Raw genomic sequence first — 52,546 nt, 5'->3', positions numbered from 1 at the left:
ACGCCGAGGGTGATGAACAGCTCGCCGACGACGACACCGACGCTGTCCTTGGCCGCCTTCGCCTCCCTCGCCGCACGACGCGCCTCCACCCGCGAGAGGGGCCGCTGGGCGGCGTCCCCGCCCGGCCGGCCGCCGGCCCCGGGGGCCGGAGCGGCGCCCCTGCGGCTCTTCCCGCGGCCCTGCTTGGCGGCGGCCCGGCGCCGCTCGGCCCGTCCCGGCCCGGGAAGGGGGTCCACGGGCCGCGGAGCCGCCTCGGCGACCTCCGGCAGCTCCCGCGTCTCCCCGGCCCCGTACGGCTCACGTATGGGCTCGTGCGAGGTCTCCCGCGGCGCTTCGGGGCCCCGCGGGGCCTCGGGCTCCGGCCGGGCCCCGGGGGCCCGCCGCGCCTCGTACGCCGGGGCCTCCGTCCCGTAGGGGTACCCGGGCCGGTCGCCGTACGCGCTCTCGTACGACGGCTCGGCCTGGTACGGATACGGGTACGGGCCCTGCTGCTCGTAGCCGTACGGCTGCCGCTGCTCGTACGGAGCCTCGTGCGGGGTCTCGTACGGAGGCTGCTGCTCGTACGGTCCGGCGCCCTGCTCCTGGGGTATCGGCTCGGCGCCGGGCTGCCCGGAGGAGCGGAACCACGGCGAGCCCGTGGTCACGCGACGGCCTTGCCCACCACCGGCGCGAGCCCCGCCGACCGGCCGACCGCTCCCTCGTCTCCGCACTGCTCCAGCCAGTTGGCGAGCATCAGGTGGCCGTGCTCGGTGAGCACCGACTCGGGGTGGAACTGGACGCCCTCGACGGGAAGTTCGCGGTGACGGAGGCCCATGATGATGCCGTCCTCGGTCCGCGCGGTCACCTCGAGCTCGGCCGGCAGGACGGCCGGCTCGGCGGCGAGCGAGTGGTAACGGGTCGCGGTGAACGGCGACGGGAGGCCGGCGAAGACGCCCTTGCCCTCGTGGACGACGGGCGAGGTCTTGCCGTGCAGCAGCTCGGGGGCGCGGTCGACGACGCCGCCGTAGGCGACGGCCATCGACTGCATGCCGAGGCAGACGCCGAAGACGGGCACCCCGGTGGCGGCGCAGTGCCGCACCATGTCGATGCAGACGCCGGCCTGCTCGGGGGCGCCGGGGCCGGGCGACAGCAGCACGCCGTCGAAGCCGTCCTGGGCGTGGCTCAGCTCCACCTCGTCGTTGCGGAGCACCTCGCACTCGGCGCCGAGCTGGTAGAGGTACTGCACGAGGTTGAAGACGAAGCTGTCGTAGTTGTCGACGACGAGAATTCGCGCGCTCACTGGCCGTCCACCGTCACATCGTTGAACGGCAGCAGAGGCTCCGCCCAGGGGAACACGTACTGGAAGAGGACATAGACGGTCCCGAGGACCAGTGCGACGGAGATCAGCGCCCGCACGAACGCGTTCCCCGGCAGATGCCGCCAGATCCAGCCGTACATGACGTCGCCGCCCCTTCCGTTCGTTACGGGCACCAGAGTACGGGGCGCGGGCTCCGTCGGGGGGAAGCTGTCCGAAGCCTGTGGACAAGCCGTGCCGGACGGCGCTCCGGACAGCCGGTCGGACGACGTTCCGGGCGGCGGACCGGGCGGCGGACCGGGCCGCGTTCCGGACGCGGGCTCAGGCGGCGGGCTTCGCGTGGTGGAGGTCGACCGCGCCGGTGTAGCCGGGCAGGGTCACGCCCTTGTGGTCGTCGACCTTCCAGCCGAGCCCGTACGCCTTCACGTACAGCTGGTAGTTCTGCAGCGCCGGGGAGGCGGCGAGGGCCTTGTCGAGCTTCCCCCGGTCGCCGACCGCGGTGATCTTGTACGGGGGAGAGTAGACGCGGCCCTGGAGGATGAGGGTGTTGCCGACGCAGCGGACCGCGCTGGTGGAGATGAGCCGCTGGTCCATGACCCGGATGCCTTCGGCGCCGCCCTCCCAGAGGGCGTTGACGACGGCCTGGAGGTCCTGCTGGTGGATGACCAGGTCGTTGGCCTGCGGCTCGGGGTAGCCGGGGGCGGCCTGGGCGCCGGGCGGGGCGTCGTCGAGGGTGACGGTGAGGCCGGGGCCGGAGATCTCGGTGGTGCCCGCGGCCGTCTCCAGGGCCTTCAGGCGGCGGTCCTCGGCGGCCGTGGAGCCGTCGTCGCGGGCGGCGAGCGAGTCGACCTCGCCGCGCAGGGCGGCGGTGGACTCGTCGAGGCCGGCGTTCTTGTGGCTGCGCTCCTCGATGAGGTCGGAGAGCCTCAGCAGGGAGGCGTCCGTGCGGATGTTGGTGCCCTTCGCGGTGTTGAAACTGGTGACGAAGAGCAGTCCGGCGAGGGCGAAGACGGCAAGAGTGAGCACCCGGACGGGGCGCCACCTGGTGGTGCGGCCCGGTCCGACGGGGGGTTCGCCCGGAGTGCCGGCGGAATTGCTCAACGTACCCTGATCCCCTTCTGCGCCGCGGAACCACTACGCTAACGGACGCCCGGGGGACGCAGTCGACCTGCTACGTCACATCCCGGCGACAGCCACAGTTCCCTGCGCGGTCACGCAGCGCATCGACAGGAGAGTCCCTCGTGCCGAAGTCACGGATCCGCAAGAAGGCCGACTACACGCCCCCGCCGGCGAAGCAGGCCGCCAACATCAAGCTGACGAACCGCAGCTGGGTCGCCCCGGTGATGCTGGCCCTGTTCGCCATCGGTCTGGTGTGGATCGTGGTCTTCTACGTCACCGACGGTTCACTTCCGATCGAGTCGATCCGGAACTGGAACATCGTGGTCGGCTTCGGTTTCATCGCCGCCGGGTTCGGTGTCTCCACGCAGTGGAAGTGAGCTTTTTAGCGGCGCTTAGCGGGTCCGCCCGGCTGCCGTCAAGCTCACCCCAGAGTTTATCCACAGCGTTGTGCACAGCACTGGATAACTTACGAAGATCTGTGGATAACTCGCACCGGGTTGACGCCGGTATGACCGCGAGGGCCCGCTCCGAGCAGGCCGAAGCCCCCTACCTCCCGGGAGAAATCCCAGGTCAGAGGTAGGGGGCTCCGTCACTTCCCCGGCTGTGGGGAGAACCCGCCACGCACTGTGGATAACTCTGGGGAAAGCTCACATCCCCAGCTCGTCCACAGCTCCTCGCGCTCAGGTGAGCGCCGCTGTCCGGGCCATCACGACGCCCACCTCGATCAGCAGCAGCAGTCCACAGGCCCCGTACTGCACGAGGTTCCGGTGCGCCCGCGGCGCGTGCAGGAACGCGTACGCCACCACCGCTCCGCCCACGAGTCCACCGATGTGGGCCTCCCAGGAGATCCCCGGACGGGTGAACGTCATCAACAGCGACAGGGCGATCCAGAGGAGCACCGGCCGCATGTCGTGGCGCAGCCGCCGGTCCAGCATCGCCCACGCCCCGATCAGGCCGAAGACGATGCCCGAGGCGCCCAGCGAGGGCTGGTTCTCCGGGGCGACGGCGTAGGCGAGGACCGAGCCGGACAGGCCGGAGAGCAGGCACAGCAGCGCGTACCGGGACCGGCCCAGCTCGGGCTCGACGATCCCGCCGATCACCCAGAGGCCGAGCAGGTTGAAGAGGATGTGCCACGGCTCCTGGTGCAGGACCGTGGAGGTGAGGAGCCGGTACCACTCCCCGAACGCGACGCCGACGTTCTCGCCGAGCACCGGTTCGAAGGCGCGGCCGATCAGCTGGACCTCGGACACGAACCGCTCGCCGAGGACCAGCACGAGCACGTAGACGAAGACGTTGATCCCGATGAGGACCTTGGTGACCAGCCGGTCGTCGGTCCTGACCCGGCCGCCGGCGAGCGTCCGCGGCTGGTTCGCGTCGGCCGCGTGACCGGTGCCCGAGCCGTTGCGGACGCAGTCGGGGCACTGGAAGCCGACCGAGGCGGAGATCATGCACGCCGGGCAGATGGGCTTCTCGCAGCGGGTGCAGCTGATGCCCGTCTCGGTGCCGGGATGGCGGTAGCAGGGCCGCAGTCCGGGCTGCGTGTCCATGGGCGGGGTCCCGTCCTTCCCGGTCAGCGCTGCTCGATCACCACGGACTCGACCACGACGTCCGTCAGCGGCCGCTGGGTCTGCGCGTCGGTGGGGACCGTCGCGATGGCGTCCACGACGGCCCGGCTCTTCGGGTCCACGACCTCGCCGAAGATGGTGTGCTTGCGGTTCAGCCAGGTCGCGGGGCCGACCGTGATGAAGAACTGCGAGCCGTTGGTGCCCGGCCCGGCGTTGGCCATGGCCAGCAGGTACGGCCGGTCGAACCACAGCTCCGGGTGGAACTCGTCGGCGAACTCGTACCCGGGGCCGCCGGTGCCCGTGCCCAGCGGGTCGCCGCCCTGGATCATGAAGTCCCCGATGACCCGGTGGAAGACCGTGCCGTCGTAGAGGGGGTCGGTGGAGACCTGTCCGGTGCCCGGGTGGGTCCACTCGCGCCCGCCCGAGGCGAGCTCGACGAAGTTCCGCACCGTCTTCGGCGCGTGGAACGGCAGCAGGCGCACCTCGATGTCGCCCGCGCTGGTCTTGAGGATCGCGTACGGCATGGCCACGGTCCGCCTTCCCTCCCTGGTCGTGCGTCACGCCGCGGAGCGGATCGCCTCACGCTCCCCGCGGCTCTGGCGAGTCGATCCTCGCATGCCCCGGGCGGCCCGCCCGCATGCCCGCGTGCCCCGGATGCCCGCCCCGCATGCCGGACCTCGCTCCGGCAGGCATGATGCCGAAAAGGATGGAAAGGTGAAAAACCGACATCGCTCGCCACCGAGGAGGAGGAACCCGTGACTCGCATGGACAGCGTGCGCGCCGCTACGGATTCGGCGAAGGAAAGCGTCCTGCACGCCGCGGACGTGGTGGCGCCGTACGCCGGCACGGCCAAGGACCAGGCCGCGCACTATGCGCACGAGGCGCGGGTGCGGATCGCACCCAAGGTGTCGAGCGCCGCTCGGCAGGCACGCGCGCAGGCCCGTGTGCAGTACGCCGCGCATGTGGCGCCGCACGTGCCGCCGCGGGTCGACGAGGCCGCGCATCGCGCCGCGGTCCGGACCCGCTCGGTCGCCCATCAGGTGGCCGACTACACCGTGCCGCGCGTCGAGAGCGCGGTCGCCGCGACCACTCCCGTCGTGGAGGAGGCCGGTGCGCGTTCTGTCGCCGCCTGGGCCGCTCTGCGCGGTCAGGTGACGCCGGACGACGTCCGGAAGATCGTGAGGAAGCAGGAGCGCCGGGCCAGGGCCGGGCGTCTCGTCAAGGGGCTCGCCGTGCTCGGCGTGCTGATCGGCGGCGCGTTCGTCGCCTGGAAGTGGTGGGACAGGCAGGCCAACCCCGACTGGCTGGTCGAGCCGCCGGCTCCCACGGAGGTGGACGAGGGCTCGGGCATGCCGTCCGCGTCGGAGGTCTACACGGGCGCGGAGGCCGAGGCCGGTACGAGTGTGATCAAGGAGTCCGGGAGCGAGGCGGAGACGGAGACCGAGTCCACGGAGCCCGACGAGCGCCGCTGACCTGGGGCCGTTCCGTCCGTTCGGGACGGGCCGGGGTGCCGGGAGGGAGATGTCGTGCTCTCCCCGCACCCTAGGCGGCCGTCGCGAGCGCCAGGCCGGTCGGCGCGGCCGGGTCGCTCGCGAACGGCGCGGCGGCCCGCAGCTGGCGGACGGCGGGCGAGGAGCCGTGCGCCTCGGCGCCGATGCGCTGCTTGATGGTGGGCGGCAGCGAGCCCTGCCGGACAGGTGCCCACGGCTCCGCCTGCCTCGGTGCCACGACGGTCGCGGTGCGCTCCGCGGCGGCCGGGGCGACGGGGGCGGCCGGCTCCTCGGGCTGCGTCAGCGGGGCCTGGCCGTGGGCGGCGGCGGGGGCCGCCAGGCCGACGGAGGCGAGCAGGGCGAAGAGGACGGAGATGAAGGCGGTCCAGAACTGCTTGACCTTGGCGGTGGCCATGGCCCCTCACTTTCGCGTGGATGGCGTGCAACGGGTTCTTCGGGGTCGTGCGGGGTTCTGCGGGGGTCGTGCGGGGTTCTACGGGTCCGATCGGGGTCGTACGGGGTTCTCTGGTCGTTCGGGGGCTGCGGGGTCGTGCGGGGAGGGGCGCGCTTCCCGGACGGTGCATTTCAGGTTGCGCGCTTTACATACCTTCCTCATGATCTGTACGGGGCCCCGGATCCGGCGGAGCGACGCCGCGTCCGCGCAGTTCTTCGGATGAACACCACCCGTCCGGCCCCATCGCGCCCCCTCTCCCCACCCCTGGTGATCCCCATCACATCCATGTCACAGGCGGCGACCCCCCGGTGTCTTGAGGTCGAACCCCTGACGACGGAGGAGACACCATGGGCGGGAACACCGAAGTGGTCGTGATCGGCGGCGGATACGCCGGCGTCATGGCGGCCAACCGACTCACCCGGCGCGACGACGTGACCGTGACGGTGATCAACCCCCGTCCGTCGTTCGTCCCCCGGCTCCGCCTCCACCAGCTGGTCGGCGGCAGCCACACCGCCCTCGTCCGGTACGACGAGGTCCTGGCCGGGGACGTGCGCCTCGTGGTCGGCTCCGTGGCCCGGATCGACGCCCCCGCGCGCGTGGTGACCCTGGAGTCGGGCGCCACGGTCGGCTACGACCACCTGGTCTACGCGGTCGGCAGCACGGTCGCCCGGCCCGCGGTCCCCGGAGTCGCCGAACACGCCCACCACGTCGCCGAGCTGGAGGCGGCCGAGCGGCTGCGGGCCGCCCTCGCGGCGCTGCCCGCTGGCGTCCCGGTCACCGTCGTCGGCGCCGGTCCGACCGGCATCGAGACCGCCGCCGAGATCGCCGAGGGCGGCCGGCCCGTGACGCTGGTCTGCGGCGGGGTCCTCGGCGCGTATCTGCACCCCAGGGCGCGGCGTTCGGCCGCCCGCCGGTTCGCCGACCTCGGGGTCACCGTGCTCGACGGCCCCGGTACGAAGGTCACCGAGGTGACGGCGGAGACCGTGAAGCTCGCCGACGGCCGCACGGTGACCGGCGGGCTCGTCGTCTGGACCGCCGGCTTCGGCGTCCCCGACCTGGCCGCGCGCAGCGGGCTGACCACCGACGCCGCCGGGCGCCTGCTCACCGACGAGACCCTCACCAGCGTCGACGACGAGCGGATCGTCGCGGCCGGGGACAGCGCGGCCCCGTCGGACCTGCCGTTCCGGATGAGCGCCTACGTCGCCGGCTGCCTCGGCGCCCACGCCGCCGACACCGTGCTGGCCCGGATCGAGGGCCGCCGCCCCGTACCCGTGGACATGGCGTTCCACGCGATGTGCCTCAGCTTCGGACGGGGGACGGCAATCTTCCAGATCGCACACAAGGACGACCGGGCGATGAGAATCTTCGTCGGCGGGCGCGCGGGGGCGAAGCTCAAGGAACTCGCCTGCACGCTCAGCGTCAAGCACCTGACGGAAGAGGCCCGCAAGCCCGGTGCGCACTCCTGGCCCAAGGACGGCAAGCACCGGCCGCGGCGGCTACGGGAGCGCGAAGTCCGCACCACGGACGTCCCCGAGCACGCGGCCTGACCGGCGGACCGATCACGGGGAGACGGAAACATGACCGGCGAACACGCCACGGACCCGGCGACCGAGACCTTCGTCGCCCACCGCAACCTGCTCTTCACGGTGGCCTACGAGATGCTCGGCTCCGCGGCCGACGCCGAGGACGTGCTCCAGGAGACCTGGCTCCGCTGGACCGGCGTCGACCTGGCGCAGGTCCGCGACCGGCGGTCGTACCTGGTGCGGATCACCACCCGGCAGGCGCTCAACCGGCTCCGTACCGTGCGGCGCCGCCGCGAGGCGTACGTCGGCCCGTGGCTCCCCGAGCCGCTGCTCACCGCGCCGGACGTCGCCGAGGACGTCGAGCTCACCGAGTCGGTGTCGATGGCGATGATGCTGGTCCTGGAGACCCTCACCCCGACCGAGCGGGCCGTCTTCGTCCTCCGCGAGGTCTTCGAGGTGGGGTACGACGAGATCGCGGCGGCCGTCGACAAGACCCCGGCCGCCGTCCGCCAGATCGCGCACCGGGCCCGCGGGCACGTCGACGCCCGCCGCCCCCGCACCACGGTCTCGGCGCGCGAGGCGCGGGCGGCCGTGGACTCCTTCCGGCGGGCGCTGGAGACCCGCGACCCGCAGGACTTCCTGGACCTGCTCGCCCCCGACGTCGTCCTCCTCAGCGACGGCGGCGGGATCAAGCGGGCCGCGCTCCGCCCCGTCGTCGGCGCCGGCAAGGTGACCCGCTACTACCTCGGCGGCTCGCTCAGGGCCGGGGTCACGATCACCACCGAACCCACCGTCGTGAACGGCGCCCCGGCGCTCGCCGTCCGCGTCGACGGCGAACTGGACGGGGTCATGGCGATGCGCGTCGAGGGCGGCCTGATCAGCGGCCTCTACTACGTCCGCAACCCCGAGAAACTCGCCCGCCTCACGGCCGAGACCTCCCTCACCCTCCGCTGACGCCCACCCGCCGGGGGAAAGGCCCCGAGATGCCCCGACGGACCACGCGTCCGGAGGCGACCCGGGCGGTGTGACCCCGGCCCGAACGGCGAGAAGCCCCTCCGACCTGCGTTCCCGCAGGTCGGAGGGGCTTCTTCGTCCGGTGGAGCCTAGGGGAGTCGAACCCCTGACATCTGCCATGCAAAGACAGCGCTCTACCAACTGAGCTAAGGCCCCGGAACGAGGACAGCGTACCGGTTCTCCCCCTGTGCCGGGCAAAAGGTGGGGACTCCCGGTGAACGACCACGCTCCGTAAGATGCTGACCGAGGTTCGCAGTGGCGAACCGCAGGGATGGGGAGAAGTGATGGACGCAGCGCAGCAGGAAGCCACGGCAAGAGCCAGAGAGCTTCAGCGCAGTTGGTACGGGGAGCCGCTGGGGGCGCTCTTCCGCCGGCTGATCGACGATCTCGGGCTCAACCAGGCCAGGCTGGCCGCGGTGCTCGGGCTCTCCGCGCCCATGCTCTCCCAGCTCATGAGCGGCCAGCGCGCCAAGATCGGCAACCCGGCCGTGGTCCAGCGCGTCCAGGCGCTCCAGGAGCTGGCCGTGCAGGTCGCCGACGGCAGCGTCAGCGCCGCCGAGGCCACCGACCGCATGGACGAGATCAAGAAGTCCCAGGGCGGCTCCGTCCTGACCGCCACGAGCGGCCAGGCCACCAACGGATCCGGCGCCCCGACCGTGCGCCGCGTGGTCCGCGAGATCCAGTCGCTGCTGCGCTCCGTGGCCGCCGCGGGGGACATCATCGACGCCGCCGACTCCCTCGCCCCGCACCACCCGGAACTGGCAGAGTTCCTCCGGGTGTACGGCGCCGGGCGCACCGCCGACGCGGTCGCCCACTACGAGTCGCACCAGAACTGACACGGCACGCACGACTGACTGACGACTGACGGGGAGCGGGCGCAGCGCGATGGGTGAGGTCTTCGCCGGCAGGTACGAGCTGATCGATCCGATCGGACGGGGCGGGGCCGGCGCGGTCTGGCGCGCCTGGGACCACAGGCGGCGCCGCTACGTGGCGGCCAAGGTGCTCCAGCAGAGCGACGCGCACACGCTGCTGCGCTTCGTCCGCGAGCAGGCGCTGCGGATCGACCATCCGCACGTCCTCGCCCCGGCCAGCTGGGCCGCCGACGACGACCAGGTCCTCTTCACGATGGACCTGGTCGCCGGCGGCTCGCTCGCCCACGTCATCGGCGACTTCGGCGCGCTGCCGCCCCGCTATGTCTGCACGCTCCTCGACCAGCTGCTGTCGGGCCTGGCGACGGTGCACGCGGAGGGGGTCGTCCACCGGGACATCAAGCCGGCCAACATCCTGATGGAGGCCACCGGTACGGGCCGTCCGCATCTGCGGCTCTCGGACTTCGGCATCTCGATGCGCAAGGGCGAACCCCGGCTCACCGAGACCAACTACGTGGTGGGCACGCCCGGTTACTTCGCGCCCGAGCAACTGCTCGGCGCCGAGCCCGACTTCACCGCCGATCTGTACGCCGTCGGCCTGGTCGCGCTCTATCTGCTGCACGGCACCCGGCCGGACTCGCAGGCCCTCGTGGACCACTTCGTGACGCACGGCACCCCGCCGGCTCCGGCGAGCGTCCCCGAGCCCCTGTGGCAGGTCCTGGCGGGGCTGCTCCAGCCCGACCCGCAGGCCCGCTTCCGGACGGCCACGGGCGCGCGGAAGGCGCTGAACGCCGCCCTGGAGATGCTGCCCGAGCCGGAGGGCGGCGAGGACCCGGTCGAGATCTTCGACCAGCTCGGCCCGCTGCCCGCCGGTTTCGGCCCCGAGGGCCCGGCCGCGCGCCCGGTGCGGGACGCCGTCCCGCCGGTGCGGGACGTCCCGCCGGCCCCGGCCGCCGCGCCCACCGCCGTACCGGCCGCCCCGGCCGCCCCGGCTCCCCATCCGTACCAGGAGACGCAGCCGAACCCGTACCGGCAGCCGCACCAGCAGGTGCCCGGGCCCTCCGAGACGGGCAGCTTCCATCTGCCCCCGCCGGCCGCGCACCCGGTGCCGCCCTTCGACCCCTCCGCGCCGCAGACACCGACGCGTCCGCAGGCGCAGACGCCTCCGCAGGCCGCCGCGTACCCCTACCCCGCCCATGCGGCCCAGGCCCCCGCCCCGCACGACCCCACGGCCCCCGCGAGGCTCCCCGTACGCCGTCCGGGACCGCCCCCGAAGGTGGCGGTCCCGGTGCTGCTGCTCGCGCTGGTGTCGCTCGCGGTCGGCTTCTGGGCGCTGACGCAGGTCTGACGCGCGCCGGTGTTTCACGTGAAACACCGGGCGGCTTCCGGTCCGCGAGCCCGGCAGGATCCGAAGGAGACCGCCTAGGCCGCCCTGCGGCGGGCCAGCAGGGTCCAGGCGCCGAGGCCGACGAGCAGGACGGTGCCGAGGCCGAGACCGCCCGCGGCCAGGACGACCATCGTGCCGCCCTTCGCCGCCTCGGCCCCCGTGGCGCCGTTCGCCGCGGCCTGCCGGTCGTCGTCGGTCACCTGGAAGACACCCGGGTCGCCGGCGTATCCGGGGCCGGGCTTCTTCTCGCCCCTGACGGTGACCCGCAGGGTGAGCGGCAGGGGCTCGTCGCCGTACTCCTGCGCGATCTCCGGGCTGAGCGTGGCGGTGAGGTAGTACCAGCCGGCGAACCGCATGCCGCTGGTGGCGGTCTCGTACGAGGAGCGGTTCTCGTGGGCGACCGGCCGCTGCGGGGCGAGGGCGGTGGTGGCCGGCTTGCCGCTGTAGCTGAGGGTCTGGAGGTCGACGAAGCCGCGTGCCGGGTTGTCGAGCCCGAGCGCGAGCGCGTTGCTGACCAGCTCGTCGCCCGCGGCGCTGCTGCCCAGTTCCGCGGTGGCGAAGAGCTGCTGGCCCCAGTCGACCGGCACCCGCCAGAAGAGCGTCTGGCCGGGCCGGACGTCGGCCCGCCACTCGCCGTCCTGGAGCGAGACGGCGGTGTGGAACCCGGCCCCGCCCTGCCGCTCCCTCGGGCCGCCGGCGGGCGGCGCGGGCGTCCCCGACGGCCAGGACTCGGGCAGCTTGTCCGGCCCGATCTTGCTCAGCAGCGGCTCGTTGACATGCTGGATCTCCAGCTCCCAGTCGTCCGGGGTGGAGGCGGCGTCCGACTCGCGCTCGACGAGCACGTAGTACGTGCCGGCGTCCTGGCAGCCGGAGACGTCCGGGTGGACGATCCGGCGCGCGTAGCCGGTCAGCGGCCGGACGTAGTCGCCGGCCGCGAAGTTGACCTCCTGGTAGCCGCACTCGGAGCCGGAGCCGTCCTGGATCGCGATCCGGAAGCCGTCGCCGTACGCGGCCTTCCCGCCCGGCTTGGGGACGGCGACGGCGGAGACGTACGAGTTCTTCGTGGTGTCCAGGTTGAGCCGGTAGTAGACCTTGCCGTCCTTCTTGAGGGTGTCCCGGTAGGTCCTGCCGGGCTCCAGCGGGGCCGCGTCGGCGCTGGAGGCGGCGCCCTGGACGCGCTGTGCCGCGGGGTCGAAGGCGTACGGGGGGACCGCCGTCCCGTCGGCCGCCCACGCGGGCAGCGCGGTGAGCGTGCCCATCGCGGCCGCGGCCGTGAGGAGCGCCGCGGCCTTCCGTGCCCTGGCCGCTGTCCTCCCCCGCCGCCCGGTCCCGTCCCCCGTGGCCCCCGCCTGCGTGCTCACGCGCTTCTCCTCGTCGTGTCCGTCACCGCGCCCTGCCCCGGGCCCGCCGGACGCCGAGGAGGACCCCCCGTGAGCCGGAGGAGCGCCCCGCCGCCGACCGCCGGGGCCGTCGTGCCGGACCATCCTGCCCCGCTCACGCCTCCGGTGTCCGCACCGGGGGCGGATTCACCCCCGCCACGGGCCTCCACGGGGCCACCACGCGCGCGCGGCGCCCGGGTCCGACCACAGGCCCTTCGCCGCGGCCCTTCACCGGCGCGCGGTCGCGGGTTCCCCCGGTACGGCCGTGTCCGCGAGCACGCGGCTTTGCCAGTGCAAGCAAAATATTCGCTTCGGCGAACTCATGGGCCTTCCGTCACGCTCGGGGAAACGGCCCGTGCCGCACGGGGGCGGAAACGACGAGATCCCGGCCGCGCGATGCGCGACCGGGATCTCGGTTTCAGATGGGTGGGTCTCAGACACCGGAACCGGACGGCACGGAGTCGGTCGCCTCCGTCCACAGGTCCTGCTCGGCGCGATCCGCCTGGATCTGGCGGTACACGAGGAGCCCGCCGATGGCGGCCAGTGCGACCAGGAGCAGCTTCTTCACCGCGCGACCTCGTCTTTCGTTGACGTAGGAGACTTCTGACGCCCACTCTACACATCGACCGATACCGATCGGTGACCTGTGCGAGCGCCAAACCTCACACAACGAAATCGACCCGGACGGTGGAACCGTCCGGGTCGATCACTTCTGTGGGGCTAACAGGATTTGAACCTGTGGCCTCATCCTTATCAGGGATGCGCTCTAACCAACTGAGCTATAGCCCCGCCGCGCTTTGCGGTGTGTGTCCCGCGCGCTGACTCCTGAACATTAGCGCACGTGGGGGCCAGTCCCAAAATCGCCCGGGCCGGAGGCCCTGAGCGATACGCGGGGTGGCCCCCCACGCGGACTACTCGTCCTCGGCCAGCGTCAGCTCGACGCCGCCGACGAAGCCGGCGGACAGGTTGTAGATGAACGCCCCGAGCGTCGCCAGGGCCGTCATCAGGACCACGTCGATCACCGCGATGACCGAGGTGAACATGAGGACCCGCGGCAGCGACAGGAAGGACTGCAGGTCGAAGCCGTTGGACTCGTTCGAGCCCGTCGCCTCGCTGATCGTCCCGCCGACCGTCGAGAAGACACCCATGGCGTCCATGACCATCCACAGCACGGCCGCCGCGACGACCGTGCAGATGCCCAGCGCGATGGAGAGCAGGAAGCTCACCTTCATGACCGACCACGGGTCGGCCTTCGCCACCCGCAGCCGCGCCTTGCGCGTGCGCGGGGTCGTCCGCGCACCCGTCCTGGGCCGCCGCACCGCACCCGCGGACTGACCGCCCTGGGTGTGGCCGCCGCCCTGCGGGCCGTCATAGGCCCGCGGCGGGTGGTAGGCGCCCGTGGGCTGCGCCGCGGGGCGCTCGCCGGGCAGGGCGCCGTTGTAGCCCTGATAGGGGGGCTGCTGCCCCCGAGTGTCCGTCACCGCAACCCCCTGGGAGTCCGTGGCCGAGCCACGGGCGCCGTGTGCTCCAGCACCTGCAGAAGCTCCGGCAGCCGCCGATCCGGCGCCCGTGGCTCCACTCACGCTCTACTCCTCGTGATCCCCGGTCGCAGGCTCCGTGCCCTCGACCGATGCCTCGGCCTCGGATGCCTCGATGGCACCCTCGGCGTCGTCGACCTCTTCGTCCTCGCTGCCGGCCTCGGCGTTCCGAGCGATGCCGACGACGGCATCGCGCTTGCCCAGGTTGATCAGCTGGACGCCCATGGTGTCACGGCCGGTCTCCCTGACTTCGTTGACTCGCGTACGAATCACACCGCCGGAGAGCGTGATGGCGAGGATCTCGTCGGTCTCCTCGACCACCAGCGCGCCCACGAGCGAGCCGCGGTCCTCCACGATCTTGGCGGCCTTGATGCCGAGGCCGCCGCGGCCCTGGACGCGGTACTCGTCGACGGGGGTGCGCTTGGCGTACCCGCCGTCCGTCGCGGTGAAGACGAACGTACCGGGCCGGACGACATTCATCGAGAGCAGTTCGTCGTCCTCGCGGAAACTCATGCCCTTCACACCCGATGTGGCGCGTCCCATCGGACGCAGCGCGTCGTCCGTGGCCGTGAAGCGGATCGACTGCGCCTTCTTCGAGATCAGCAGCAGGTCGTCCTCGGAGGAGGCCAGCTCGGCGCCGATCAGCTCGTCGGCGACGCCTTCGGCGCCGTTGTCCCGCTCGCGCAGGTTGATGGCGATGACGCCGCCGGAGCGCGGGGAGTCGTAGTCCTTCAGCGCGGTCTTCTTCACCAGGCCGGAGCGGGTGGCGAGGACCAGGTACGGCGCGGCCTCGTAGTCGCGGATCGCCAGGATCTGGGCGATCTGCTCGTCCGGCTGGAAGGCCAGCAGGTTGGCCACGTGCTGGCCGCGCGCGTCCCGGCCGGCGTCCGGCAGCTCGTACGCCTTGGCCCGGTAGACCCGGCCCTTGTTGGTGAAGAAGAGCAGCCAGTGGTGGGTGGTGGAGACGAAGAAGTGGTCGACGATGTCGTCCTGCTTCAGCTTCGTCCCGCGCACGCCCTTGCCGCCGCGCTTCTGCGAGCGGTAGTCCTCGGTCTTCGTCCGCTTCACATAGCCGCCACGCGAGATGGTGACGACGATGTCCTCCTCGGCGATGAGGTCCTCGATGGACATGTCACCGTCGAAGGGCACCAGCTTGGAGCGGCGGTCGTCGCCGAACTTGTCGACGATCGCGGCCAGTTCCTCGCTGACGATGGTCCGCTGCTTCTCCGGCGAGGCGAGGATCGAGTTGTACTCGTTGATCTTCGCCTGGAGCTCGTCGTGCTCGGCGATGATCTTCTGGCGCTCCAGGGCCGCGAGCCGGCGGAGCTGCATCTCCAGGATCGCGTTGGCCTGGATCTCGTCGATCTGGAGGAGACCCATCAGGCCCTCGCGGGCCACCTCGACCGTGTCGCTGCGGCGGATGAGGGCGATGACCTCGTCGATCGCGTCGAGCGCCTTGAGGAGGCCGCGCAGGATGTGGGCGCGCTCCTCGGCCTTGCGCAGCCGGAACTTCGTCCGGCGGACGATGACCTCGATCTGGTGCGTCACCCAGTGGCGGATGAACGCGTCCAGGGAGAGGGTGCGCGGCACGCCGTCGACGAGCGCCAGCATGTTGGCGCCGAAGTTCGTCTGGAGGTCGGTGTGCTTGTACAGGTTGTTCAGGACGACCTTGGCGACGGCGTCCCGCTTGAGCACGATGACCAGGCGCTGGCCGGTCCGCGACGAGGTCTCGTCACGGACGTCGGCGATGCCGCCGATCTTGCCGTCCTTCACCAGGTCGGCGATCTTCTGCGCGAGGTTGTCCGGGTTGGTCTGGTACGGCAGCTCCGTGACCACCAGACACTGGCGGTTCTGGATCTCCTCGACCTCGACGACCGCGCGCATCGTGATGGAGCCGCGGCCGGTGCGGTACGCCTCCTCGATGCCCTTGCGGCCGACGACGAGCGCGCCGGTCGGGAAGTCGGGGCCCTTGATCCGCTCGATGAGCGCGTCGAGGAGCTCCTCGTGGCCGGCCTCGGGGTGGGCCAGGTACCACTGGGCGCCCTCGGCGACCTCGCGGAGGTTGTGCGGCGGGATGTTGGTCGCCATGCCGACGGCGATGCCGGCGGAGCCGTTGACCAGGAGGTTCGGGAAACGGGCCGGGAGGACCGTCGGCTCCTGGTTGCGGCCGTCGTAGTTGTCCGTGAAGTCGACGGTCTCCTCGTCGATGTCGCGGACCATCTCCATCGACAGCGGCGCCATCTTGCACTCGGTGTAGCGCATGGCGGCGGCCGGGTCGTTGCCCGGGGAGCCGAAGTTGCCGTTGGAGTCGACGAGCGGCATCCGCATCGACCACGGCTGGGCCAGGCGGACCAGCGCGTCGTAGATGGAGGAGTCGCCGTGCGGGTGGTACGTACCCATGACGTCGCCGACGACGCGGGCGCACTTGTAGAAGCCCTTCTCGGGCCGGTAGCCGCCGTCGTACATCGCGTACAGCACGCGCCGGTGGACGGGCTTGAGGCCGTCACGGACGTCGGGCAGCGCGCGGGACACGATGACGGACATCGCGTAGTCGAGGTACGAGCGCTGCATCTCGGTCTCGAGCCCGACGGGCTCGATGCGCAGCACCGGCTCTTCTTCTTCGGTGGTCACAGGGGGGTTCTCGTCGGCCATTGCTGGTCGTCAGTCCTTTCGTACGGTCAGCTGAGACCGACTCAGATGTCGAGGAAGCGAACGTCCTTGGCGTTGCGCTGGATGAAGGAGCGCCGTGCCTCGACGTCCTCGCCCATCAGCACCGAGAACAGGTCGTCGGCCTGGGCGGCGTCGTCCAGGGTGACCTGGCCGAGCACGCGGTGCTCGACGTCCATGGTGGTGACGCGCAGCTCCTCGGCGTTCATCTCGCCGAGACCCTTGAAGCGCTGGATCGAGTCCTCGCGGATCCGCTTGCCGTTCTGCTTGCCCAGCTCGACCAGCGCGTCGCGCTCGCGGTCCGAGTAGGCGTACTCGAAGTCGTCCCGGCCCCACTTGATCTTGTAGAGCGGCGGGCGGGAGAGGTACACGTGCCCGTGCTCGATCAGCGGCCGCATGAAGCGGAAGAGGAAGGTGAGCAGCAGGGTGTTGATGTGCTGGCCGTCGACGTCGGCGTCCGCCATCAGGATGATCTTGTGATAGCGGAGCTTCTCGATGTCGAAGTCCTCGTGGACCCCGGTGCCGAAGGCCGAGATCAGCGCCTGGACCTCGGTGTTCTGGAGGATCTTGTCGACGCGGGCCTTCTCGACGTTCAGGATCTTGCCGCGGATCGGCAGGATGGCCTGGTACATCGGGTTCCGGCCGGACTTGGCGGAGCCGCCGGCGGAGTCACCCTCGACGATGAAGATCTCGCACTTGGTGGGGTCGTTCGACTGGCAGTCGGAGAGCTTGCCCGGGAGGGAGGCCGACTCCAGGAGGCCCTTGCGGCGGGTGAGGTCGCGCGCCTTGCGGGCGGCCACGCGCGCGGTGGCGGCGGTGATGCCCTTGCGGACGATGTCCGCGGCCTCGTTCGGGTTCCGGTCGAACCAGTCCGTCAGGTGCTCGTGGACGACCTTCTGGACGAAGGTCTTCGCCTCGGTGTTGCCGAGCTTCGTCTTGGTCTGGCCCTCGAACTGCGGCTCGCCGATCTTGATCGAGATGATCGCGGTCAGACCCTCGCGGATGTCGTCACCGGTGAGGTTGTCGTCCTTCTCGCGGAGCAGCTTCTTCTCGCGCGCGTACTTGTTGACGAGCGTCGTCAGCGCCGCGCGGAAGCCCTCCTCGTGGGTACCGCCCTCGTGGGTGTGGATCGTGTTGGCGAAGGAGTACACGCCCTCGCTGTACGACGAGTTCCACTGCATCGCGATCTCGGCGGAGAGCAGGCGCTCCTTGTCCTCGGCCTCGATGTCGATGACGGTCGGGTTGATCAGCTCGCCCTTGCGCGAGTTGAGGTACTTCACGAAGTCGACGATGCCGCCCTCGTAGTGGTACGTCACCGTGCGCGCGGCCGGCTCGGCGGCGGCCTCCGCGTCCGGGTCGTCGGCGCCGACCGTGGCCTTGGCGGACTCGCGCTCGTCGGTGAGCGTGATCGTCAGGCCCTTGTTGAGGAAGGCCATCTCCTGGAAGCGGCGCGAGAGCGTCTCGAAGGAGTACTCGACCGTCTCGAAGATGTCCGGGTCGGACCAGAACGTGACCGAGGTGCCGGTCTCGTCGGTCTCCTCGTGCTGCGCGAGGGGCGCGGTGGGGGCGCCCATCTTGTAGTCCTGCGTCCAGCGGTGGCCGTCGGTCTTGATCTCGACCGAGACCTTGGTGGAGAGGGCGTTGACGACGGAGACGCCGACGCCGTGCAGACCGCCGGAGACCGCGTAGCCGCCGCCGCCGAACTTGCCGCCCGCGTGGAGGACCGTCAGCACGACCTCGACGGCCGGCTTGCCCTCGGACTCGACGATGCCGACGGGGATGCCACGGCCGTTGTCGACGACGCGCACGCCGCCGTCGGGCAGGATCGTCACGTCGATGGTGTCCGCGTGGCCGGCCAGGGCCTCGTCGACCGAGTTGTCGACCACCTCCTGCACCATGTGGTGCAGGCCGCGCTCACCGGTCGAGCCGATGTACATACCGGGGCGCTTGCGCACCGCATCCAGGCCCTCCAGGACCTGGATGTTGCTGGCGGTGTACTGAGTGTTCTCGTTGGGGTTGCCGGAATCGGCCACGAAGCGCCCTTTCTGGCACAGCACAGGCCGTGCTCCGGGCATAGGGGAGCCGGCTGCGTCGTTCGACAGTTCCGCAGTGTGGCGGGATTGTCTTCCAGTCTACCGGTACCGCCGACAGTCATGGGGGTTTGCGGGTACCTGAATGCGCATGTGCCGCCCTCGGCGACCCCGAGACGACTCCCCATATCCGGACAGGGGCTCCAGGGGCCCCTGACGGCCACCTAGCGCTTCGGGCGGTGACGGGTTGTGGCACCTGACCGCGGGCGGGCGTCGACGCCCGCCCGAACCGGGGCACAGCCCACCGCGCGGGCGGCGCCCGACGGCTCGCGCCCTCGCCACCGGCACCCGGACCGCACCGGCTCAGCCGTACGTATCCCCAGGTCCGACGGATCCCGGCGCCCGCAGGGGCCCGTACCGCCGCGCCCCCGCCCCGGGCCCGAGCACCTTGATCAGCCGCACCGTCCCGTGCCCGAGGTCCTCGTTCAGCCGCGCGACCAGCGTCGGCGCCAGCAGCCGCAGCTGCGTGGCCCACGCGGTCGAGTCGCACTGGACGGTCAGCACGCGCGCGTCCGGCTCCTCCTCGTACTTCACCGGGACGCAGTGCTTGGCCAGGTCCTCGCCGACGATCTGCGGCCAGCGGCCCATGACCCCGCCGACGGCGGCCGGCGTCTCCCAGCCGCGCTCGGCGAGGAGCCGGTTGATCGCGGCGCCGAGCGCCATCGGGTCGCGCCCGTCGGCGCGCGCGCCGGAGCGCAGCCCGCCTCCGCGCTTGGCCTGCTTCTTCTGCTGCGCGGCCGCTCCACGCGCGCGTGCCTGCTCCTTGGCGGCGCGCAGCGCGACCCGGGCGAGGTCCACGCCCGAGGGTTCGGGGGCCGCGGGCTTGTCCACAGGCTGTGGGGAAGTTTCTCCGGCGTCGCTCATACGCGTTCCACCGTCCCTCCGGACACCGCGTACCGCGTCCCGGCCAGGACGTCCGGCACGTCGTCGTCGACCGCGGCGGTCACCAGGACCTGCTCGCCGTGGGCCACCAGCTCCGCCAGCCGCTCGCGCCGGCGCGCGTCCAGCTCGGCGAAGACGTCGTCGAGGACGAGGACCGGCTCGTTGCCCTCCGAGCGCAGCAGGTCGTACGAGGCGAGGCGGAGCGCCAGCGCGTACGACCAGGACTCGCCGTGGCTCGCGTACCCCTTGGCCGGCAGGTCGCCGAGGCGGAGCAGCAGCTCGTCGCGGTGCGGGCCGACGAGGGTGACCCCGCGCTCGATCTCCTGCTTGCGGACCTCGGCGAGGGCGGCGATCAGCTGCTCGTACAGCTCCTCGCGGGTCTGCCCGGCGCCGGGGGCGGAGGGCCGGTACTCCAGCAGAACCGGTCCTCCTCCGGGCGCGAGCTGTTCGTACGCCTTGTCCGCGAGGGGCTGGAGGGTGTGGACGAGGTCGAGCCGCTGGGCCAGCAGCTCGGCACCGGCCCGGGCCAGGTGCTGGTCCCAGACGTCGAGCGTGGACAGGTCCATGCCGCGGCCGCCGTGGCGGCGGGCCATGGCGGCGGACTTCAGCAGGGTGTTCCGCTGCTTCAGCACGCGCTCGTAGTCGGAGCGCACGCCCGCCATGCGCGGCGCGCGCGCCGTGATCAGGTCGTCGAGGAAGCGCCGGCGCTCACCGGGGTCGCCCTTGATCAGCGACAGGTCCTCGGGGGCGAAGAGCACGGTCCGCACGATGCCGAGCACGTCACGGGGCCTGACCTGCGAGGACCTGTTGATACGGGCACGGTTGGCGCGGCCCGGGTTGAGCTCCAGCTCGACCAGCTGGGAGCGCTCGCCCTGGGTGACGGCGGCCCGGATGACGGCCCGCTCGGCGCCCATCCGCACCAGCGGGGCGTCCGAGGCGACGCGGTGGCTGCCGAGGGTCGCGAGATAGCCGACGGCCTCGACGAGATTGGTCTTGCCCTGGCCGTTGGCCCCCACGAACGCGGTGACGCCCGGGTCGAGGGGTACCTCGGCCCGGGCGTACGAGCGGAAGTCGGCCAGCGAGAGATGCGTGACGTGCATGGTGGGCGCCGGCCTTCCCGCGGTCGCTGTGCACCGGGCGGTGCACAGCCTGTGGATTGCTACTTCTTCTCGACCGCGTGGCCGCCGAACTGGTTGCGCAGCGCGGCGATCATCTTCATCTGCGGCGAGTCGTCCTGCCGGGACGCGAACCGCGCGAACAGCGACGCGGTGATCGCGGGCAGCGGGACGGCGTTGTCGATGGCGGCCTCGACGGTCCACCGGCCCTCGCCGGAGTCCGACGCGTAGCCGCGCAGCTGGTCGAGGTGCTCGTCCTCGTCGAGGGCGTTGACCGCGAGGTCGAGCAGCCAGGAACGGATGACCGTGCCCTCCTGCCAGGAGCGGAAGATCTCGCGGACGTTCTCCACGGAGTCGACCTTCTCCAGCAGCTCCCAGCCCTCGGCGTACGCCTGCATCATCGCGTACTCGATGCCGTTGTGGACCATCTTCGCGAAGTGGCCGGCGCCGACCTTGCCGGCGTGGACGGCACCGTACGGGCCCTCGGGCTTGAGCGCGTCGAGGACCGGCTGGACCTTGGCCACGTTCTCGGCGTCGCCGCCGTACATCAGCGCGTAGCCGTTCTCCAGGCCCCAGACGCCGCCGGAGACGCCGCAGTCGACGAAGCCGATGCCCTTGGCCGCGAGCTCCTCGGCGTGCTTCTCGTCGTCGGTCCAGCGCGAGTTCCCGCCGTCCACGACGACGTCACCGGGGGAGAGCAGCTCCGCCAGCTCGTCGATGGTGGACTGGGTCGCCGCACCGGCGGGGACCATGACCCACACGACGCGCGGACCCTTGAGCTTGCCCACAAGCTCTTCGAGGCTGTGGACATCGGCGAGGTCCGGGTTGCGGTCGTATCCGATGACGGTGTGGCCTGCGCGGCGGATGCGCTCGCGCATGTTGCCGCCCATCTTGCCGAGACCGACGAGACCGAGCTCCATCAGAGTGTTCCTTAAGCGTCGTGTGCGGTTCCTACCCGGGTCCGAGCCTACGCCCGGACCCGCCCGCACACCTGTGGGGTCAGCCGCTCAGTCGACGCCCCACGCCCGCAGGTCAGCCGCTCGGCAGAGCGGGCCGTCAGCCGCTCAGCCGCACCGGCATGATCAGGTACTTGTAGGCGTCGTCCGCCTCCGCGTCCACGGCCGGGCGGCCGCTCAGCAGGGCCGGCTTGGTGGAGGTCGTGAAGGAGAGCTGGGCGACCGGGGAGTCGATCGCGCTCAGGCCGTCCAGCAGGAAGGTCGGGTTGAAGGCGATCGAGATGTCGTCGCCGTCCAGCTGCGCGTCGACGCGCTCCACAGCCTGTGCGTCGTCGCTGGAACCGGCCTCCAGGATGAGGACGCCCTGCTCGAAGCTGAGGCGGACCGGGGTGTTGCGCTCGGCGACGAGGGCCACGCGCTTGACGGCCTCCACGAAGGGGGCGGTCTCGATCACCGCGACCGAGTTGAACTCGGTGGGGAAGAGCGTGCGGTACTTCGGCAGGTCGCCCTCGAGCAGCCGGGTGGTGGTGCGGCGGCCGGCGCCCTCGAAGCCGATGAGGCCCTCGCCCTTGCCGGAGCCGGAGAGCGCCAGGGTGACGGTGTCGCCGCTGGTGAGCGCCTTCGCGGTGTCCAGGAGGGTCTTCGCGGGCACGAGGGCGACCGCGGAGGCGTCCGGGGACTCCGGCTTCCACAGGAACTCGCGGACCGCGAAGCGGTAGCGGTCGGTGGAGGCCAGGGTGACCGTGTCGCCCTCGATCTCGATGCGCACACCGGTGAGGACGGGCAGCGTGTCGTCACGGCCGGCGGCGATGGCCACCTGGGCCGCGGCGGCGGCGAAGACCTCGCCGGGGACGGTGCCGGTCGCGGTGGGCATCTCCGGCAGCGCCGGGTACTCCTCCACAGGGAGGGTGTGGAGGGTGAAGCGGGAGGAGCCGCAGACCACGGTCGCCCGGACGCCGTCCGTGGAGATCTCCACCGGACGGTTGGGGAGGGCGCGGCAGATGTCGGCGAGGAGGCGGCCGGAGACGAGGACGGTGCCGTCCTCCTCCACCTCCGCCTCGACGGAGACGCGGGCGGAGACCTCGTAGTCGAAGCTCGAGAAGCTCAGCGCGCCGTCCTCGGCCTTCAGCAGAAGGCCCGCGAGAACGGGCGCCGGCGGACGGGCCGGAAGGCTGCGAGCCACCCACGCCACCGCCTCCGCGAGTACATCGCGCTCCACCCGGATCTTCACCGGAAACCGCCTCCTGCTTGTTGCTGGCTCTCGTCTACTGCGGGATCCAGTCTGACGTACGCCGCCGACACTCGGTGCGGCTCGGGGTCAAGTCGCGACAAGAGGGCGTCGGGGCTCCGGCGCCGAGTTGTGCACAGGCCCCGCTTCAAAGCGATTCCCGGGCTAACTATGAGTGGCAGTAGTAGTAGGGCCTGTGGAAACCGTGGATAACGTCGTCCACGCAGGTCAGAGCCGGTTTTTTGTCCACTGCCCCTGTGGGTGGAACCCGTGGAAAACCACGGTTCTCTGTGGACGCCGGAAAGTTCTGCACACCCGATACACAGGCAAGGGGGAGTTCTCCCCAGTGCTGTCCCCAGCTTTCCCCAGGTTCCCCACAGCCCAAACGTCTCCCTTGGTGTGACGCCTTTCACTCCGGCCGGTGAGAGGGGGTGTTGTGTTGCCGAACAGTGGACAGCGGTGTGGAGAAGCTGTGGGCAACCGGCCCGTCTCTGTGGGCAGCCGGTGGACAACTCTCCGGGCCCCCTGTGGACGAAAGATTCATCCACAGCCTGTGGAGATCGTTTGCCAACAAATCCACACCCCTCTGAGCTGGAGTGATGGTCTGTCACCAGCCCCGCCTGTGGACACAGTCCGGATAACTCCGTAGTCCCCACCCTGTGGACGGGAGATCATCCCCCAATCTGTGGAGAACCCGCCACCGGAACGGAGTAATCGAACACGGCCGTCCGGGTCATGGCGTCCGTCCGCCACGGCCCGCCGCCGCAAGAGCCGCCCGGGAACGCCGAAGGACGCCCCGGAACAGCCGTCCGGGGACGCCGAAGGGCGCCCCGGGAGGTGTCCCGGAGCGCCCTCGAAGGCCGTACACAGGCTGTGCGCGGGGGCCGGTCGCGAGCCGTGCGCGGTCCGCGCGGATGCCGGCGGAGCCGCCGCACGCGGCCCGCGAAGCACGGCGGGCATGGCGGGCATGGCCGGCACGGGCGGCACGGCGGCGGAGCGCCGTACGCGCTCCCGTCCGGCCGCTGTCCGGCCGCCGTCCCGCGCCGTCAGCCGTTCTTGATGCGGTTGGTCAGCTCGGTGACCTGGTTGTAGATGGAGCGCCGCTCCGCCATCAGGGCCCGGATCTTCCGGTCCGCGTGCATCACCGTGGTGTGGTCGCGGCCGCCGAACTGCGCGCCGATCTTCGGCAGCGACAGGTCGGTGAGCTCCCGGCAGAGGTACATGGCGATCTGGCGGGCCGTCACCAGCACCCGGCTGCGCGAGGAACCGCAGAGGTCCTCCACCGTGAGCCCGAAGTAGTCGGCCGTGGCCGCCATGATGGCCGGCGCCGTGATCTCCGGCGACGAGTCCTCGCCGCCCGGGATCAGGTCCTTGAGGACGACCTCCGTCAGTCCCAGGTCCACCGGCTGCCGGTTGAGGCTCGCGAAGGCCGTCACCCGGATCAGCGCGCCCTCCAGCTCACGGATGTTCCGCGAGATCCGGGAGGCGATGAACTCCAGCACCTCCGGCGGAGCGTTCAGCTGCTCCTGTACCGCCTTCTTGCGGAGGATCGCGATGCGCGTCTCCAGCTCCGGCGGCTGCACGTCGGTGGTGAGTCCCCACTCGAAGCGGTTCCGCAGCCGGTCCTCCAGAGTCACCAGCTGCCGGGGCGGCCGGTCGGAGGAGAGCACGATCTGCTTGTTCGCGTTGTGGAGCGTGTTGAAGGTGTGGAAGAACTCCTCCTGCGTCGACTCCTTGCTCGCGAGGAACTGGATGTCGTCGACGAGCAGGATGTCCACGTCGCGGTAGCGCTTGCGGAAGGCGTCGCCCTTGCCGTCGCGGATCGAGTTGATGAACTCGTTGGTGAACTCCTCCGAGCTCACGTACCGCACGCGCGTGCCGGGGTAGAGGCTCCGCGCGTAGTGCCCGATCGCGTGCAGCAGGTGGGTCTTGCCGAGCCCCGACTCCCCGTAGATGAAGAGGGGGTTGTACGCCTTCGCCGGCGCCTCGGCCACCGCGACCGCGGCCGCGTGCGCGAAGCGGTTCGAGGAACCGATGACGAAGGTGTCGAAGAGGTAGCGCGGGTTCAGCCGCGCGTGCTGCTCGCCGGGACCTCCGGAACCGGCACCGGCGCCGGAGCCCGTACCGGGACCGCCGAGGGAGCCCTGGCCGATGCCGGGACCCACGCCCTGACCGCCCGGGCCGGGCCGCGGACCGGGCCCCGGAGGCTCGGGCAGCTCGGCGCGCTCGGGCCGCTGCGGCTGCTCGTAGCCGCGGGAGGGCTCGTCGTAGCGCGGGTGCCCGGACGGCTCGGGGGCGGCCGGACCGGTGTACGGGGCGCGCTCGGGGAAGCCGCCGAGGCGCGGCTGCTGCCAGGAGAGGTCCTCCTGCGACCGCGGCCAGGCGCCCGGCTCGGGGCGCGGCGGCTGCTGGTAGTCCGGGTAGGCCGGGCGCGCGGTGGGCAGCCCGTCGTCGGACAGCGGGCGGTGGCCGTAGCCGTCGTACTTCTCGTACGGCTCCGGCTGCGGGCGCTCGTCGTAGCGGGGCTGCGGCGGCCGGCCGGGGGAGGGCGCGGGGGGCTGCTCGCCGACGGAGTCGTCGACGGTGATCGCGATCCGGATCGGGCGGCCGCACTCGCGGCTGAGGGTCTCGCTGATCAGCGGGGCCAGCCGGCCCTCCAGGACCCGCTTGCCCCATTCGTTGGGGACGGCGAGCAGGGCCGTGTCCGCGACCAGGGCGAGCGGCTGGCAGCGCTCGATCCACTGTTTGTCCTTGGGCTCGATGCCCTGCTGTCCTTCTCCGAGCAGCTGGTCGAGCACGCGTGGCCACACTGCGGCAAGATCGGCAGGTACGTCAGCCACGGGGCACGCTTTCTCGCAGGTCCCACGAAGGTGTGGTTCTCGGGACGATAAGAACAGAACGGAAGAGATAGTCGAGTCCAGCCACGGTAGTCGCGGCGGCTGACGTGGTTCAAGTTGTTGTCCACAGCCTGTGCACAAAGGGGCCCGCCGACGGGTCGGTTTGACCGGATGGCGTAACCGCGCGTACCGTAACCAGGTCGAGTTGTCGATGGCTGCTGCCGCCTGCCTCCGATGGGCAAAGATCTCTGTTCATTCAGTGATCGCGTAGCGGTGCACTCGAGCGTATGCGAGCTACTCGTGGGCGCACGGTGACAGCCAGGCGATGTCCCGCCACCACCCGAATCATTTCTGGAGCCCCCGAGTGAGCAAGCGCACCTTCCAGCCGAACAACCGTCGTCGCGCGAAGACCCACGGCTTCCGCCTGCGCATGCGTACCCGTGCCGGCCGCGCCATCCTGGCGAACCGCCGCGCCAAGGGTCGCGCGAGCCTGTCCGCCTGATCCACCTAAACAGGTCATGACGTGCTGCCTACCGAGAATCGGCTGAGGCGGCGCGAGGACTTCGCAACCGCGGTACGTCGAGGACGCCGGGCCGGTCGCCCGCTCCTCGTCGTCCACCTACGAAGCGGTGCAACGGACCCGCACGCGCCTGGGGAGAGCGCTCCCCCGACGCGTGCGGGTTTCGTCGTGAGCAAGGCCGTGGGCGGTGCGGTCGTCCGCAACCAGGTGAAGCGTCGTCTGCGCCACCTCGTCCGCGACCGGCTGTCCACGCTGCCCCCCGGTAGCCTGGTGGTCGTACGGGCGTTGCCCGGAGCCGGTGACGCCGACCACGCCCACCTGGCCCGAGACCTGGACGCCGCCCTCCAGCGGCTGCTGGGAGGGGGTACGCGATGAAGTACCCGTTCCTCGCCCTCATCAAGCTGTACCAGTGGACGATCAGCCCGCTTCTGGGCGACGTCTGCCGGTACTACCCGTCGTGTTCCCACTACGGATTCACGGCCATAGACCGGCATGGCGCGATCAAGGGCATCGCCCTGACCGCCTGGCGCATCCTGCGGTGCAATCCGTGGTCGCCCGGCGGAGTGGACCATGTCCCCCCGCGGAAGCGTCCGCGCTGGCACGAGATGCTCAGGAACGCGCTGCGCGGCGACAAGGGCGGGATCTCCGCCGAGACGAGCCCGGCCGCAGAGACCTCGCCCAATGCTCAAGGAGCCTGATTAGTGGACACGATTGCCAGTCTGTTCAGCTTCATCACCTGGCCCGTTTCCTGGGTCATCGTCCAGTTCCACAAGCTGTACGGGGCCGTCTTCGGCCCCGACACGGGCTGGGCCTGGGGCCTGTCGATCGTGTCCCTCGTGGTGCTGATCCGTATCGCGCTGATCCCGCTCTTCGTGAAGCAGATCAAGGCGACGCGGAACATGCAGGCGCTCCAGCCGAAGATGAAGGCGATCCAGGAGCGCTACAAGAGCGACAAGCAGCGTCAGTCCGAAGAGATGATGAAGCTGTACAAGGAGACGGGCACCAACCCGCTCTCCTCGTGCCTTCCCATCCTCGCCCAGTCGCCGTTCTTCTTCGCGCTGTACCACGTGCTGTCCAACATCGCGTCGGGCAAGGAGATCGGTGTCCTCAACCAGGACCTGGTCAACAGCGCCCGTGAGGCGCACATCTTCGGCGCCCCGATCGCCTCGAAGTTCATGGACTCCCCCGAGGCCGTCGCGGCCCTCGGCGCCTCGCTGACCGACGTCCGCATCGTCACCGCGATCATGATCGTCCTGATGTCGGCCTCGCAGTTCTTCACCCAGCGCCAGCTGATGATGAAGAACGTCGACCTCTCCGTGAAGACCCCGTACATGCAGCAGCAGAAGATGCTCATGTACATCTTCCCGGTGATCTTCGCCGTCATGGGCATCAACTTCCCCGTCGGTGTCCTCGTCTACTGGCTGACCACCAACGTGTGGACCATGGGCCAGCAGATGTACGTGATCAACCAGAACCCGACCCCGGGCAGCAAGGCGCAGGACTCCTACCTCCAGCGCCTGCTGAAGAGCGTCACGCACCACGGTGAGATCCGTAGCCGCCGCCACAAGGCCGTCGTCAAGGCGATCGTCGCCAAGGGCTCCGACCGCAACGAGAACGAGCGCCGCTTCATCGGCGGTCTGGCCAAGGCCGGCTTCGCCGCCCAGGCCGACGGCACCGTGGTGAAGAGCGACGCCGCCGTCGCCGAGGCCGAGGGCACCGCCGCCCCCAAGCGGCAGCAGCCCAAGCGCCAGAGCAAGGCCCAGCGCCAGGCCGGCGGGCAGCACTCCAAGCACGACGAGGCCGACGAGACTGTCGAGGAGACGGCCGAGGAGTCCGCGGGCGAGGCCGCCCAGGACACCCAGCCGAAGACCTCGCTGGAAAAGAAGCCCGAGACGCCCGCCAAGGGTGGCACCCAGCCCGGCGGCCGCAGCCGCGCGAGCTCCGGCAACCGCCAGCGCAAGGGCCAGCAGCGGCCCAAGCACCCGTCCTCCAAGAAGTAGAAGCGTCCACGTATCTAGAAGGAGTCCATCCGTGACGGAAGGCACCACCTCCGCCGCCGAGGGTGGCGACACCCTGACCCGCCTGGAGCAGGAGGGTGAGATCGCGGCCGACTACCTTGAGGGCCTGCTCGACATCGCCGACCTCGACGGCGACATCGACATGGACGTCGAGGCGGACCGGGCCGCGGTCTCGATCATCAGCGACTCCGGCGGTCGTGATCTGCAGAAGCTCGTGGGCCGGGACGGCGAGGTCCTGGAGGCGCTCCAGGAGCTGACCCGCCTGGCCGTGCACCGGGAGACCGGTGACCGCAGCCGTCTGATGCTCGACATCGCCGGGTTCCGCGCGCAGAAGCGCACGGAGCTGGCCCAGATCGGCGCCAAGGCCGCGGACGAGGTGAAGTCCACCGGTCAGCCGGTCAAGCTGGACCCGATGACCCCGTTCGAGCGCAAGGTCGTGCACGACGCGGTCGCCGCCGCCGGTCTGCGCAGCGAGTCCGAGGGCGAGGAGCCGCAGCGCTTCGTCGTCGTCCTCCCTGCCTGACCCCTCTCATCGCGTCGGCCCCGTCTGTTCGCAGACGGGGCCTTCCTTTGTCAGCCTGATACTTCGGCCACCTGATCGTCAGAACCCTGGCGGTCCGGAGCCCCCCGATAGTTCAGCCACTCAGCCACCACAGTGCGCTCGCACGCTCTGCGTGCGGTACGGAAGGACGGTCCCCGTGACGGAGGCAGCGGAGCTCCCCGAGGCGCCGGAGCAGGCACGGAAGGTCTTCGGCGAGTACTTCCCCGAGGCCGTGCGGTACGCCGAGCTGCTCGCGGACGCCGGTGTGAAGCGTGGGCTCATCGGCCCGCGCGAGGTCCCGCGACTGTGGGAGCGCCACCTGCTGAACTGCGCCGTCCTCTCCGAGGTCGTCCCCGAGGGCGTGACGGTCTGCGACGTCGGCTCGGGCGCCGGCCTGCCCGGCATCCCGCTGGCCCTGGTGCGGCCCGATCTGAAGATCACGCTCCTGGAGCCGCTGCTGCGCCGGATCAACTTCCTCCAGGAGGTCGTGGAGCTGCTCGGCCTCGACCACGTGACCGTCGTACGGGGGCGCGCCGAGGAGATGCTCGGCAAGTTCCCGCCGGTCCACGTCGTGACCGCCCGCGCCGTGGCACCCCTCGACCGCCTGGCCGGCTGGGGCGTGCCCCTGCTCCGTCCTTACGGCGAGATGCTGCTGCTGAAGGGGGACACCGCGCAGGAGGAGCTCGACGGGGCTCGTGCCGCGCTCTCGAAGCTGGGCGTGGTGGAGACCTCGGTGCATCACGTCGGTGAGGGCATCGTCGATCCGATGTCCACGGTGGTGCGGGTCGAGGTGGGCGAGAGCCCCGGCGGTGTGCGCTTCGCGGCCAAGCGGGCCAAGGCGGCACGGACGAGCAAGACCCGCCGGCGCCGCTGAGCGTCGCATTCGTCCGCTTTCACGGAGTGTCGGACGGTCCCGGCAAGGCCGCAGGGGCATCGTGTTTCACGTGAAACGTCGCTCACTGCTCCAGGGGATCATCAGCCGCGGGCGCGCGGCTGCCACCCCCCGGGACCGCAGACCCCGTGTGAAGCCACTCGCGAGGGTTACGGAGTTTTCCACAGAGGTGGATTCACCCACAGATCCCCCGACCTCGCTGGTTCAGGACCCCGCAGGCATGGCAGGCTCTTCCCATCGCGAGCTTGATGCCGAGGAGAGTGAATCCATGCGGTCCGACGCCAACATCGCGGGACCGATGACCGATCCGGTCCCCGGTCCCCGAACCGAATCGGCAGGGGAGGATGTTTCACGTGAAACATTGCCCCCGATGGACGACACCCCCATTGGTCGTGCTGCCCAGCTGGCCGTAGAGGCCCTGGGCCGTGCCGGGGAGGGACTGCCCCGTCCCGAACAGACCCGCATCATGGTGGTGGCCAACCAGAAGGGCGGCGTGGGCAAGACGACCTCGACGGTCAATCTGGCCGCCTCCCTGGCGCTGCACGGCGCCCGGGTCCTGGTCATCGACCTGGACCCGCAGGGCAACGCCTCCACGGCGCTGGGTATCGACCACCACGCCGACGTCCCCTCTATCTACGACGTCCTCGTCGACAGCCGGCCGCTCTCCGAGGTGGTCCAGCCCGTCCTGGACGTCGAAGGTCTCTTCTGCGCCCCGGCCACGATCGATCTCGCCGGAGCGGAGATCGAGCTGGTGTCGATGGTGGCGCGGGAGAGCCGGCTCCAGCGGGCGATCCAGGCGTACGAGCAGCCGCTGGACTATGTCCTGATCGACTGCCCGCCCTCCCTCGGCCTGCTCTCGGTGAACGCCCTGGTGGCCGGCGCCGAGGTGCTCATCCCGATCCAGTGCGAGTACTACGCGCTGGAGGGCCTGGGGCAGCTCCTGAAGAACGTCGACCTGGTCCGCGGACACCTCAACCCGACGCTTCACGTCTCGACGATCCTGCTGACCATGTACGACGGCCGGACCCGGCTCGCCTCGCAGGTCGCCGAGGAGGTCCGCACCCACTTCGGTAAGGAGGTGCTCCGGACCAGCATCCCGCGGTCCGTCCGCATCTCCGAGGCGCCCAGCTACGGCCAGACCGTGATCACCTACGACCCCGGCTCCAGCGGAGCCCTGTCGTACATCGAAGCGGCGCGCGAGATCGCCTTCCGGGGCGTCGCCGTCCACTACGAGCCCCACCAGCACGGCCACGTGGGGCACCAGAACAACCAGCACAGCATGGCGGAGGAACTTCAGTGAGCGACCGACGTAGGGGACTGGGGCCGCGGGGGCTCGGCGCGCTGTTCGCCGGTGCCCCCCAGGACCAGCAGGCGCCGGAGACCGGCGCCGTCTCCACGCTCCCCGGGAGCGGCGCGGCACGCCTGTTCCCCCAGGGAGCCCCGCAGTCCGAGAGCCCGGCCCCGGCCGCGCCGGCGGCGTCCGCGCCGACCCTGGTCGCCGGGGCGTACTTCACCGAGATCCCGATCGGTGACATCACCCCCAACCAGCAGCAGCCCCGGAAGGTCTTCGACGAGGACGCCCTCGCCGAACTCGTCACCTCCATCCAGGAGGTCGGTCTCCTCCAGCCCGTGGTCGTCCGTGAGATCGGGGACGGGCGCTACGAGCTGATCATGGGAGAGCGGCGCTGGCGGGCCTCCGACGAGGCCGGCCTGCAGACCATCCCCGCGATCGTCAGGGCCACCGACGACGAGAAGATGCTCCTGGACGCGCTCCTGGAGAACCTTCACCGGGCCCAGCTCAACCCGCTGGAGGAGGCCGCGGCCTACGAGCAGCTGCTCTCCGACTTCAGCTGCACCCACGACCAGCTCGCGGACCGGATCGGGCGTTCGCGCTCGCAGGTCTCCAACACGCTCCGTCTGCTCCGGCTCTCCCCGGCGGTCCAGCGTCGGGTCGCCGCCGGGGTGCTCTCCGCCGGCCACGCCCGTGCCCTGCTCGGCGTGGAGGACCCGGAGGCCCAGGACCAGCTGGCGCAGCGGATCGTCTCCGAGGGCCTCTCGGTCCGCACGGTCGAGGAGATCGTGCGGCTCATGGGCTTCGACGAGCCCGCCGCGGTGAAGACGAAGAAGCCCCGGGCCGGCGGCCGCGTCTCGCCGGTCTTCTCCGACCTCGCCAGTCGTCTCTCGGACCGTTTCGAGACTCGGGTGAAGGTCGACCTGGGGCAGCAGAAGGGCAAGATCGTCGTCGAGTTCGCCTCGGTGGAGGACCTCGACCGGATCCTCACCACGCTGGCTCCCGGCGAGGACAAGGTTCTCCAGCAGATGCTGAAGGCCGAGAAGGAGTGGGAGGAGGACGGGGAGTAGCCCCCCCTCCCGCAGACGACACAGGGCGGGGAGCGTTCCGGACATCATCGGAACGCTCCCCGCCCTTCGTCTGTGCGCGGTGTCGCCCCCACACCTCCATGGATACGATTCCGAGAGCCGTATCCGTGCTCGGTGGCCGTTCGAGGGCCAGGGAAGCGAGGGGCAGCCGTGGGGCGTCGGCTCGTACCGCTCACACTGGACAATCTTCCGCACCTCCCGAAGCGCTGCCGTTCCTGTGTCTTCTGGGAGCTCGATCCGGTGAGCGGGGAGGCCGCCGTGAAGGCGGGCCGCGCGGAGGCGGAGAAGGAGGCGTGGATCTCCGCCGTCCTGCTGGAGTGGGGGTCCTGCGGCCGGGTCGTCTACGTGGACGAGGTACCGGTCGGCTATGTGCTCTACGCTCCCCCGGCCTACGTGCCGCGGGCGACGGCGTTCCCCACGAGTCCGGTGGCGGCCGATGCCGTCCAGCTGATGACGGCCTGGATCATGCCGGAGTACCAGGGGCAGGGGCTGGGCCGGGTGATGGTGCAGACGGTGGCCAAGGACGTGCTGCGGCGGGGCTTCAAGGCGATCGAGGCATTCGGAGACGCCCGATGGAAGGAACCGGCCTGTGTGCTCCCGGCCGATCACCTGCTCGCGGTCGGCTTCAAGACCGTACGGCCCCACCACGCTTTCCCCCGGCTCCGGCTGGAGCTGCGGACGACGCTCTCCTGGAAGGAGGACGTCGAGATGGCGCTGGACCGGCTGCTCGGCGCGGTGCAGAAGGAACCGGCTCTGCGGCCCCTGTGACACCGACGGAAACGGCCCGTCCCCGCAGCGCGGGGACGGGCCGTTTCACGTGAAACAGAGGAGGGTCACTTCGCCTCGACGAAGGGCTCCAGGTCGCGGAGGATGGCGGCCTTCGGCTTGGCACCCACGATGGTCTTCACGACCTCGCCGCCCTGGTACACGTTCAGCGTCGGGATGGACATGACGCCGTACTTGGCGGCCGTGGCCGGGTTCTCGTCGATGTTGAGCTTCACGATCTCGATCTCGCCGTGCTCGGCGGCGATGGCCTCCAGCGACGGGGCGATCTGACGGCACGGGCCGCACCAGGCAGCCCAGAAGTCCACCAGGACGGGCTTGTCGCTCTTGAGGACGTCCTCTTCGAAGGAAGCGTCGGTCACGTTCTTCAGGGCGCCGGCCACGGCGGCCTCCTTAACTTCGTGGGGTGTGGGGTGAGGAGAGTTCGGGTCAGACCGCGGGGGTCTCGGCCAGCTTCTCGCTGTCGGCGAGGGCGGCCAGGAAGCGCTCGGCGTCGAGCGCGGCGGAGCAGCCGGTACCGGCTGCCGTGATGGCCTGGCGGTAGGTGTGGTCGACGACGTCGCCGGCGCCGAAGACACCCGTGACGTTGGTGCGGGTCGACGGGGCGGCGACCTTGAGGTAGCCCTCCGCGTCGAGCTCCAGCTGGCCCTTGAACAGCTCGGTCCGGGGGTCGTGGCCCACGGCGATGAAGAGACCGGTGACCGGCAGCTCGCTGGTCTCGCCCGTCTTGGTGTTGCGCAGGGTCAGACCGGAGAGCTTCTGGTCGCCGTGGATCTCGGCCACCTCGTTGTCCCAGGCGAACTTGATCTTCGGGTCGGCGAAGGCGCGCTCCTGCATCGCCTTGGAGGCGCGCAGGGTGTCACGGCGGTGGACGATCGTCACCGACTTGGCGAAGCGGGAGAGGAAGGTCGCCTCCTCGATCGCGGTGTCGCCGCCGCCGACGACGGCGATGTCCTGGTCCTTGAAGAAGAAGCCGTCGCAGGTGGCGCACCAGGAGACGCCGCGGCCGGAGAGAGTGTCCTCGTTCGGCAGACCCAGCTTGCGGTGCTGCGAGCCGGTGGTGACGATGACGGCCTTGGCGCGGTGCACGGTGCCGGCGGTGTCGGTGACGGTCTTGATCTCACCGGTGAGGTCGACGGCGACGATGTCGTCCGGGACGAGCTCGGCGCCGAAGCGCTCGGCCTGCGCCCGCATGTTGTCCATGAGGTCCGGGCCCATGATGCCGTCACGGAAACCGGGGAAGTTCTCGACCTCGGTGGTGTTCATCAGGGCGCCACCCGCGGTCACGGCGCCCTCGAAGACCAGCGGGTTCAGCGACGCTCGGGCCGTGTAGAGCGCAGCGGTGTAACCCGCGGGCCCGGAGCCGATGATGATCACGTTACGGACGTCGCTCACGGGTTTCTTCCTCGTCTCTGCAGACTGCCTACTGCCTACGGGGCGGTGTCTCGGTCACTCTCACCCCACCCAACGGATCCTAAGGGGCGAGCATTCCCGAGAGCGCCGCGCGGCGCGTGCGTGAGACGCACAGTGAGACGGACCCGTGAGACGGCGGGGCGACGACCGGGCGACGACCGGGCGACGGGGGAGGGCTCAGGGCCTCGGATAGGAGGCGCTCTGGAGCAGTTGGGCCGGGGTGTCTCCGGTGCAGGAGGCGGAGACGACGTACGCCTGGACGCGGGTGCTGTCGGCCCGGTCGGGGAGGACGAGGAGATACGCGGAGACGCCCTCGTACTCACCGCGTTCGGAGGCGAGGACGGCGTCCTGGCGGCCGGTGCCCGCGAGGACGCAGCCGGGGAGCGCGGTGTCGCTGTTCCGCTGGGCGGTGCCGAGGTTCGGCGTCTGCTCGGCCGAGAGCGACTCGGGCTGCTGGCCCTTCGGGGTCCGGGCGGTGAGGTCCTCCGTGAGCAGACTCTGGACCCGGTCCTCGACCGGTTCCCCGGAGAAGGCGCTCAGCGGCGCGCTCGCGGGGGCGTCGGCCTTGACCGCGTGCGGCTCGGGGGAACCGTTCTGGGTGAGCGCGTAGAGGCCGAGCGCGCAGAACGCGGCGACGAGGGTCCCGCCGAGGCCCGCGAGAGCGGCGAACCGGCCGCGGGGGCGGGTGCGGCCCCGTCCCGGTCCGGTGGCCGCCCGGGGACGTCCCTGAGGGCGGTCGGAGGCGGTCGCACGCCCCTCGGTGGAACGGGCCGCAGGGGACGGGCGCGTTGTTTCACGTGAAACAGAGCTGTCCGAGGCCACGGTTTCACGTGAAACAGTGCGGGCCGTGTCCGGGGCCGTGGCGTCGAGCAGCGCCTCCGCGGCGAGGGCCGCGTCGATCCGCCCGGCGATCTCGGCGGGCATGCGCGGGGGGCCGGGCAGGGTGCCCAGGAGTCCGCGGATCTCCTCCAGGGAGCTCCGGACGTCGGCACAGAGCGAGCAGCCGTCGACGTGCCGGCGGATCGTCGAGGCACGGCTCGGCGAGAGCAGCCCCTCCGTCAGGTCGGAGATCTCCGAGACGTCCGGGTGCTGTGCTGTGTCGGCCTTGTCGGTCGTGGTCACGCGCGCCCACCTCCGCCCTTCACAGCAGCTGGATCAGTCGGTCCGGTTTCCGTCGGCTCCGACACCGGTGGGACGGATGCCCCCGGCGTCCGGTTCCTTCCCCCTTCGGGAGCCTCGTTACCCACGGTGTCGGCGCGCAGATGAGTGAGCATCGGCAGCAGCCGGGCCCGGCCGCGTGCGCAGCGGCTCTTCACGGTGCCGGTGGGAACGTCGAGGATACGGGCCGCCTCGGCGACCGGGTATCCCTGCATGTCGACGAGGACGAGGGCGGCGCGCTGGTCGGGGGCGAGGGTGGCCAGCGCGGCGAGCAGCTGCCGGTGGAGGTCCTCGCGTTCGGCGGGCGCCTCCGCGGACTCGTGCGGTTCGAGGAGCTGCTCGAAGCGGGCGGTGTCGTCGACGGGAGACGTCCTGCGGCTGGCGGTCTTCCGCAGGCGGTCCAGGCAGGCGTTGACAGTGATGCGGTGGAGCCAGGTCGTGACGGCCGACTGGCCCCGGAAGGTGTGGGCGGCCCGGAAGGCCGACAGGAGGGCGTCCTGGACGGCGTCCGCGGCCTCCTCACGGTCCCCCAGGGTGCGGAGCGCCACCGCCCACAGTCGGTCGCGGTGTCGCCGTACGAGCTCACCGAAGGCGTCCGGGTTGCCTTCGATATGGCAGCTGATTAGCGCTTTGTCGGTGAGGGTGGCGAGGTGGTCTTCTGACGGCAACGGCACACTCCCCTCCATAGTGACATCTCATATATGTAACTCATCTGAGCTCAGAAAGTAAACCCGAAGGAGAGAAGGAACGCGTCAGGGATCCCCCTTCCTGGAATTCCTGATCAAGTTGATCTTGACGATCGAACGCGTGTATGAAACTGTAGATCCGGTTATACCCTAGGGAGGGGATTATGAGGAAAAGAACGTCTTTTGCTGCCGTCCTGATGGTGGCGGCTTCGGCATGTTTCGGAATTGTTGCTTCCGCATCGACTGCTGCCGCTGCTAACCCTGAGTGCACCTACGAGGATGCTTACGACAAGGTGTGCCTTTTTGAGAACGGAGGGCAGTATCTTGGCGGTAGGCAGCGGTTCGACTACTATTCTCGGGCTTCCTGGGCGAATATCACTTACGACGGGACCAGTCTCGCGTTGTACCGCGGGGACGGTGTAACGACTAACGTCAGTGGTGCCACGAACTGGGATCCGGACAGCAGGATCGCCTTCTTCTACAACTCGAACCATGCTGGCCCGTGCTTTACTCTCCGGCCGAATGGGATAATTTTCTTCCGTACCATCACCTTGTCCAACGGGAAAAGTGCGAATGACAACATGAATTCCCACAAGTTCAATGAGGCGTGCGGCACTCTCTACGGTTAGGAGAGACTGAATCGGTGCTCCGCATCCGGAGCACCGATTTGCTTTTCCAGGTCATGAACAAGAAACTTATCGCTTCGATCGGGTTGCTCGTCGCGTCCCTATCCGGCTGTTCTAGCTCGAATGGCGACAGAGATGCTCCCGAACCTGCCTCTCATCCAATAATTCAGCCTTCCAATGCTGGCCGTGTCGTAAAGGAAGTGCGATCCGCCGGCGACATAGTGCTCCCGCTCGACTCCTACGTGGAGAGTCCTCAGCAGGCTGCAATAAACGATCGAGCCGTGGAACTAGTAGCCTACTCCTGTATGCGTGAGCAGGGATTTGCTTGGCCATCTCCTGGAAAACTCAGGAGTTTGAAGTTCAGTCCGATGAACGGACGTCGCTATGGCGTTATTGAACTGACTGTGGCTGCAAAATGGGGGTACCATGCGCCCGGCTACTCGGATGGGGAGGACCATCAAGAATCTGGGCCCAAGTCCACCAAGCCGACCGCAGAAGCAGTTGAGGCGTATACGGGAAGAGCCTCTGGTGAGGTGGTGAAGCCGGGGACGCAAGTGAAAACAGACGCTTGTCGGCCGCGCGGCGAGAGAGAGATCTACGGGGTGGCGGAATTCAAGCCGCAGTGGGCCTCATTGATGCAGTACCACCACCGCTCGTTTGTAGATGCAAGCAAAGATCCTCGGGTCACCCGAGTCATGGCTGACTGGAGATCTTGCATGGCCAGATTCGGCTACAAGTATAGGGATGTCTGGGAAGCTAATAATGATCCACGTTGGCAGACCCAAGATATTAGTTCCACTGAACGATCAACGGCTGAGCGAGATGTTCGCTGCAAGAAGGAGTCTCGCTATCCGTCCGTGATTCTTTCTGTTGAATCCGAACTGCAGGAAAGTCACGTGAAGCGCCATGCGGGTGACTTTACCGAGATAGAGAAGTACTTCAAGCGGACTGCGGAAAAGGCTTCACTTGTGGTTGAAGCAGATTCAACCAGTTGATCTCTTTGAGTCGGGGATGCCTACTGGACTTCTCCATGGCATCCCCGACAGGGGTTATCGGTTGATCGGTTTCGAACCCATAAAAGTCACGTTTGTGACGGCTTGCTTGTAACCCGGGGTGTACCCGTCTCCCGAATATGGGAGCTCTGTGAGCCATACGAGAACATAGCGCGCTTTTATCGGGTTCTGCAGATCCATCTGCAGCGCGTTTTTGGTGGTTTTGGCTGTCGCGATTTCTTTCATCGAGGCGATCGATGCCGTCGGATTTACAGAATCAGCCACATAAAGTGACGCTGTCGTGTGATCGCCGCCGTAGTACAGGTCGATGGTTGCGGAAGTGATTTCTTCTTCCTTGCCGAGGTCGTAGACGATACCGACGCCCTTCTTGAATGGCGCCAGCGTCGGTCCGTCATAGAAACTCTTGGTGCGCCAGTAAGTGGATGTGTCATCGTCGTAAGTGCTGGCCACGCCATTGAGATTTTGAGGCGAGCCGTCCGGGGCGTACTCCTGAGCTGTCCGAATACTGAGCGGCTTCGGCGGCTCGGGCTTCTCGTCGACCGGCGGCTGCACGATCGGCGCCTCGTCCTTCGGCTCCGGGACGAGGAGCCGGTCCGCGATCTGCCAGCTGCCCAGTCCCAGGGCGGCGATGAGCAGGGCGCCCACGGCCCACTTCAGCGCCCTGCCCGTACGGCTCTCCAGGGGTGCCGGCGGCACCGGGATCACCTGCGTGGGCATGGGGCGCGGCTGGGGACGCCCGTACGTGCCCTGCTGGTACGTGGTGCGCTGGTACTCGGCGGGGGCCTGGAACTCCGGCTCCGGCGGTTTGACGCGGGGCATCGCCGCGACGGCCTTGGCGAGTTCGTCCGGCGTGGTGCAGGGCGGCTCCTGGCGGGAGGCCGTGGCCCCGTCGTTGGCGAGCGCGCGCACGGCGAGTTCGGAGAGGCCCCGGTGGACGCCGGCGCGGACCTGGTCCGGCGGGATCAGGCCGACGCCCTTGGGCAGGCCGGAGAGGCCGTAGGCGTCGCTCTCGTACGGCCAGCGCTGGGTGAGCGCCGCGTAGAGGAGGGCGCCGATGGCCTCGGTGTCGGTGCGCTGCGGCCGGTCGGCGGTGATGCCGCGCAGGGCGGCGTTCACGGCGAGGCCGCGGATGCGGTACTGCCCGGTGGAGCTGCGCAGGATGGCGCTCGGGGTGAGGCGCAGGTGCGCCAGTCCCTCGCGGTGTGCGGCGGCCATGGCCTGGGACACCTGGGTGACGAGCTGGTAGGCGTCGTGGGCCTGGAGGGGCCCGTCCGCCAGCAGCGCGGTCAGCTCGGTGGTGTCCGGGAGCCATTCGTGGACGACGTAGACGAGGTCGTTCTCCTCGACCGCGTCGAGGACCTGGACGAACCGGGGGTCGCCGAGAAGGGCCGCCGAACGGGCGGCGGCCAGGACGGAGCGCGCGCGGGGATGGTCGGCCGGCAGCAGGTGCACGCCGACGGCCCGCCGCAGCTTCTCGTCGACGGCACGCCAGCTGCTGAAGCCGTCCAGACGGGTGACGCACTCCTCCAGCCGGTAGCGCCGGGCCAGTTTGTGGCCGCTGTGCAACTCGGGTGCAGTGATGGAGGGCTGTTCGCCGTTCTTCCGTTCGACCGCCTTCTGCTCGGGGGCCCCCGCGGGCTCCTCCGCCGTCTTCCGCTCTTCCGCCACCCCGTCGGTCGCGGCCGTGTCCGCCTGCGCGGTCAGCGGGTCGTCACCGCTGTTGTCGGCCACGTCGACGGCAGCCGTGCTACGTTCCGCCACCGTCGTTCCTGCCTCCCCATCCGTTGCGCCACATCCAACAGCCAAGCCAATTGTGCCCACAGTCGGACGCTATGCACGACACACGGTTCCCCCCGATGGTTGTCCTGGAGGACGGGATCAGCGTCCCAGACGGCCCCGCACCATACCGACGAGGGTGTTCAGCTCGGTGATCCGCATGCGTCGCGCGGCGACGAAGAAGACTCCGAGGAGCACCGCGCCGCCGACGACGAGCGCGACCAGCGAGCCGAGGGCGCCCTCGCCGAGCAGCTTCAGCAGGCCGAAGCCGACGGCGCCGGCGACGACCGCGGCGGGCAGCGAGGCCATGCAGAGACGGGCGTAGGTGCGCAGCACGTGGGAGCCGTCGAGGTCGCCGCCGAGGCGCTTGCTGAGCCGGCGCCAGGCGATGCCGACGCCGACCGCGTAGGCGAGGCCGTAGGAGGCGGCCATGCCGACGACGGCCCACTGCGCGGGCAGCAGGACGTAGCAGAGCGCGGAGGCCGCCGCGTTGACGGCGGCGACGATGACGGTGTTGTAGAAGGGCGTGCGGGTGTCCTCGTAGGCGTAGAAGCCGCGCAGGACGACGTACTGCACCGAGTACGGGATCAGGCCGAGGCCGAACGCCATCAGGATGAAGCCCATGCCCTGGGCGGCCTCGACGCCGCTGGAGGCGTACAGCAGGGTGCACATCGGGACGCCGAGGGCCAGGAAGGCGAAGGCGACCGGGACGATGGCGACGGCGGAGTTGCGCAGGCCCTGGGAGATGTCGTCGCGGACGGCGCCCGGGTCGTCGTCGCTGGCGGCGCGGGAGATCCGGGGCAGCAGGGCGGCCATGACGGAGACCGTGATGATGGCCTGCGGCATGCCCCAGATCAGCTGCGCGTTGGAGTACGCGAGGAAGCCGGCGCCGTTCCTGCCGGACTCCTCGCCGGCCGCGGTCGCGAGCTGGGTGACGACCAGGACGCCCGCCTGGTTGGCGAGGACGAAGAGGACGGTCCACTTCGCGAGCTTGACCGTCTTGCCGAGGCCGTGGCCCTTCCAGTCGAAGCGGGGCCGGAAGCGGAAGCCCGTCTCGCGCAGGTACGGGATCATCGCCAGCGCCTGGACGACGAGGCCGAGCAGGGTGCCGATGCCGAGGAGGCGGATGCCGTCGTCGGGGATGGTCTGCACACCCATGTGGGACTCGGCGGAGGTGCCGTAGACCCAGATGAACAGGCCGAAGGTGATGATCATGACGATGTTGTTGAGGACCGGGGTCCACATCATCGCGCCGAACTTGCCGCGGGCGTTGAGGATCTGGCCCATCACCACGTGCACGCCCATGAAGAAGATCGTGGGCAGGCAGTAGCGGGCGAAGGTCACCGCGACGCTGTTGGCGGCGGCGTCGTCGGCGATGGTGTTCGACATCAGCCGGATCAGCACGGGCGCCGCGAAGACGGCGGCGACGACGATCAGGCCGAGCGCGACCATGACGAGGGTGAGCAGGCGGTTGGCGTACGCCTCGCCGCCGTCCTCGTCGTTCTTCATGGAACGGACCAGCTGCGGCACGAAGACCGAGTTGAGGCCGCCGCCGACGGTGAGGATGTAGATCATCGTCGGCAGGGTGTACGCGATGGTGAAGGTGTCGCCGAGCAGCGCGGCGCCGAGGGCGCCGGTGATGACCAGCGAACGCACGAAGCCGGTGAGCCGGGAGACCAGGGTGCCGGCGGCCATCACGGCGCTCGACTTCAGCAGCCCGGAGGCGCGGCCGGTCTTCTTCGGCGCGGGGGCGGGCAGCGGGTCGGGCTCCGAGGCCGGGGCGGGCACCTGGCCCTGGCCCTGCTGGTCCCGGTAGAGGTGCGCGAAGGCGTCCTGCTCGGGCGGCTCCTCCTCGCTCGCCCGGGTCACCAGGTCGTCGACACCGGTGAACTGGACCGTGCGGGCGTCGTCGCCGTACGGGAGGTGGCGGGAGGGGCCGTCGGGCTCGGGCGCCGGGGTGTGGGCCCAGACGCGGGGGTCGGGGGCGTGGTGGGGCGTGGCCGGCTGCTGGTAGAGCGGCTGCGGCTCCTGGTACGTGCCCGGCGGGGGCGGCGGGTGGGCGGCGCGGTCGTAGAGCGCCTCGCCCACCGGGTCCTGCGCGGACAGGTCCTGCGCCCGGTAGGGGTCGTGGGCGTAGGCGTCCTGGACGTAGGGGTCCTGCGCGTACGGGTTCTCGGCGTGGGCGGACGGGTCCTGCGGCGCGGCACCGTAGGGGTGCTGTCCGTAGGGCTGCTGGGCGTACGGGGTCTGCGGCGGGTACCCCGGCTGCTGCCCGTGCGGCGGGGGCGGCGGGACCGGCTGCCCGTCGTGCCCGGCGGGCGTCTGGGGCGTGCCGCCGGACGGTGCGGCGCCGCCCGCACCCTGGCCGCGGTCAGCGTCGTACGGCGCGTTCATGGTTACCCCACCTCATCGTCCCCGGCCGACCGGCCACGACATCGCTCAACGGTCCACTTTCTCACCCGGGCCCGACGGGTCGCCGCTTTCGGGGCCGGTGTCCGCGTCCGGGTCACTCGGGTGCTCGGCTCCGTCCGCCGCGGCGCCGTCGGCCGCGCCGTCCGCGGGAGCGGGCACGGTGGCCCCGGTCTCCGGACGGGGGTTCGCCCCGGCGACGGTCCCGTCTCCGGGCTGCGCGGTGGGCCCGGTCGGGGGCGCGGTCGTCGTGTTCTCGGTCTCGTCCGCCGCGCGTGCGGTGGGCTCGGCCTCGTCCCTGGTCCCGGTCGCGGGCTGCGGCTCGTCCTCCGGCTGCGGCTGGTCCTTCGGCTGCGCCTCGGCTTCGGCTTCGGCCTCCGCTTCGGCCTCGGCCTCGGCGGCGCGGGCGGCCAGGCGCTTGCGCTGGCTGTACATGCGGACGCCGGCGAGGACGAGGAGCAGCACACCGCCGGCGATGACCAGCATCACCGTCGGGGTCATCTCGGAGACCTTCACGGAGAAGGTCATCGGCGAGCCGTAGGGCGTGCCGTCCACGGTGTAGAGCTGGGCGGTCATCGAGACCTGGCCGTTGGCGTTGGCCGAGGCGGGGAACTTCACCGACTGGCTGTGCCCCGCGCGGACCGTGATGGGCAGCTCGGCGGAGGTCTCGCCGTCGACCTTCAGCCGGGTGCCGTTGCTGGAGGTCAGCCGCAGGACGAGCCCCTCCACGTCCTGGAGGAGCTTGTTCTGCACCGTGACGGGGATGGTGGCGCTGCGGCCGGAGAGGGTCAGGTCGGACTTGTCGACGAGCACGACGCTCTTCGTGAGCCGCTGGAGGACGTCCTCGACCTCGACGCGGTAGATCGCCGCCTCGCCCGCCCGGCCGCGCCAGGAGGTGGACATCTCGCGGTTGATCGCGTTGCCGATCGGGGGGACGACCCGGTCCGCCTGGCTGAGGATGACCTTGAAGTCGTCGAGCTCGTCACGGGTGGTCTTCATGTCCCGGAAGGCGTCCACGGGGAGCTCGGTGTTCCGGAGCTTCTTCGGGTACTGCGAGGCGCGCGGCACCGTCGTGGAGGCGTCCGGGTCCGGCTTGGCGGCCGCCGCGGCGACGAGGTCGAGCGGCTGGGTCCAGCGCTTGGCGCCGAGCCCGCGGACCGCGGCCGCCATCGTCTGGGCCTGGGCCACGCTCGGCTGCCGCTGCGGGGCGACCACGACGCTGCGCTGGTCCTGCGGCTGCTCCAGAGTGATGGCGAGGGTCTGCGCCAGGAACTCCTGGACGGCGAGGGTCGACGCCTCGGCCCGGACCATGTCGCCCTGGAAGGCGGTCGACAGCTCCGCGTCGCTCACCACCGCCGTGGTGCCGCCGCCGAGCGGACGGGCCGCGGTCGGCGTGTAGGAGAGGTCGTCGTCCTGGATGCTGTCGCTGCGGGCGATCACCTTGCGGGCGCCCGCTGAGGTCGAGACCGCCATGATCGAGGGGTCGACGGCACCGTCGACCGGCCAGGCGAAGTCGGTGGCCGGCTGGACGTGGAGGATCGTCTCGACGGTCGACCCGGCCAGCTCCGTCGCCGACTGGAGGTGCTCCAGCGAGCCGGGGACGGCCTTGCCCTTGTGGGCGAGGGAGGCGAGGTCGGGGTCGGCGAAGGGCAGCGCGACGACCTTGCGGCCCTGCACCGCCTTCTCCAGCATGCCGAGCCAGCGCTCCGCCAGCTTTCTGTTGGCGTCCGTGCCGGCGGTGTGCCCGGTGCCGTCCTTGACGCGGTAGCCGTTCGCCATCGCGTCGACGGAGGCCAGCAGGTCCGGGTCGATCACCCAGGTGACCGGGAGCCCCTGGCCCAGGGTGACCAGCTCGTCGAGCCGGCCGCCGGGGCGGAGCTCCTCGGCCAGCTCGTCGTCCTGGAAGACGGGGGTCTGCTGGTCGTCCGAGGCGGTGTCGGCCGAGATGTGGGCCGAGGACATCAGCGGCCAGAGGTACGTGAGCTGGGTCCGCTTGTCGGTCGGCTCGGGCTGGTACGGCAGGAAGGTCCGCTCGATGCCGAGCACGCGGTCGTACTGCTGGTCGGAGGTCTGCCCGGTGAGGGAGACGCCCAGCTGGTAGACGCCGCCCTCGTCGTCGAGCTCCAGCTTGGAGACCGGCACGGAGATCCGGAAGTCGTGGGGGACGCCGACGTCGAGCCGGTCGATGTCGATCTCGGGAACGGCGTCCAGCGGCCGCGGGTCGCTGTCGGAGCGGAAGCCCTTGCGACGGGCGACCTGGTCGATCTCGCTGCGGCTGTTCATCCGCGGGCCGACCCGCAGGTTCACCGAGGCGTCGGTGATGGCCCGCTTGCCGCGGTTGGTCAGCGTCCCGGTGACGGTGACGGTGTCCCCTTCGACCGGGGCGCTCGGCGTGAGCGTGTCGATCGACACATCGACGGTCCGGGAGACCGGGGCCTCCTCGGCGGCCTGGGCCGACGCCGGGGGGCTCTGGAGGAGCCCGGCGAGGAGGGGCGCTCCGACGGCGATCGTGAGGGTGCGCCGCAGCCATCGGCGGGCAGGTGAGGGACCGGTTCCCTGGAAAGCTGCCGCCTCAGCCACGCGTTCGCCCGTCCTCGTCCTTGTCGGTGGTGCCCGTGATGCCAGTGGTGCCCGGTTGCTGTGTCCAGGCATGGTAACGAGGCATGACGGGGCCGAGTGCCGGGGACTCCTCCAGCCGATGACACCGGAGAGGGCCTCTTTCACAGGAACCCCACAGGTGTCCCGGGCCGGGGACGGCGGGCCGCCGGGAAAACGGGGGCGTCGGGGCGGAGCGGTACACGTACCCTTTTCTGTTGTGCCGAACGCCAACGAAGACACCTCGACCGAACTGAGCCAGGTGCAGCGCCGCGCCGTCAGCGAACTGCTGCGCGTGTCCCCTGTCGCCGACGACCTCGCGCGCCGCTTCCAGGAGGCCGGATTCCGCCTCGCCCTGGTCGGCGGCTCGGTACGGGACGCCCTCCTCGGCCGGCTCGGCAACGACCTGGACTTCACCACCGACGCCCGCCCCGAGGACGTCCTGAAGATCGTCCGCCCCTGGGCCGACGCCGTCTGGGAGGTCGGGATCGCCTTCGGGACGGTCGGCTCGCAGAAGGACGGCTACCAGATCGAGGTCACGACGTACCGCTCCGAGGCGTACGACCGCACCTCCCGCAAGCCCGAGGTCTCCTACGGCGACTCCATCGACCAGGACCTCGTCCGGCGTGACTTCACCGTCAACGCGATGGCCGTGGCGCTCCCCGAGAAGGAGTTCATCGACCCGTACGGCGGTCTGGAGGACCTCTCGGCCCGGGTGCTGCGTACCCCGGGCACGCCCGAGGAGTCCTTCTCCGACGACCCCCTGCGCATGATGCGGGCGGCCCGCTTCGCCGCCCAGCTCGACTTCGAGGTCGCCCCCGAGGTCGTCACGGCGATGACGGAGATGGCGGACCGGATCGAGATCGTCTCGGCCGAGCGCGTGCGGGACGAACTGAACAAGCTGCTGGTCTCCGCCCACCCGCGGAAGGGCCTCGGTCTGCTCGTCGACACCGGCCTGGCCGCGCACGTCCTGCCCGAGCTGCCCGCGCTGCGCCTGGAGAGCGACGAGCACCACCGGCACAAGGACGTGTACGAGCACTCCCTGACCGTCCTGGACCAGGCGATCGACCTGGAGGAGGACGGCCCGGACCTGGTGCTGCGGCTCGCCGCGCTCCTCCACGACATCGGCAAGCCGCGGACCCGCCGCTTCGAGAAGGACGGGCGGGTCTCCTTCCACCACCACGAGGTGGTGGGCGCCAAGATGACCAAGAAGCGCATGACGGCGCTGAAGTACTCCAACGACATGGTCAAGGACGTCTCGCGCCTCGTGGAGCTGCACCTGCGCTTCCACGGGTACGGGACGGGCGAGTGGACCGACTCGGCCGTGCGCCGCTACGTCCGCGACGCCGGCCCGCTCCTCTCCCGCCTGCACAAGCTGACCCGCTCGGACTGCACCACGCGCAACAAGCGCAAGGCGTCGGCGCTCTCCCGTGCCTACGACGGCCTGGAGGACCGCATCTCCCAGCTCCAGGAGCAGGAGGAGCTGGACTCGATCCGCCCCGACCTCGACGGCAACCAGATCCAGGAGATCCTGGAGATCAAGCCGGGTCCCGCCGTCGGTCAGGCGTACAAGTTCCTGCTGGAGCTGCGCCTGGAGAACGGGCCGATGGAGTACGAGCAGGCCGTGGCCGCGCTCAAGGAGTGGTGGGCCGCGCGCGACTGACGTGCGCCCCTGTTTCACGTGAAACACCGCGGTCGGTGTTTCACGTGAAACATCACCGTTCGCGGAGCCCCCCGCGCAGCAGCAGGGCGATGGCCGCGTAGCCGGCCGCCACCAGCGCGACCAGCAGCGGGGAGCGGCCGTCGGGCGGCAGCATCAGGGCGGCGACCCCGGCCGCCGCGACGAAGGCGACGTTGAACAGCACGTCGTAGAGGGAGAAGACCCGCCCGCGGAAGGCGTCGTCCACGTTCGTCTGCACCACGGTGTCCGTCGCGATCTTCGCTCCCTGGGTGATGAGCCCCAGGACGAAGGCGGCGACGAGGAAGGGCGTGGGTGCGAAGGGCAGCGTGAGCGCCGGGACGAGCACGGCGGCCGCGGCCGAGCACAGGATCATCCAGCCGAAGGGCCCGAACCTGCCGACCGCCCAGGGGGAGAGGACGGCGGCGGCGAAGAACCCGGCGCCGGAGGCGGCGACGGCGATCCCCAGCAGTCCCAGCCCCTCGGACTCGGTGGTGCTCCAGGTGTACCGGCAGAGCATGAGTACGGTCACGAGCAGGGCGCCGTAGCAGAAGCGCATCGATCCGACGGCGGCGAGCGCCCGGGCCGCCGGGCGCCGTTCGGAGAGGTGGCGCAGTCCGGCGGCGAGGCCCTGGGCGGTGGAGACGAGGGCCGTGGAGAGCCGGGGCGGCACCTGGTCAGGGTCGGGGCCGAGCAGCGTACGGGCGATCCGCAGCGAGGCGAGTGCGGCGCAGAGGTAGAGGACGGCTCCGAAGGCGACCACGGCCGCGTCGGAGTCGTCGGCGAGCAGCCGGACGCCGAAGGCGAGTCCGCCGCCGACCGTGGCCGCGAGGGTGCCGGCGGTGGGCGACAGAGAGTTGGCCACGACGAGCCGTTCCTCGTCGACGACCCGGGGCAGGGCGGCGGAGAGCCCCGCGAGGACGAAGCGGTTGACGGCCGTGACGGAGAGGGCGGAGGCGTAGAAGAGCCAGTCCGGGACGGAGGCGAGGACGAGCACGGCGGTCCCGCCGGCGAGCAGGGCGCGGAGCAGGTTCCCGTAGAGGAAGACCTGGCGGCGCTGCCAGCGGTCGAGGAGGACTCCCGCGAACGGGCCGACGAGGGAGTACGGGAGCAGGAGCACGGCCATGGCGGAGGCGATGGCGGTGGGGGAGGTCTGCTTCTCGGGGGAGAAGACGACGTACGTGGCCAGGGCCACCTGGTAGACGCCGTCGGCGCACTGGGAGAGCAGCCGGACGGTGAGCAGGCGCCGGAAGTCGCGCAGGCGCAGCAGTACGCGCAGGTCACGTACGACGGACATGGCAGCAAGACTCACATACGGCGAGGGTCCCCGGGCGGTTTGCCGCGGGGACCCTCGTCAGGTGAGACGCATCGGACCTCGGAAGGTCAGCGCTCGACCTCGCCCTTGATGAACTTCTCGACGTTGGCCAGGGCCTCGTCGTCGAAGTACTGCACCGGCGGGGACTTCATGAAGTACGAGGACGCGGAGAGGATCGGGCCGCCGATGCCGCGGTCCTTGGCGATCTTCGCGGCGCGCAGGGCGTCGATGATGACACCGGCCGAGTTCGGGGAGTCCCAGACCTCGAGCTTGTACTCCAGGTTCAGCGGGACGTCGCCGAAGGCGCGGCCCTCGAGGCGCACGTACGCCCACTTGCGGTCGTCCAGCCAGGCCACGTAGTCCGAGGGGCCGATGTGGACGTTCTTCTCGCCCAGCTCGCGGTCCGGGATCTGCGAGGTGACGGCCTGCGTCTTGGAGATCTTCTTGGACTCCAGGCGGTCGCGCTCCAGCATGTTCTTGAAGTCCATGTTGCCGCCGACGTTGAGCTGCATCGTGCGCTCAAGGCGGACACCGCGGTCCTCGAACAGCTTGGCCATCACGCGGTGCGTGATGGTGGCGCCGACCTGCGACTTGATGTCGTCGCCGACGATCGGGACACCGGCCTCGGTGAACTTGTCGGCCCACTCCTTGGTGCCGGCGATGAAGACCGGGAGGGCGTTGACGAAGGCGACCTTGGCGTCGATGGCGCACTGGGCGTAGAACTTCGCCGCGTCCTCGGAACCGACGGGCAGGTAGCAGACGAGGACGTCGACCTGGCGGTCCTTCAGGATCTGGACGACGTCGACCGGCTCCTCGGCGGACTCCTCGATGGTCAGGCGGTAGTACTTGCCGAGACCGTCGAGCGTGTGACCGCGCTGGACCGTGACGCCCGCGTTCGGGACGTCGCAGATCTTGATGGTGTTGTTCTCGCTGGCGCCGATGGCGTCGGAGAGGTCGAGGCCGACCTTCTTCGCGTCGACGTCGAAGGCGGCGACGAACTCGACGTCACCGACGTGGTAGTCGCCGAACTGGACGTGCATCAGGCCGGGCACCTTGGACGCCGGGTCGGCGTCCTTGTAGTACTCGACGCCCTGCACCAGCGAGGCGGCGCAGTTGCCCACGCCGACGATGGCTACGCGAACCGAACCCATTCCGGTTGCTCCCTGTGTGATCGTGGAAGCCCTGCTGTGCGCAGGGTTTCACTTGGCGGTGTCGTCGGACGGATCCGGCCGGGTACTGCCCCCGTGCCGGGGCAGGCCGCCCGTTTCTCCAGAATCGTTGTCGTGCGGAGCGTCGGTGTCGGGCCGCTGGTCGCGGCCCGCCCGCTCGCTCTCGATGAGCTCGTTCAGCCAGCGCACTTCGCGCTCCACGGACTCCATTCCGTGGCGCTGGAGCTCAAGCGTGTAGTCGTCGAGTCGCTCGCGCGTCCGGGCCAGCGAGGCGCGCATCTTCTCCAGGCGCTCCTCCAGCCGGCTGCGGCGGCCTTCGAGGACCCGCATCCGCACCTCGCGCTCGGTCTGGCCGAAGAACGCGAAGCGGGCGGCGAAGTGCTCGTCCTCCCAGGCGTCGGGGCCTGTGTGGGAGAGGAGCTCCTCGAAGTGCTCCTTACCTTCCGGTGTCAACCGGTAGACGATCTTGGCCCGGCGTCCCGCGAGTGACGAGGCGAGGGCCTCCTCGGGGGCGCTGCCCGGTTCCTCGATCAACCAGCCGTTGGCGACCAGCGTCTTGAGGCAGGGGTAGAGCGTCCCGTAGCTGAACGCCCGGAAGATGCCGAGCGAGGTGTTGAGGCGCTTGCGCAGCTCGTAGCCGTGCATCGGGGCTTCGCGCAGCAGGCCGAGAACGGCGAACTCGAGGATGCCTGAGCGTCTGCTCATCCGTCGCCTCCTCCGTCCTGCGGTCCGCCCTCGGAACACTTTATGCCGTGCTGATGTATCGACTCGATACATCACGACGATAGAACGGCCCGAGAGGTCCGACAAGTGGGGGTGCCGTGACCGGCGTCACATCGTCAATTCACAGCGTGCGACTTGCCTGATTTGGGGTGAACTCCGGCGCAAGAGGGGTTTTGGCCGTGCGTAGTCTGTGCGGCATGCACACCACCGGGAACCAGGAGCCGCGCTGGGGCGTCAGTGCAGCGGGTGACCGGCTGCGATACGAAAGGGGCCTCCGATGGGCTCCGGTCGTGCGCATTTCGGGGGGACCGGAACTCAACTGCCGCTTCCAGGCGTACACGCCTGCCCGAGGAGTAGTCGTTCGATGAGCGAGCACCGTCGCAGGATGCCGTCGCAGGAGCCGCCGACGGGCGGCCGCGCGGCGGCACGACGCGCCGCCCAGCAGCCGGCGGGCCGCAGGTCGGCCCCGGCCCATGACACCGGTACGGGGACACCCCCGTACGGATCGCCGGCCCCCTACGGGTCGTCCGGCGCGTACGGGGGGGCCGCGTCGTCCTCCCACGAGGAGGAGGCGCGTCCGTACGGCGGCCGCGCGGAGGCCCGGCGCGCCGCCCAGCGGGGCGGTCGCCGACGCGCGCCCGCGGCCGGTCCCGGTGGACCGAACGGCCCCGGTGGCGGCGGTAGCCGCCGCGGCGGTGGCGGTGGCGGTGATGGACGCGGCGGAGGCCCGGGGGGTCGCCCGCCGGGCAAGAAGCGTTTCATCGACTACCCGCGCCACGACAAGGACGGCTGGCGTCGCTGGATGCCGTCCTGGAAGCTCGTGACGGGTACGTTCCTGCTGTTCTGCGGCCTCCTCATGGGCGGCGCGGTCATCGCGTACTCGCAGGTCGTCGTTCCGAAGGTGGACGCGACCGCGACCTCGCAGAACAACATCTACTACTGGTCCGACGGCACCCGCATGGTCGCCACCGGCGCGGGCCAGAACCGCCAGATCATCGGCATCGACCAGATTCCGATGGTCATGCAGGAAGCCGTGATCTCGGCCGAGAACAAGACGTTCCGCAAGGACTGGGGCGTCGACCCGATGGGCATCGGCCGCGCCGTGTGGAACATGGCGAAGGGCGGCGAGACCCAGGGCGGATCGACCATCACCCAGCAGTACGTGAAGAACGGCCTGCTCAACGACCAGTCGCAGACGCTGTCCCGGAAGGTGAAGGAACTCTTCATCTCCATCAAGGTCGGCAACGAGGTCGAGAAGCCCCAGATCCTGGCCGGCTACCTCAACACCGCGTACTACGGCCGCGGTGCCTACGGCATCCAGGCCGCCGCCCGCGCGTACTTCAACAAGGACGCCAAGCACCTCAACGCCTCCGAGTCGGCGGTGCTCGCCTCCGTGCTGAAGGGCGCCACGTACTTCGACCCGGCCGGCTACCCCGAGGTCGACCCCAACGCCACTCCCGCGAACAACCTGGCGCGCCTCACCGAGCGCTGGAGCTGGATCCTCGACGAGATGGTCAAGGACGGGAAGATCTCGGCCGAGGAGCGGGCGAAGTACACGACCCTGCCGAAGATCCAGAAGCCGAAGCAGGACGCCCAGTTGAGCGGCCAGATCGGTTACCTGGTCGCCACCGCGAAGGCCAACTTCCGCAGCAAGTACGACATCAGCGCCGAGGCCCTGGATCTGGGCGGATACGAGATCCACACCACCTTCGACAAGAAGAAGGTGATGGCGATGCAGGACTCGGTCAAGAAGATCTACGACGAGTACATCGACGAGAAGGAGCGGCCGGAGGACGACACCAACGTCGAGTTCGGCGGCGCCTCCGTGGACGTCAAGACCGGTGCCATCGTCGCGATCTACGGCGGCCAGGACGCGACCAAGCACTACACCAACAACGCCGACACCACCGGTGCCCAGGTCGGTTCGACGTTCAAGCCCTTCGTCCTCGCCGCAGCGATGAAGGACGGCGTGCGCGACCCTGACGGTCCCAAGGAACAGGGGCCCTCCTCGCGGACCCTGGTCGACCCCGACAAGAGCCGCTACAGCGGCAAGGACGACCTCAAGGTCCGCGACTACAAGGGCGAGATCTGGCACAACGAGAACGGCGACGAGTGGGAGCAGAACAACGAGGGCGACCAGAGCTACGGCAACATCAGTCTGCGCCGGGCGATGATCGTCTCCGCCAACTCCCCCTTCGTCCAGCTGGGCATGGACGTCGGCATCGACAAGGTGCGTGAGGCGGCCGTCGCCGCCGGTCTGCGCCCCGACTCCCTGGTGAAGGGCGAGGTCCCGTCGTTCTCACTCGGCATCTCCAGCCCCAGCGCCATCCGCATGGCCGGCTCCTACGCCACCTTCGCCAACGAGGGCACCCGCAACGAGCCGTACTCGGTGACCAAGGTCCTCAAGGAGGGCCAGGTCATCTACAAGCACGAGGCCAAGGGCGAGCAGGCGTTCTCCTCGGCCATCTCCTCCAACGTCACCGACGTGCTCCGCAGCGTCGTCGAGGACCCGGACGGCACCGGTAACAACGCGGCCATCCCGGGCCGCCACGTGGCCGGCAAGACCGGTACCACCGACGACAACATGTCGGCCTGGTTCGTCGGCTACACCCCGCAGCTCTCGACGGCGATCGACATGTACCGCTTCGACGACGACGAGACGAAGAAGAACCGCGAGTTCCAGGAGATGTACGGCACGGGTGGCCAGGACTCGATCCACGGTTCGTCCTTCCCGTCCCAGATCTGGAACGACTACATGACGGACGCCGTCGCCGACCTGCCCGCGGAGGAGTTCCCGGAGCCGGAGAAGCTGGCGGACGCCGAGGCGGTCTACGGCGGCGGCGCCACGCCCAAGCCGACGGCCACCCCGACCCCCACCGAGACGGCGACGCCGACCGAGACGGCCACCACCGCTCCGACGACGACTCCCCCGGCGACGCCCACCGACGCGGGCCGTCCGACCACCAAGGAGCCGAAGCCCGGCAAGACCACCTGCAACATCTGGGACAGCTGGAACTGCGAGGACACCGGAAGCGGCGGCAACGACGGCGGCAACACCGGCGGGACGACCGAACCGACCCCGACGGGCACCACGGCCCCGACACCGACGGATCCGACGACGGACCCGGGCGGCCCCGGCAACGGGGGCAACGGGAACGGCGGCACCGGCGGTGAGCCGACCGAGGAGACCGCCGGAAGCGGGAACCTCTTCGACTGAGGTGGCCGGGGCCCGACCCGAAGGACGGGACCCCGGCACAGCGAGGGCCGCGGCGGTCCGCTCCGTACAGCGCGTACGGAGCGGACCGCGGCGGCCCTTCGCGTGTCACCGGCGGCCCGTCGTGGGTTTCCGTAAACACGAAGGGGCGGCCCCGGTGTGGGTCGCGGCCCCGGGCCGGTGGCCACGGGGGGGCGGGCGGAGGTGACCCCAGCCCAAGCGGGAGGAGTA

44 protein-coding genes, 2 tRNA genes and 1 pseudogene are annotated in these 52,546 nt (G+C 70.2%); 18 read left to right on the top strand and 29 right to left on the bottom strand.

From position 1 onward, the window contains the following. The 4 genes and pseudogenes from ACFVU3_RS36845 to ACFVU3_RS36830 form a co-directional block, all read right to left on the bottom strand. Window positions 1-644: pseudogene (locus ACFVU3_RS36845) on the bottom strand (class E sortase); the annotation flags it as partial. Beyond that, a complete protein-coding gene (locus ACFVU3_RS36840) occupies window positions 641-1,279 on the bottom strand; it encodes an aminodeoxychorismate/anthranilate synthase component II (RefSeq protein WP_390073143.1) in 639 nt (212 codons plus the stop codon). The pseudogene ACFVU3_RS36845 and the gene ACFVU3_RS36840, both read right to left, overlap by 4 nt. Next, window positions 1,276-1,470, bottom strand: coding sequence for a hypothetical protein (locus ACFVU3_RS36835; RefSeq protein WP_390073145.1), 195 nt, complete (start codon window positions 1,468-1,470; stop codon window positions 1,276-1,278). Before ACFVU3_RS36835 ends, ACFVU3_RS36840 begins: the two co-directional genes overlap by 4 nt. A 145-nt stretch (window positions 1,471-1,615) precedes the next feature. Further along, window positions 1,616-2,395, bottom strand: a complete 780-nt coding sequence (locus ACFVU3_RS36830) for a DUF881 domain-containing protein (RefSeq protein WP_390073142.1) — start codon at window positions 2,393-2,395, stop codon at window positions 1,616-1,618. Window positions 2,396-2,535: 140 nt separating this feature from the next. Here ACFVU3_RS36830 and crgA point away from each other — a divergent pair, with 140 nt between their 5' ends. Continuing rightward, window positions 2,536-2,790 (top strand): cell division protein CrgA, encoded by a 255-nt coding sequence (crgA, locus tag ACFVU3_RS36825; protein ID WP_030493743.1) that lies wholly within the window; start codon window positions 2,536-2,538, stop codon window positions 2,788-2,790. A gap of 303 nt (window positions 2,791-3,093) precedes the next feature. Here the strand turns inward: crgA and ACFVU3_RS36820 are convergent, their stop codons facing one another. Both ACFVU3_RS36820 and ACFVU3_RS36815 read right to left on the bottom strand, forming a co-directional pair. Then, complete coding sequence (locus ACFVU3_RS36820) at window positions 3,094-3,960, bottom strand: rhomboid family intramembrane serine protease (RefSeq protein WP_390073141.1); 867 nt, start codon at window positions 3,958-3,960, stop codon at window positions 3,094-3,096. Window positions 3,961-3,983: 23 nt separating this feature from the next. Beyond that, window positions 3,984-4,502: a peptidylprolyl isomerase gene (locus ACFVU3_RS36815; RefSeq protein ID WP_390073144.1), complete on the bottom strand. Its 519-nt coding sequence runs from the start codon at window positions 4,500-4,502 to the stop codon at window positions 3,984-3,986. 231 nt (window positions 4,503-4,733) lie between these two features. Between ACFVU3_RS36815 and ACFVU3_RS36810 the strand changes: the two genes are divergently transcribed. Further along, on the top strand, window positions 4,734-5,450 hold the full coding sequence (locus ACFVU3_RS36810; RefSeq protein WP_390073140.1) for a DUF5324 family protein: 717 nt from the start codon (window positions 4,734-4,736) through the stop codon (window positions 5,448-5,450). A 70-nt stretch (window positions 5,451-5,520) separates the two neighbouring features. On the opposite strand, the gene ACFVU3_RS36805 is transcribed toward ACFVU3_RS36810, so the two are convergent. Beyond that, window positions 5,521-5,883, bottom strand: coding sequence for a DUF6344 domain-containing protein (locus ACFVU3_RS36805; RefSeq protein ID WP_390073139.1), 363 nt, complete (start codon window positions 5,881-5,883; stop codon window positions 5,521-5,523). Window positions 5,884-6,269: 386 nt separating this feature from the next. On the opposite strand from ACFVU3_RS36805, the gene ACFVU3_RS36800 reads away from it, so the two are divergent. Further along, window positions 6,270-7,469 carry an NAD(P)/FAD-dependent oxidoreductase gene (locus ACFVU3_RS36800; protein WP_390073138.1) on the top strand — a complete coding sequence of 400 codons (1,200 nt, stop codon included), beginning with the start codon at window positions 6,270-6,272 and terminating at the stop codon, window positions 7,467-7,469. 30 nt (window positions 7,470-7,499) lie between these two features. Continuing rightward, a complete protein-coding gene (locus ACFVU3_RS36795) occupies window positions 7,500-8,399 on the top strand; it encodes an RNA polymerase sigma-70 factor (protein WP_390073137.1) in 900 nt (299 codons plus the stop codon). 143 nt (window positions 8,400-8,542) lie between these two features. On the opposite strand, the gene ACFVU3_RS36790 is transcribed toward ACFVU3_RS36795, so the two are convergent. After that, window positions 8,543-8,615: transfer RNA gene (locus ACFVU3_RS36790), tRNA-Ala, on the bottom strand. Window positions 8,616-8,743: 128 nt separating this feature from the next. Here ACFVU3_RS36790 and ACFVU3_RS36785 point away from each other — a divergent pair. Further along, window positions 8,744-9,295, top strand: a complete 552-nt coding sequence (locus tag ACFVU3_RS36785; protein ID WP_390073136.1) for a helix-turn-helix domain-containing protein — start codon at window positions 8,744-8,746, stop codon at window positions 9,293-9,295. A gap of 49 nt (window positions 9,296-9,344) precedes the next feature. Continuing rightward, window positions 9,345-10,676 (top strand): serine/threonine-protein kinase, encoded by a 1,332-nt coding sequence (locus tag ACFVU3_RS36780; RefSeq protein WP_390073135.1) that lies wholly within the window; start codon window positions 9,345-9,347, stop codon window positions 10,674-10,676. Window positions 10,677-10,750: 74 nt separating this feature from the next. Here ACFVU3_RS36780 and ACFVU3_RS36775 read toward each other — a convergent pair whose 3' ends face one another. The 11 genes from ACFVU3_RS36775 to dnaA all read right to left on the bottom strand — a co-directional run bounded on the left by ACFVU3_RS36775 (window position 10,751) and on the right by dnaA (window position 25,410). Beyond that, a complete protein-coding gene (locus tag ACFVU3_RS36775) occupies window positions 10,751-12,076 on the bottom strand; it encodes a hypothetical protein (RefSeq protein WP_390073134.1) in 1,326 nt (441 codons plus the stop codon). Window positions 12,077-12,527: 451 nt separating this feature from the next. Beyond that, complete coding sequence (locus tag ACFVU3_RS36770; RefSeq protein WP_208809277.1) at window positions 12,528-12,662, bottom strand: DLW-39 family protein; 135 nt, start codon at window positions 12,660-12,662, stop codon at window positions 12,528-12,530. A 147-nt stretch (window positions 12,663-12,809) separates the two neighbouring features. Continuing rightward, a tRNA-Ile gene (locus ACFVU3_RS36765) sits at window positions 12,810-12,883 on the bottom strand. 122 nt (window positions 12,884-13,005) lie between these two features. Then, the gene (locus ACFVU3_RS36760; protein WP_390073133.1) at window positions 13,006-13,575 is read right to left on the bottom strand and encodes a DUF3566 domain-containing protein; all 570 of its coding nucleotides are present in this window, start codon (window positions 13,573-13,575) and stop codon (window positions 13,006-13,008) included. Between the two features lie 105 nt (window positions 13,576-13,680). Then, on the bottom strand, window positions 13,681-16,284 hold the full coding sequence (gyrA, locus tag ACFVU3_RS36755) for a DNA gyrase subunit A (RefSeq protein WP_390073132.1): 2,604 nt from the start codon (window positions 16,282-16,284) through the stop codon (window positions 13,681-13,683). Window positions 16,285-16,325: 41 nt separating this feature from the next. Beyond that, the gene (gene gyrB / locus ACFVU3_RS36750) at window positions 16,326-18,356 is read right to left on the bottom strand and encodes a DNA topoisomerase (ATP-hydrolyzing) subunit B (protein WP_390073131.1); all 2,031 of its coding nucleotides are present in this window, start codon (window positions 18,354-18,356) and stop codon (window positions 16,326-16,328) included. A 336-nt stretch (window positions 18,357-18,692) separates the two neighbouring features. Further along, on the bottom strand, window positions 18,693-19,253 hold the full coding sequence (locus ACFVU3_RS36745; RefSeq protein WP_390073130.1) for a DUF721 domain-containing protein: 561 nt from the start codon (window positions 19,251-19,253) through the stop codon (window positions 18,693-18,695). Continuing rightward, window positions 19,250-20,371 carry a DNA replication/repair protein RecF gene (gene recF / locus ACFVU3_RS36740; RefSeq protein ID WP_390073129.1) on the bottom strand — a complete coding sequence of 374 codons (1,122 nt, stop codon included), beginning with the start codon at window positions 20,369-20,371 and terminating at the stop codon, window positions 19,250-19,252. The genes ACFVU3_RS36745 and recF overlap by 4 nt, the downstream gene beginning before the upstream one ends. Before the next feature lie 59 nt (window positions 20,372-20,430). Next, complete coding sequence (gene gnd, locus ACFVU3_RS36735) at window positions 20,431-21,306, bottom strand: phosphogluconate dehydrogenase (NAD(+)-dependent, decarboxylating) (RefSeq protein ID WP_390073128.1); 876 nt, start codon at window positions 21,304-21,306, stop codon at window positions 20,431-20,433. 136 nt (window positions 21,307-21,442) lie between these two features. After that, window positions 21,443-22,573, bottom strand: a complete 1,131-nt coding sequence (dnaN, locus tag ACFVU3_RS36730; protein WP_031003097.1) for a DNA polymerase III subunit beta — start codon at window positions 22,571-22,573, stop codon at window positions 21,443-21,445. A 1,043-nt stretch (window positions 22,574-23,616) separates the two neighbouring features. After that, window positions 23,617-25,410, bottom strand: a complete 1,794-nt coding sequence (dnaA, locus tag ACFVU3_RS36725) for a chromosomal replication initiator protein DnaA (protein ID WP_390073127.1) — start codon at window positions 25,408-25,410, stop codon at window positions 23,617-23,619. A gap of 361 nt (window positions 25,411-25,771) precedes the next feature. Between dnaA and rpmH the strand changes: the two genes are divergently transcribed. The 9 genes from rpmH to ACFVU3_RS36680 all read left to right on the top strand — a co-directional run bounded on the left by rpmH (window position 25,772) and on the right by ACFVU3_RS36680 (window position 32,525). Beyond that, a complete protein-coding gene (gene rpmH, locus ACFVU3_RS36720; RefSeq protein ID WP_015659252.1) occupies window positions 25,772-25,909 on the top strand; it encodes a 50S ribosomal protein L34 in 138 nt (45 codons plus the stop codon). Between the two features lie 21 nt (window positions 25,910-25,930). Next, entirely contained in the window at window positions 25,931-26,302 is a 372-nt protein-coding gene (rnpA, locus tag ACFVU3_RS36715; protein WP_030753828.1) for a ribonuclease P protein component, read from the top strand. Continuing rightward, on the top strand, window positions 26,299-26,625 hold the full coding sequence (gene yidD, locus ACFVU3_RS36710; protein WP_030493766.1) for a membrane protein insertion efficiency factor YidD: 327 nt from the start codon (window positions 26,299-26,301) through the stop codon (window positions 26,623-26,625). Before rnpA ends, yidD begins: the two co-directional genes overlap by 4 nt. A gap of 3 nt (window positions 26,626-26,628) precedes the next feature. Continuing rightward, complete coding sequence (gene yidC, locus ACFVU3_RS36705; RefSeq protein ID WP_390073126.1) at window positions 26,629-27,927, top strand: membrane protein insertase YidC; 1,299 nt, start codon at window positions 26,629-26,631, stop codon at window positions 27,925-27,927. Between the two features lie 31 nt (window positions 27,928-27,958). Continuing rightward, window positions 27,959-28,468: a R3H domain-containing nucleic acid-binding protein gene (locus ACFVU3_RS36700; protein WP_189851886.1), complete on the top strand. Its 510-nt coding sequence runs from the start codon at window positions 27,959-27,961 to the stop codon at window positions 28,466-28,468. A 175-nt stretch (window positions 28,469-28,643) separates the two neighbouring features. Further along, complete coding sequence (gene rsmG, locus ACFVU3_RS36695) at window positions 28,644-29,360, top strand: 16S rRNA (guanine(527)-N(7))-methyltransferase RsmG (RefSeq protein WP_189851887.1); 717 nt, start codon at window positions 28,644-28,646, stop codon at window positions 29,358-29,360. 238 nt (window positions 29,361-29,598) lie between these two features. Beyond that, window positions 29,599-30,678, top strand: a complete 1,080-nt coding sequence (locus tag ACFVU3_RS36690; protein WP_390073125.1) for a ParA family protein — start codon at window positions 29,599-29,601, stop codon at window positions 30,676-30,678. Continuing rightward, window positions 30,675-31,739, top strand: coding sequence for a ParB/RepB/Spo0J family partition protein (locus tag ACFVU3_RS36685; protein WP_390073124.1), 1,065 nt, complete (start codon window positions 30,675-30,677; stop codon window positions 31,737-31,739). The genes ACFVU3_RS36690 and ACFVU3_RS36685 overlap by 4 nt, the downstream gene beginning before the upstream one ends. 168 nt (window positions 31,740-31,907) lie before the next feature. Continuing rightward, entirely contained in the window at window positions 31,908-32,525 is a 618-nt protein-coding gene (locus ACFVU3_RS36680) for a GNAT family N-acetyltransferase (RefSeq protein ID WP_390073123.1), read from the top strand. A 65-nt stretch (window positions 32,526-32,590) separates the two neighbouring features. Here the strand turns inward: ACFVU3_RS36680 and trxA are convergent, their stop codons facing one another. From trxA to sigM, 4 genes are all read right to left on the bottom strand, one after another. Further along, a complete protein-coding gene (trxA, locus tag ACFVU3_RS36675; protein WP_031003116.1) occupies window positions 32,591-32,923 on the bottom strand; it encodes a thioredoxin in 333 nt (110 codons plus the stop codon). Between the two features lie 46 nt (window positions 32,924-32,969). Beyond that, window positions 32,970-33,935: a thioredoxin-disulfide reductase gene (trxB, locus tag ACFVU3_RS36670; RefSeq protein ID WP_390073122.1), complete on the bottom strand. Its 966-nt coding sequence runs from the start codon at window positions 33,933-33,935 to the stop codon at window positions 32,970-32,972. A 195-nt stretch (window positions 33,936-34,130) separates the two neighbouring features. Beyond that, the gene (locus ACFVU3_RS36665; protein WP_390073120.1) at window positions 34,131-35,075 is read right to left on the bottom strand and encodes a hypothetical protein; all 945 of its coding nucleotides are present in this window, start codon (window positions 35,073-35,075) and stop codon (window positions 34,131-34,133) included. Then, a complete protein-coding gene (sigM, locus tag ACFVU3_RS36660) occupies window positions 35,072-35,797 on the bottom strand; it encodes an RNA polymerase sigma factor SigM (protein WP_390073119.1) in 726 nt (241 codons plus the stop codon). The genes ACFVU3_RS36665 and sigM overlap by 4 nt, the downstream gene beginning before the upstream one ends. Before the next feature lie 931 nt (window positions 35,798-36,728). Here sigM and ACFVU3_RS36655 point away from each other — a divergent pair. After that, window positions 36,729-37,418, top strand: coding sequence for a hypothetical protein (locus ACFVU3_RS36655; RefSeq protein ID WP_390073118.1), 690 nt, complete (start codon window positions 36,729-36,731; stop codon window positions 37,416-37,418). A gap of 54 nt (window positions 37,419-37,472) precedes the next feature. On the opposite strand, the gene ACFVU3_RS36650 is transcribed toward ACFVU3_RS36655, so the two are convergent. The 3 genes from ACFVU3_RS36650 to ACFVU3_RS36640 all read right to left on the bottom strand — a co-directional run bounded on the left by ACFVU3_RS36650 (window position 37,473) and on the right by ACFVU3_RS36640 (window position 44,201). Beyond that, window positions 37,473-39,197 (bottom strand): serine/threonine protein kinase, encoded by a 1,725-nt coding sequence (locus ACFVU3_RS36650; RefSeq protein ID WP_390073116.1) that lies wholly within the window; start codon window positions 39,195-39,197, stop codon window positions 37,473-37,475. Between the two features lie 117 nt (window positions 39,198-39,314). Continuing rightward, on the bottom strand, window positions 39,315-41,606 hold the full coding sequence (gene murJ, locus ACFVU3_RS36645; protein ID WP_390073114.1) for a murein biosynthesis integral membrane protein MurJ: 2,292 nt from the start codon (window positions 41,604-41,606) through the stop codon (window positions 39,315-39,317). A gap of 45 nt (window positions 41,607-41,651) precedes the next feature. Beyond that, on the bottom strand, window positions 41,652-44,201 hold the full coding sequence (locus ACFVU3_RS36640; RefSeq protein ID WP_390073112.1) for a DUF6049 family protein: 2,550 nt from the start codon (window positions 44,199-44,201) through the stop codon (window positions 41,652-41,654). A gap of 235 nt (window positions 44,202-44,436) precedes the next feature. On the opposite strand from ACFVU3_RS36640, the gene ACFVU3_RS36635 reads away from it, so the two are divergent. Beyond that, on the top strand, window positions 44,437-45,879 hold the full coding sequence (locus ACFVU3_RS36635) for a CCA tRNA nucleotidyltransferase (protein WP_390073111.1): 1,443 nt from the start codon (window positions 44,437-44,439) through the stop codon (window positions 45,877-45,879). Window positions 45,880-45,931: 52 nt separating this feature from the next. On the opposite strand, the gene ACFVU3_RS36630 is transcribed toward ACFVU3_RS36635, so the two are convergent. From ACFVU3_RS36630 to ACFVU3_RS36620, 3 genes are all read right to left on the bottom strand, one after another. Next, entirely contained in the window at window positions 45,932-47,191 is a 1,260-nt protein-coding gene (locus ACFVU3_RS36630) for an MFS transporter (protein ID WP_390073110.1), read from the bottom strand. Window positions 47,192-47,277: 86 nt separating this feature from the next. Beyond that, window positions 47,278-48,360 (bottom strand): inositol-3-phosphate synthase, encoded by a 1,083-nt coding sequence (locus ACFVU3_RS36625; protein ID WP_390073108.1) that lies wholly within the window; start codon window positions 48,358-48,360, stop codon window positions 47,278-47,280. A gap of 48 nt (window positions 48,361-48,408) precedes the next feature. Beyond that, entirely contained in the window at window positions 48,409-49,083 is a 675-nt protein-coding gene (locus tag ACFVU3_RS36620; RefSeq protein WP_384665561.1) for a helix-turn-helix transcriptional regulator, read from the bottom strand. 382 nt (window positions 49,084-49,465) lie between these two features. Here ACFVU3_RS36620 and ACFVU3_RS36615 point away from each other — a divergent pair, with 382 nt between their 5' ends. After that, the gene (locus tag ACFVU3_RS36615) at window positions 49,466-52,318 is read left to right on the top strand and encodes a transglycosylase domain-containing protein (RefSeq protein ID WP_390073107.1); all 2,853 of its coding nucleotides are present in this window, start codon (window positions 49,466-49,468) and stop codon (window positions 52,316-52,318) included. The last annotated feature ends 228 nt before the right edge of the window (window positions 52,319-52,546 follow it).

Source organism: Streptomyces sp. NPDC058052, assembly GCF_042885515.1.
Taxonomy (GTDB): Bacteria; Actinomycetota; Actinomycetes; order Streptomycetales; family Streptomycetaceae; genus Streptomyces.
The sequence above is the reverse complement of the archived record's forward strand: the minus strand, read 5'-3'. Positions and strand labels throughout refer to the sequence as shown.

Bases quoted from the DNA above. Each gene is read 5' to 3' on its own strand.
- ACFVU3_RS36620 (WP_384665561.1), bottom strand. From the start codon at position 49,083: ATGAGCAGACGCTCAGGCATCCTCGAGTTCGCCGTTCTCGGCCTGCTG.
- gyrA (WP_390073132.1), bottom strand. From the start codon at position 16,284: ATGGCCGACGAGAACCCCCCTGTGACCACCGAAGAAGAAGAGCCGGTG.
- ACFVU3_RS36820 (WP_390073141.1), bottom strand. From the start codon at position 3,960: ATGGACACGCAGCCCGGACTGCGGCCCTGCTACCGCCATCCCGGCACC.
- ACFVU3_RS36815 (WP_390073144.1), bottom strand. From the start codon at position 4,502: ATGCCGTACGCGATCCTCAAGACCAGCGCGGGCGACATCGAGGTGCGC.
- ACFVU3_RS36795 (WP_390073137.1), top strand. From the start codon at position 7,500: ATGACCGGCGAACACGCCACGGACCCGGCGACCGAGACCTTCGTCGCC.
- ACFVU3_RS36625 (WP_390073108.1), bottom strand. From the start codon at position 48,360: ATGGGTTCGGTTCGCGTAGCCATCGTCGGCGTGGGCAACTGCGCCGCC.
- ACFVU3_RS36745 (WP_390073130.1), bottom strand. From the start codon at position 19,253: ATGAGCGACGCCGGAGAAACTTCCCCACAGCCTGTGGACAAGCCCGCG.
- sigM (WP_390073119.1), bottom strand. From the start codon at position 35,797: ATGGAGGGGAGTGTGCCGTTGCCGTCAGAAGACCACCTCGCCACCCTC.
- yidD (WP_030493766.1), top strand. From the start codon at position 26,299: ATGAAGTACCCGTTCCTCGCCCTCATCAAGCTGTACCAGTGGACGATC.
- ACFVU3_RS36630 (WP_390073110.1), bottom strand. From the start codon at position 47,191: ATGTCCGTCGTACGTGACCTGCGCGTACTGCTGCGCCTGCGCGACTTC.
- recF (WP_390073129.1), bottom strand. From the start codon at position 20,371: ATGCACGTCACGCATCTCTCGCTGGCCGACTTCCGCTCGTACGCCCGG.
- gnd (WP_390073128.1), bottom strand. From the start codon at position 21,306: ATGGAGCTCGGTCTCGTCGGTCTCGGCAAGATGGGCGGCAACATGCGC.
- ACFVU3_RS36805 (WP_390073139.1), bottom strand. From the start codon at position 5,883: ATGGCCACCGCCAAGGTCAAGCAGTTCTGGACCGCCTTCATCTCCGTC.
- ACFVU3_RS36800 (WP_390073138.1), top strand. From the start codon at position 6,270: ATGGGCGGGAACACCGAAGTGGTCGTGATCGGCGGCGGATACGCCGGC.
- ACFVU3_RS36690 (WP_390073125.1), top strand. From the start codon at position 29,599: ATGGCAGGCTCTTCCCATCGCGAGCTTGATGCCGAGGAGAGTGAATCC.
- ACFVU3_RS36785 (WP_390073136.1), top strand. From the start codon at position 8,744: ATGGACGCAGCGCAGCAGGAAGCCACGGCAAGAGCCAGAGAGCTTCAG.
- ACFVU3_RS36780 (WP_390073135.1), top strand. From the start codon at position 9,345: ATGGGTGAGGTCTTCGCCGGCAGGTACGAGCTGATCGATCCGATCGGA.
- ACFVU3_RS36615 (WP_390073107.1), top strand. From the start codon at position 49,466: ATGAGCGAGCACCGTCGCAGGATGCCGTCGCAGGAGCCGCCGACGGGC.
- murJ (WP_390073114.1), bottom strand. From the start codon at position 41,606: ATGAACGCGCCGTACGACGCTGACCGCGGCCAGGGTGCGGGCGGCGCC.
- ACFVU3_RS36655 (WP_390073118.1), top strand. From the start codon at position 36,729: ATGCGTGAGCAGGGATTTGCTTGGCCATCTCCTGGAAAACTCAGGAGT.